Annotated in this window: 53 protein-coding genes and 1 pseudogene (2 of these 54 running past the window's edge); 28 read left to right on the top strand and 26 right to left on the bottom strand. The window is 74.7% G+C overall.

Going from position 1 to position 53,607, the window contains the following annotated elements; genetic code table 11:
* Positions 1-408, bottom strand: partial view of a GNAT family N-acetyltransferase gene (locus AC3RJ9_RS10645; protein WP_020624710.1) — the 5' portion only. The gene continues 138 nt to the left of window position 1, outside the view; 408 of the gene's 546 nt are visible here — the first part of the coding sequence; its start codon is at positions 406-408; its stop codon lies beyond the left edge, outside the window.
* 72 nt (positions 409-480) lie between these two features.
* Between AC3RJ9_RS10645 and AC3RJ9_RS10640 the strand changes: the two genes are divergently transcribed.
* Positions 481-990, top strand: a complete 510-nt coding sequence (locus AC3RJ9_RS10640; protein WP_044659331.1) for a GNAT family N-acetyltransferase — start codon at positions 481-483, stop codon at positions 988-990.
* On the opposite strand, the gene AC3RJ9_RS10635 is transcribed toward AC3RJ9_RS10640, so the two are convergent.
* Together AC3RJ9_RS10635 and AC3RJ9_RS10630 are read right to left on the bottom strand one after the other, a co-directional pair.
* Positions 980-1,669 carry a M23 family metallopeptidase gene (locus AC3RJ9_RS10635; protein WP_020624712.1) on the bottom strand — a complete coding sequence of 230 codons (690 nt, stop codon included), beginning with the start codon at positions 1,667-1,669 and terminating at the stop codon, positions 980-982. The two genes, AC3RJ9_RS10640 and AC3RJ9_RS10635, sit on opposite strands and share 11 nt — an antisense overlap.
* Positions 1,670-1,681: 12 nt before the next feature.
* Positions 1,682-2,938 (bottom strand): NAD(P)/FAD-dependent oxidoreductase, encoded by a 1,257-nt coding sequence (locus tag AC3RJ9_RS10630; protein ID WP_041104118.1) that lies wholly within the window; start codon positions 2,936-2,938, stop codon positions 1,682-1,684.
* A gap of 73 nt (positions 2,939-3,011) precedes the next feature.
* Here AC3RJ9_RS10630 and AC3RJ9_RS10625 point away from each other — a divergent pair, with 73 nt between their 5' ends.
* Positions 3,012-3,779, top strand: a complete 768-nt coding sequence (locus tag AC3RJ9_RS10625; protein WP_041104117.1) for a sulfite exporter TauE/SafE family protein — start codon at positions 3,012-3,014, stop codon at positions 3,777-3,779.
* Positions 3,780-3,800: 21 nt separating this feature from the next.
* Here AC3RJ9_RS10625 and AC3RJ9_RS10620 read toward each other — a convergent pair whose 3' ends face one another.
* Positions 3,801-4,409, bottom strand: a complete 609-nt coding sequence (locus tag AC3RJ9_RS10620; protein WP_020624715.1) for a TetR/AcrR family transcriptional regulator — start codon at positions 4,407-4,409, stop codon at positions 3,801-3,803.
* 72 nt (positions 4,410-4,481) lie between these two features.
* Here AC3RJ9_RS10620 and AC3RJ9_RS10615 point away from each other — a divergent pair, with 72 nt between their 5' ends.
* Genes AC3RJ9_RS10615 through AC3RJ9_RS10605 form a run of 3 tightly spaced genes read left to right on the top strand, consistent with a single transcriptional unit; the run spans position 4,482 to position 8,293 of the window.
* The gene (locus AC3RJ9_RS10615) at positions 4,482-5,267 is read left to right on the top strand and encodes an ATP-binding cassette domain-containing protein (RefSeq protein ID WP_041104115.1); all 786 of its coding nucleotides are present in this window, start codon (positions 4,482-4,484) and stop codon (positions 5,265-5,267) included.
* Positions 5,267-7,726 (top strand): YhgE/Pip family protein, encoded by a 2,460-nt coding sequence (locus AC3RJ9_RS10610; protein ID WP_041104113.1) that lies wholly within the window; start codon positions 5,267-5,269, stop codon positions 7,724-7,726. The genes AC3RJ9_RS10615 and AC3RJ9_RS10610 overlap by 1 nt, the downstream gene beginning before the upstream one ends.
* Before the next feature lie 6 nt (positions 7,727-7,732).
* The gene (locus AC3RJ9_RS10605) at positions 7,733-8,293 is read left to right on the top strand and encodes a GNAT family N-acetyltransferase (protein WP_020624718.1); all 561 of its coding nucleotides are present in this window, start codon (positions 7,733-7,735) and stop codon (positions 8,291-8,293) included.
* A gap of 12 nt (positions 8,294-8,305) precedes the next feature.
* On the opposite strand, the gene AC3RJ9_RS10600 is transcribed toward AC3RJ9_RS10605, so the two are convergent.
* Both AC3RJ9_RS10600 and AC3RJ9_RS10595 read right to left on the bottom strand, forming a co-directional pair.
* A complete protein-coding gene (locus AC3RJ9_RS10600; protein ID WP_020624719.1) occupies positions 8,306-8,836 on the bottom strand; it encodes an SgcJ/EcaC family oxidoreductase in 531 nt (176 codons plus the stop codon).
* Between the two features lie 29 nt (positions 8,837-8,865).
* Positions 8,866-9,006, bottom strand: coding sequence for a hypothetical protein (locus AC3RJ9_RS10595; protein WP_017488522.1), 141 nt, complete (start codon positions 9,004-9,006; stop codon positions 8,866-8,868).
* 311 nt (positions 9,007-9,317) lie between these two features.
* Here AC3RJ9_RS10595 and AC3RJ9_RS10590 point away from each other — a divergent pair, with 311 nt between their 5' ends.
* Genes AC3RJ9_RS10590 through AC3RJ9_RS10580 form a run of 3 tightly spaced genes read left to right on the top strand, consistent with a single transcriptional unit; the run spans position 9,318 to position 11,481 of the window.
* On the top strand, positions 9,318-10,568 hold the full coding sequence (locus AC3RJ9_RS10590; protein ID WP_044659328.1) for a polysaccharide deacetylase family protein: 1,251 nt from the start codon (positions 9,318-9,320) through the stop codon (positions 10,566-10,568).
* Between the two features lie 10 nt (positions 10,569-10,578).
* Entirely contained in the window at positions 10,579-11,133 is a 555-nt protein-coding gene (locus AC3RJ9_RS10585; RefSeq protein ID WP_036339014.1) for a TIGR03086 family metal-binding protein, read from the top strand.
* Positions 11,134-11,172: 39 nt separating this feature from the next.
* Complete coding sequence (locus tag AC3RJ9_RS10580) at positions 11,173-11,481, top strand: hypothetical protein (RefSeq protein WP_036314546.1); 309 nt, start codon at positions 11,173-11,175, stop codon at positions 11,479-11,481.
* A 17-nt stretch (positions 11,482-11,498) separates the two neighbouring features.
* Here the strand turns inward: AC3RJ9_RS10580 and AC3RJ9_RS10575 are convergent, their stop codons facing one another.
* The 4 genes from AC3RJ9_RS10575 to AC3RJ9_RS10560 form a co-directional block, all read right to left on the bottom strand.
* Positions 11,499-12,296 (bottom strand): TVP38/TMEM64 family protein, encoded by a 798-nt coding sequence (locus tag AC3RJ9_RS10575; protein WP_020624722.1) that lies wholly within the window; start codon positions 12,294-12,296, stop codon positions 11,499-11,501.
* A gap of 162 nt (positions 12,297-12,458) precedes the next feature.
* A complete protein-coding gene (locus tag AC3RJ9_RS10570) occupies positions 12,459-13,301 on the bottom strand; it encodes a GTP pyrophosphokinase (RefSeq protein ID WP_036314511.1) in 843 nt (280 codons plus the stop codon).
* A gap of 65 nt (positions 13,302-13,366) precedes the next feature.
* Positions 13,367-13,822: an acyl-CoA thioesterase gene (locus AC3RJ9_RS10565; protein WP_060974353.1), complete on the bottom strand. Its 456-nt coding sequence runs from the start codon at positions 13,820-13,822 to the stop codon at positions 13,367-13,369.
* Positions 13,819-15,288, bottom strand: coding sequence for an FAD-binding oxidoreductase (locus AC3RJ9_RS10560; RefSeq protein ID WP_268259801.1), 1,470 nt, complete (start codon positions 15,286-15,288; stop codon positions 13,819-13,821). Before AC3RJ9_RS10560 ends, AC3RJ9_RS10565 begins: the two co-directional genes overlap by 4 nt.
* Before the next feature lie 86 nt (positions 15,289-15,374).
* Between AC3RJ9_RS10560 and AC3RJ9_RS10555 the strand changes: the two genes are divergently transcribed.
* The 3 genes from AC3RJ9_RS10555 to AC3RJ9_RS10545 all read left to right on the top strand — a co-directional run bounded on the left by AC3RJ9_RS10555 (position 15,375) and on the right by AC3RJ9_RS10545 (position 18,314).
* Positions 15,375-16,037, top strand: a complete 663-nt coding sequence (locus AC3RJ9_RS10555; protein WP_061866755.1) for a GNAT family N-acetyltransferase — start codon at positions 15,375-15,377, stop codon at positions 16,035-16,037.
* A gap of 1 nt (position 16,038) precedes the next feature.
* Positions 16,039-17,409 (top strand): glutaminase A, encoded by a 1,371-nt coding sequence (gene glsA / locus AC3RJ9_RS10550; RefSeq protein WP_036339005.1) that lies wholly within the window; start codon positions 16,039-16,041, stop codon positions 17,407-17,409.
* A 125-nt stretch (positions 17,410-17,534) separates the two neighbouring features.
* The gene (locus AC3RJ9_RS10545; protein ID WP_036339002.1) at positions 17,535-18,314 is read left to right on the top strand and encodes a Pr6Pr family membrane protein; all 780 of its coding nucleotides are present in this window, start codon (positions 17,535-17,537) and stop codon (positions 18,312-18,314) included.
* 27 nt (positions 18,315-18,341) lie between these two features.
* Here the strand turns inward: AC3RJ9_RS10545 and AC3RJ9_RS10540 are convergent, their stop codons facing one another.
* From AC3RJ9_RS10540 to AC3RJ9_RS10515, 6 genes are all read right to left on the bottom strand, one after another.
* Positions 18,342-19,007: an SDR family oxidoreductase gene (locus AC3RJ9_RS10540; RefSeq protein ID WP_036314501.1), complete on the bottom strand. Its 666-nt coding sequence runs from the start codon at positions 19,005-19,007 to the stop codon at positions 18,342-18,344.
* A 98-nt stretch (positions 19,008-19,105) separates the two neighbouring features.
* Positions 19,106-20,161, bottom strand: a complete 1,056-nt coding sequence (locus AC3RJ9_RS10535) for a siderophore-interacting protein (protein WP_036314499.1) — start codon at positions 20,159-20,161, stop codon at positions 19,106-19,108.
* Positions 20,158-21,027 carry an ABC transporter ATP-binding protein gene (locus AC3RJ9_RS10530; protein ID WP_036314497.1) on the bottom strand — a complete coding sequence of 290 codons (870 nt, stop codon included), beginning with the start codon at positions 21,025-21,027 and terminating at the stop codon, positions 20,158-20,160. Before AC3RJ9_RS10530 ends, AC3RJ9_RS10535 begins: the two co-directional genes overlap by 4 nt.
* Positions 21,024-22,094 (bottom strand): iron chelate uptake ABC transporter family permease subunit, encoded by a 1,071-nt coding sequence (locus AC3RJ9_RS10525; RefSeq protein WP_036314495.1) that lies wholly within the window; start codon positions 22,092-22,094, stop codon positions 21,024-21,026. Before AC3RJ9_RS10525 ends, AC3RJ9_RS10530 begins: the two co-directional genes overlap by 4 nt.
* Positions 22,091-23,149 (bottom strand): FecCD family ABC transporter permease, encoded by a 1,059-nt coding sequence (locus tag AC3RJ9_RS10520; protein WP_489727662.1) that lies wholly within the window; start codon positions 23,147-23,149, stop codon positions 22,091-22,093. The genes AC3RJ9_RS10525 and AC3RJ9_RS10520 overlap by 4 nt, the downstream gene beginning before the upstream one ends.
* A gap of 9 nt (positions 23,150-23,158) precedes the next feature.
* The gene (locus AC3RJ9_RS10515) at positions 23,159-24,235 is read right to left on the bottom strand and encodes an ABC transporter substrate-binding protein (protein ID WP_036314491.1); all 1,077 of its coding nucleotides are present in this window, start codon (positions 24,233-24,235) and stop codon (positions 23,159-23,161) included.
* 202 nt (positions 24,236-24,437) lie between these two features.
* Here AC3RJ9_RS10515 and AC3RJ9_RS10510 point away from each other — a divergent pair, with 202 nt between their 5' ends.
* The 4 genes from AC3RJ9_RS10510 to AC3RJ9_RS10495 all read left to right on the top strand — a co-directional run bounded on the left by AC3RJ9_RS10510 (position 24,438) and on the right by AC3RJ9_RS10495 (position 28,482).
* The gene (locus AC3RJ9_RS10510) at positions 24,438-25,181 is read left to right on the top strand and encodes a ubiquinone/menaquinone biosynthesis methyltransferase (protein WP_036314489.1); all 744 of its coding nucleotides are present in this window, start codon (positions 24,438-24,440) and stop codon (positions 25,179-25,181) included.
* Between the two features lie 334 nt (positions 25,182-25,515).
* Positions 25,516-26,244: a response regulator transcription factor gene (locus tag AC3RJ9_RS10505; RefSeq protein ID WP_036314541.1), complete on the top strand. Its 729-nt coding sequence runs from the start codon at positions 25,516-25,518 to the stop codon at positions 26,242-26,244.
* A 94-nt stretch (positions 26,245-26,338) separates the two neighbouring features.
* A complete protein-coding gene (locus AC3RJ9_RS10500) occupies positions 26,339-27,916 on the top strand; it encodes a HAMP domain-containing sensor histidine kinase (protein ID WP_223247485.1) in 1,578 nt (525 codons plus the stop codon).
* Positions 27,917-28,056: 140 nt separating this feature from the next.
* Complete coding sequence (locus AC3RJ9_RS10495) at positions 28,057-28,482, top strand: WGxxGxxG family protein (RefSeq protein WP_061866758.1); 426 nt, start codon at positions 28,057-28,059, stop codon at positions 28,480-28,482.
* Positions 28,483-28,575: 93 nt separating this feature from the next.
* On the opposite strand, the gene AC3RJ9_RS10490 is transcribed toward AC3RJ9_RS10495, so the two are convergent.
* Complete coding sequence (locus AC3RJ9_RS10490; RefSeq protein ID WP_084776531.1) at positions 28,576-29,499, bottom strand: ArgP/LysG family DNA-binding transcriptional regulator; 924 nt, start codon at positions 29,497-29,499, stop codon at positions 28,576-28,578.
* Between the two features lie 69 nt (positions 29,500-29,568).
* Between AC3RJ9_RS10490 and AC3RJ9_RS10485 the strand changes: the two genes are divergently transcribed.
* The 5 genes from AC3RJ9_RS10485 (at position 29,569) to AC3RJ9_RS10465 (ending at position 35,086) form a co-directional block, all read left to right on the top strand.
* Positions 29,569-30,399 carry a LysE/ArgO family amino acid transporter gene (locus tag AC3RJ9_RS10485; protein ID WP_231862037.1) on the top strand — a complete coding sequence of 277 codons (831 nt, stop codon included), beginning with the start codon at positions 29,569-29,571 and terminating at the stop codon, positions 30,397-30,399.
* Positions 30,400-30,424: 25 nt separating this feature from the next.
* A complete protein-coding gene (locus AC3RJ9_RS10480; protein ID WP_061866760.1) occupies positions 30,425-30,895 on the top strand; it encodes an NUDIX hydrolase in 471 nt (156 codons plus the stop codon).
* 58 nt (positions 30,896-30,953) lie between these two features.
* The gene (locus AC3RJ9_RS10475) at positions 30,954-32,816 is read left to right on the top strand and encodes an ABC transporter ATP-binding protein (RefSeq protein ID WP_061873187.1); all 1,863 of its coding nucleotides are present in this window, start codon (positions 30,954-30,956) and stop codon (positions 32,814-32,816) included.
* Positions 32,817-32,994: 178 nt separating this feature from the next.
* Positions 32,995-33,990, top strand: coding sequence for a hypothetical protein (locus AC3RJ9_RS10470; RefSeq protein WP_123244128.1), 996 nt, complete (start codon positions 32,995-32,997; stop codon positions 33,988-33,990).
* A gap of 118 nt (positions 33,991-34,108) precedes the next feature.
* The gene (locus AC3RJ9_RS10465; RefSeq protein WP_036382369.1) at positions 34,109-35,086 is read left to right on the top strand and encodes a bile acid:sodium symporter family protein; all 978 of its coding nucleotides are present in this window, start codon (positions 34,109-34,111) and stop codon (positions 35,084-35,086) included.
* 15 nt (positions 35,087-35,101) lie between these two features.
* On the opposite strand, the gene AC3RJ9_RS10460 is transcribed toward AC3RJ9_RS10465, so the two are convergent.
* Together AC3RJ9_RS10460 and AC3RJ9_RS10455 are read right to left on the bottom strand one after the other, a co-directional pair.
* Positions 35,102-35,962: a VOC family protein gene (locus AC3RJ9_RS10460; protein ID WP_036382371.1), complete on the bottom strand. Its 861-nt coding sequence runs from the start codon at positions 35,960-35,962 to the stop codon at positions 35,102-35,104.
* A 119-nt stretch (positions 35,963-36,081) separates the two neighbouring features.
* Positions 36,082-36,561 (bottom strand): annotated as a pseudogene (locus AC3RJ9_RS10455) (ABC transporter ATP-binding protein); the annotation flags it as partial.
* A 165-nt stretch (positions 36,562-36,726) separates the two neighbouring features.
* Here AC3RJ9_RS10455 and AC3RJ9_RS10450 point away from each other — a divergent pair.
* Entirely contained in the window at positions 36,727-37,302 is a 576-nt protein-coding gene (locus tag AC3RJ9_RS10450) for a TetR/AcrR family transcriptional regulator (protein ID WP_061866764.1), read from the top strand.
* 13 nt (positions 37,303-37,315) lie between these two features.
* Here AC3RJ9_RS10450 and AC3RJ9_RS10445 read toward each other — a convergent pair whose 3' ends face one another.
* From AC3RJ9_RS10445 to AC3RJ9_RS10435, 3 genes are all read right to left on the bottom strand, one after another.
* Positions 37,316-37,582, bottom strand: a complete 267-nt coding sequence (locus AC3RJ9_RS10445; protein ID WP_020625619.1) for a hypothetical protein — start codon at positions 37,580-37,582, stop codon at positions 37,316-37,318.
* A 383-nt stretch (positions 37,583-37,965) separates the two neighbouring features.
* Complete coding sequence (locus tag AC3RJ9_RS10440) at positions 37,966-38,658, bottom strand: response regulator (protein ID WP_012751126.1); 693 nt, start codon at positions 38,656-38,658, stop codon at positions 37,966-37,968.
* Between the two features lie 38 nt (positions 38,659-38,696).
* Positions 38,697-40,034, bottom strand: coding sequence for a sensor histidine kinase (locus AC3RJ9_RS10435; protein ID WP_061866766.1), 1,338 nt, complete (start codon positions 40,032-40,034; stop codon positions 38,697-38,699).
* 127 nt (positions 40,035-40,161) lie between these two features.
* On the opposite strand from AC3RJ9_RS10435, the gene AC3RJ9_RS10430 reads away from it, so the two are divergent.
* Entirely contained in the window at positions 40,162-41,169 is a 1,008-nt protein-coding gene (locus AC3RJ9_RS10430; protein WP_489727661.1) for an IS481 family transposase, read from the top strand.
* Positions 41,170-41,215: 46 nt separating this feature from the next.
* A protein-coding gene (locus AC3RJ9_RS10425; protein WP_423300366.1) for an IS5 family transposase occupies positions 41,216-42,110 on the top strand; the annotation gives its coding sequence in 2 pieces (ribosomal slippage) (positions 41,216-41,572 and positions 41,574-42,110; 894 coding nt in all).
* A 51-nt stretch (positions 42,111-42,161) separates the two neighbouring features.
* On the opposite strand, the gene AC3RJ9_RS10420 is transcribed toward AC3RJ9_RS10425, so the two are convergent.
* A complete protein-coding gene (locus tag AC3RJ9_RS10420) occupies positions 42,162-43,316 on the bottom strand; it encodes a nitronate monooxygenase (RefSeq protein ID WP_036316206.1) in 1,155 nt (384 codons plus the stop codon).
* An 81-nt stretch (positions 43,317-43,397) separates the two neighbouring features.
* Between AC3RJ9_RS10420 and AC3RJ9_RS10415 the strand changes: the two genes are divergently transcribed.
* From AC3RJ9_RS10415 to AC3RJ9_RS10405, 3 genes are all read left to right on the top strand, one after another.
* Positions 43,398-44,852 carry an L-lactate permease gene (locus AC3RJ9_RS10415; protein WP_123244273.1) on the top strand — a complete coding sequence of 485 codons (1,455 nt, stop codon included), beginning with the start codon at positions 43,398-43,400 and terminating at the stop codon, positions 44,850-44,852.
* 317 nt (positions 44,853-45,169) lie between these two features.
* Positions 45,170-45,835 (top strand): response regulator transcription factor, encoded by a 666-nt coding sequence (locus tag AC3RJ9_RS10410; protein WP_036316202.1) that lies wholly within the window; start codon positions 45,170-45,172, stop codon positions 45,833-45,835.
* Positions 45,832-47,181 (top strand): sensor histidine kinase, encoded by a 1,350-nt coding sequence (locus tag AC3RJ9_RS10405; RefSeq protein ID WP_051995287.1) that lies wholly within the window; start codon positions 45,832-45,834, stop codon positions 47,179-47,181. The genes AC3RJ9_RS10410 and AC3RJ9_RS10405 overlap by 4 nt, the downstream gene beginning before the upstream one ends.
* Before the next feature lie 128 nt (positions 47,182-47,309).
* On the opposite strand, the gene AC3RJ9_RS10400 is transcribed toward AC3RJ9_RS10405, so the two are convergent.
* Positions 47,310-50,687 (bottom strand): beta-phosphoglucomutase family hydrolase, encoded by a 3,378-nt coding sequence (locus AC3RJ9_RS10400; protein WP_489727660.1) that lies wholly within the window; start codon positions 50,685-50,687, stop codon positions 47,310-47,312.
* A gap of 286 nt (positions 50,688-50,973) precedes the next feature.
* Between AC3RJ9_RS10400 and AC3RJ9_RS10395 the strand changes: the two genes are divergently transcribed.
* Entirely contained in the window at positions 50,974-51,564 is a 591-nt protein-coding gene (locus AC3RJ9_RS10395; protein WP_036316210.1) for a hypothetical protein, read from the top strand.
* 16 nt (positions 51,565-51,580) lie between these two features.
* Here AC3RJ9_RS10395 and rlmC read toward each other — a convergent pair whose 3' ends face one another.
* Positions 51,581-52,792: a 23S rRNA (uracil(747)-C(5))-methyltransferase RlmC gene (gene rlmC / locus AC3RJ9_RS10390; protein ID WP_129866966.1), complete on the bottom strand. Its 1,212-nt coding sequence runs from the start codon at positions 52,790-52,792 to the stop codon at positions 51,581-51,583.
* A 10-nt stretch (positions 52,793-52,802) separates the two neighbouring features.
* On the bottom strand, positions 52,803-53,411 hold the full coding sequence (locus AC3RJ9_RS10385) for a HEAT repeat domain-containing protein (RefSeq protein WP_020628173.1): 609 nt from the start codon (positions 53,409-53,411) through the stop codon (positions 52,803-52,805).
* Positions 53,412-53,531: 120 nt separating this feature from the next.
* Here AC3RJ9_RS10385 and AC3RJ9_RS10380 point away from each other — a divergent pair, with 120 nt between their 5' ends.
* A protein-coding gene (locus AC3RJ9_RS10380; RefSeq protein ID WP_036316197.1) for an acyl-CoA thioesterase crosses the window boundary here: on the top strand, positions 53,532-53,607 show its 5' end (the start). Its footprint extends 899 nt past the window's final position; only the first 76 of its 975 coding nucleotides appear in the window; it begins with the start codon at positions 53,532-53,534; its stop codon lies beyond the right edge, outside the window.

Here is a 53,607-nt window from a genome sequence, read left to right as displayed (position 1 = left end):
GTTCTCCGGGTGGATGATCGCCACGAGCTCGTGGTGCCCCAGCACGTCCCGGGCGTGGTCCCGGCAGGCGGCGGCCGCTTCGGTGGCGTAGCCGCGCCCCCACAGGTCGGCCCGCACGTGGTAGCCGACCTCCAGGCGAGGCTCCCCGTTGACCTCCTGCCACGTCAGGCCGCAGTCGCCCACGAAGCCGGGCCCGCCGTCGTCGTGGGTCTCGATGATCCACAGCCCGTGCCCGTCCTGCGCGTACCGGCGCCGGTTGCCCGCGATCCACGCCGCCGCCTCCGCGCGCGTGCGCGGGGCGGGGTAGAAGCGCATCACCACGGGATCGGCGAGGAGGCCGGCCAGGTGGTCGAGGTCGGCGTCGGCCATCTCGCGGAAGCGCAGACGGGCGGTGGGGGCGGGCGGCATGCGCCCAGGCTAGCGGCGGGCGGATGCGCCCCGCCTCTTGTCTGCGCGGGGCCGGGCTGGTCGACTGTGCCCATGCCGCATTCCCTCTCCCTGCGCCCGTTGCGGGTGGATGACGCCGAGGCCATGGCCGCGGTCCTCGCCGACCCGGACCTGTACACGTACACCGGCGGGACGCCGCCGGGCGAGGAGGAGCTGCGGCAGCGGTACGCGATCCTCGCGCGCGGTCGCTCCGAGGACGGCGCGGAGGACTGGGCCAACTGGATCGTGGTGCTGGAGCCGGAGGGCCGGCCGGTCGGCTACGTCCAGGCCACCATCCCCGTGGACGGGGGACCCACGCAGATCGCCTGGCTGATCGGCACGCCGTGGCAGGGCCGCGGGCTGGCGAAGGAGGCCGCCGGCCTCCTCAAGGGCGAGCTGCGGGACCGGGGGGTGCGGCGCCTCGTGGCGGATGTCCACCCCGAGCACACGGCCTCCCAGCGGGTCGCCCAGGCGATCGGCCTGGCGCCGACGGACGAGGTCGTGGACGGGGAGGTCCGCTGGGCCGGGTCCGTGGACGACGGCGGCGGCCCGGTCACCGGCTGAGGCCGCGGCGCCGCTCCGGGTAGGAGCCGCCGAGCTCCACGCCCCGCTCGGCCAGGTAGGCCTCCGGGTCCACCGGCTCGCCGTCCACGCGCAGCTCCAGGTGCAGGTGCACGCCGGTGGCGGCGCCGGTCTGCCCGACGCCGGCCAGGTGGTCCCCGGCGGAGACGCGCTGGCCCGCGTCCACCACGGTGGAGTCCGGGGCGGCGTGCAGGTAGCGCCACACGTGGCCGTCCCCGGCGTCCACGGCGAGCAGGTTGCCGCCCGCGTCCCCGCCGGCCTCCACGAATAGGACTCGGCCGTCGGACACCGAGTGGAAGGGCGTGCCCTCCGGCACCCCGCCGAGGTCCACGCCGTCGTGGCGGGTCAGGGCCTCCTCGGACACCCCCGAGGGCACCACGCCCTCGCCGAACGGGTTGGGGCGGGGCCCGAAGCGGGAGGTCACGCGGCCCTGCACGGGCTCGGCGTACCCCTGCGTGTTCACCGTGGGCGGGGCGGGGGTGAAGCCGCCGTTCCAGCGCCGCCGCTCGGCGCCCGCGCCGGCGTCGTCCCGGCCGGCCGGACCGAACGCGAGGACCAGCGCCAGGACGGTCGCGATCAGGGCCAGCGCCCCCACTGCGGCCAGCACGCCCCCGGCCACACCGCTGCCCGGGGAGCCGGCGCCGGGGGTCGGGGTGGTCATCCCCTCAGTCTGTCATGCAGGGTCGGGACGGCCCCGGCCTTCGCCCACGGCATCCCGGCCCGCCACCAGCTCCCGCCCGCGCTCGTAGTCCTCGTCCGCGTTGTAGGTCAGCACGCCCACCACGCGGTCCTGCGCGTCCATGTACCAGAGAGTGAACCCGCCGGTGCGCTCCACCATGCGGGCCTGCTCGTGGCCGTCGCCCCACGCGGCGTGCTTGAGCGTGTGCTCGCCGATGGTGCTCCAGAACCCGGGCACGGCCTCCCACCGCCGCAGGGACTCCGGGTCCGCCGTCGCCGCGTGGGCCAGCACGGAGGCCTGGCCGGCGCCGCCCGGCACGCCGACCTCGGTGCGGGCCGCGTTGTGCCCGGCGACCTCGCCCATGCCGAGGGCGTCGCCCCAGTGCTCCACGGGGATCGGCCGGCCGGCCACGGCGTGGTGGGCGCGGGCCACGTCCCCGGCCACCCACACGCCCGGCGCCGCCGCCAGGTGCTCGTCCGCCACGATCCGCCCCTCGTGCATGGTCAGCTCGGAGTCCTCGAGCCACCCGCCCCCCGGCTCGACCCCCACCGCGGCGAGGATCAGGTCCGGGGCGAGCGTGGCGCCGTCGTCGAGGTGGACGGTGCGCGGGGCGCGCACCTGCCCCACCCGCACGCCGGTGCGCAGCTCGACGCCGGCGCCGATCAGCCACTGCGCGATCCGATCGCCCGCCTCGCGGCCGAGCCGCTTCTGCTGCGGCACCTCGTCCGGGGTGACCAGCGTGGTGGCCACCCCGCGCAGGGCCAGGGAGGCGGCCGCCTCGCAGCCGATGAACCCCGAGCCGATCACGACGGCGGAGCGCGCGTGCCCGGCGGAGGCCACCAGGCGGCGGGCGTGGTCGAGAGAGCGCAGCAGGTGCACCTCGGCGTCGTCGTCCGCGACGGGCAGGGGCTTCGGGTGCGCGCCGAGGGCGAGGATCAGGCGCTCGAAGCGGACCGGCTCCTCGCCGACCCGCAGCGTCCGGGCACCCAGGTCCGCGTGGGTGACGGTCACGCCCCGGCGCAGCTCGACGGCGTCCGGCAGGTCCTCCAGCACCGTCGGCTCCGGTTCGGCGGTGCCGCGCAGGAGCTCCTTGGACAGCGGCGGACGCTCGTACGGGTGGTCCACGTCCGAGGTGAGCATGAGGACGGGGCCGGGTCCCCCGGCGTCGACGTAGGCGCGGGCGGCGCTGACGCCGGCGGGGCCGCTGCCCACGATCACGAGCGGGAACGGGGTGGAGCTGTGCTGGGCCATGCGGCCAGCATGCGCACCCGTCACGGGCGGAAGCCAGGGCCGACGGACACCCCGGCTCCGGCATACTGCCCGCATGGACCCCTCCCTGGTGTGGCTGCCGGCCGTCGTCGCGCTGGCCGCGATCACCGTGGGCGGCACGCTCCAGCGGGTGAGCGGCATGGGCGTCGGCATGATCGCCGCACCCACGCTGTCCCTGCTCCTGGGCCCGGTGGCGGGGGTGACGCTGTCCAACGTGGCCGCCTCGGTGTCCGCGGTGCTGCTGTTCGCGGTGCTCCACAGGCACGTGGACTGGCCGCGCTTCGTCCGCCTCGCACCCCTGCTCGTGGCCGGCTCGTTCGCGGGGGCGTGGGCCGTGCGGGTCCTGGACGCCCACGCCCTCGAGATCCTCCTGGGGTCCTCCGTGCTGGTGGCCGTGGCCGCCGTCCTGGGCCTGCAGCAGCGCTTCACCGCCCAGGGGAACGGGGCCGTGTTCGCCTCCGGCGCCGTGGCCGGGTTCATGAACACCACCGCGGGCATCGCCGGGCCGGCGCTCGCGGTCTACGCGGTGGCGAGCCGGTGGGACCAGCGCTCGTGGGCGGCCACCCTCCAGCCCGTGTTCCTGCTGGCCAATCTCACCTCGCTGGTCACCAAGTCGCTGTTCGGCGCGGCCGTGCCCGCGGGGCTGCACGTGCCGTGGCCGGTGTGGGTCGCCGTGGTGGTGGGCGGCCCGCTGGGTGTCCTGCCCGGTTCGGTGGTGGCCCGCCGGGTGGACCCCGCGAAGGCGCGCGTCCTCGCGATCTGCCTGGCCGGCGTCGGGGGCACGCTGGCGCTGGTGCGCGGTGTGGCCGGCACCCTGGGCTGAGGCGGGGCCGGCGCGCAGGCGTCAGGGCAGGAGGGAGCGCACGGCCGCGGCCAGCGTGTCCCGCACGTCGTCCACCGTCAGGTCCTCCGGGGCCAGGTGCCGCTCGACCGACAGCGTGTGCACGAGCATCAGGAGCATGGCCGCAGTGTGCGTGACCTGCTCGTCCGGGACGTCGGCCAGCACGCGGTGCTCGCGCAGCAGGCCGGCCAGGAAGTCCCGCCGCCGGACGGTCAGCGTCCGGTAGGCTCTCCCCACGGCGGGCTCGCGCAGGCCCACGGCCTGGAACTCGTGGAGGAGCAGGGGCCAGGAGCCCGTGGTCTCGAGCACGACGTCGGCCAGGGCCTCCGCCACGCGGGCCACCAGGTCCTCGCGCGGCAGGTCGGGGTCGTCCAGGGCGTCGGCGACGCCGTCCATGGCTCGGGTGGTCGCCCGCTCGAACTGGACGGTGCAGGCGGCGGCGAAGAGGTCCGGCTTCCCCGCGAAACCGGAATAGACGGCGCCCTTCGTGTAGCCGGCCTCCGCCGCGATGCGGGCGAGGGAGGAGCGCGCGTAACCCTCCCGTCCGAACACCCGAGCCGCGTGGTCGAGGATGGCCGCGCGGACATCCTCGCGGCGGGGTCGGGTCGCCATGTTGCCCTCTCGATGCCGATGGTATTGAATACCGATGGTATTGAATCCGCCTCGACTCGGCAAAGAGGGCCCATGTCTTCCACTCCCACCGACGCCGATCACCATGGCCCCGGGCCCGCCCCCGACCCGGCGCACCTCGACGACCTCCCGCCCGCCACCCTCGTGGCGCGCGGTCTGACCCTGCGCGGCAGTCGCGGGCCGGTGTTCGGCTCCCTCGACCTCGTGCTGCCCCCGCAGACCCACCTGGCCGTGCTCGGAACCCAGGGCTCGGGCCGCTCGGCCCTGCTGCTCGCCCTCACGGGGCGCCTGCAGGGCGTGCGGGGCGAGCTCGTGCTCACCGGCGGCCCCGTGGACGTCGCCCTGGACGGGCCGGAGCGGCCCGCCGCCCGCGCGTACCGGCCCCCGATCGACGCCGCGCGCCACCCGCACGCCCTGCGCGCCCGCACCGCCGTCGCCCACACCACCGACGTGGTGGAGCTCGAGCCGGCGCTGACCGCGGCCGAGGTCGTGGACGAGCGCTGTCTCACCGACGGCGTGCGCCGCCGCGCCGGCCGCGCACGCTTCGCCCTCCTCGCGGACGCGGTGAGGCTGACCGTGGCGCCGGAGGCCGTCGTCCGGGAGCTGTCCGCGCCCGATCGCGCGCTGCTGGCCGCCGTCGTCGCCTGCCTGCGCCCGGCCCGCCTCGTCACCTTCGACGACGTGGACGCCACCCTGACCATCGATGAGCTGGTCGCGCTCCACGCGGCCCTGGACGTCCTCAAGGACCACGGCCACCCGTTCGCGGTGAGCGCCGTGGCCTCCGCGCCCGTGCCGCGCGACGCCGTCGTCCTCACCCTGCCCCCCGTCCGGGAGAACTGATGCTGTTCCGCTACGAGCTGCGACGCTTCCGCCGTGGCCTGCCCCTGCTCGCCCTGCTGTTCATCTTCCTCGTCCCCGCCATCTACGGCGCTCTGTACCTGTCCGCGAACTGGGACCCCTACGGGGCCATGGACCGTCTGCCGGTGGCGATCGTCAACGAGGACGAACCCGTCCAGCGCGGCGACACCACGCTGCGCACCGGCGCGGACATGACCGAACGCCTCAAGGACGACCGCGCCTTCGACTGGCGCGAGACCACGCGCGAGGAGGCCGAGGAGGGACTGCGGGAGGGCCGGTACTACCTCGTCCTGGAGATCCCCGCCGAGCTCAGTCGTGACCTCGTCAGCCCCGAGGGCGGCGGGACACCGCGGCAGGCGCAGATCACCCTGCGCCGAGACGACGCCAACGGCTTCGTGATCGGCTCCGTCACGAACGCGAGCCAGGCCAAGGTCGAGGCCGCCGTGAACCGGTCCGCGATCGAGGCGTACTTCGAGGCCGTCTTCTCCAGCCTCGGCGAGCTGCGGTCGGGCATGGTGGACGCCGCCGACGGCGCCGCGCAGCTGGCCGACGGCACGGCCTCCGCGGAGGACGGCGCGAGCCAGCTGGAGGACGGGATCGTCCAGGCCCACGACGGCTCGGGCAAGCTGGCCGAGGGCGCGGGCCAGCTCGCCACGGGTGCGGGTGACCTCGCGGACGGCGCCGCCCAGGCCGACGACGGCGCCCAGCGACTCGCCGAGGGCGCCGCGTCCGCGCAGGACGGGGCCGGGCGCCTGGCCGACGGGCTCGACCAGGCGCGCGGGGGCTCCCAGGCCCTCGCCGACGGTGCCGGGCAGCTCGCCGAGAACGCCCCCGCCCTGCGTCAGGGCGCCACGGACCTCTCCGACGGGCTGGCCCAGCTGCAGACCGGATCGGCCGAGCTCACCGACGGCGCCACGCAGGTGGCCGACGGCACCCAGCAGCTCTACGACACGGTGATCCCCGGCCTGGACCAGGTGATCGAGCGGCAGGACGCGGTGGCCGCCGACGTCGCCGCGGTGGACGAGGACGTCCAGCGCGTCGCCGAGGTGGCCGGCACGGCCGAGGACGGCGCGGGCGCCCGCATCGCCGACGCGCAGGCCGCCCTGGCCGAGCTCGCCGAAGAGGACCCGACGCTCGCCGAGTCCGAGCAGTACGCCGCGCTCCAGGAGGCGCTCACCGGCGCGGACGAGCGGGTGACCGCCGTCGCCGGCCGCGCCGAGGAGGCCGCCGCGACCTCCGCGGCCGCCAACGAGCGCGTCCAGGGCTTCGTCGAGGACGACGTCGCCGCCTCCGCCAAGGCGGATCTGACGGACCTCAACGACGGCGCCCACGCCGTGGCCGCGGGCGCGGAGAAGCTGCAGGGCGGGATCGGTGAGGCGAAGGACGGGGCCGACTCCCTCGCCGACGGCGCCGGGAAGTTCGCGGACGGCCTCGAGCAGCTGGGCTCCGGCGCGACCGAGCTCGACGGCGGCCTGGCCCAGCTCCAGGACGGCGCCGGGGAGCTGCAGTCCGGCCTCGGCGAGCTGACGGACGGGGCGACCACCCTCGCCGAGGGCAACGCCGCGCTCCACGACGGGGCGCTGACCCTGCAGGACGGTGCGGGCCAGCTGGAGTCCGGCGCCACCGAGCTCGACGGCGGCCTGGCCCAGCTCCAGGACGGCGCCGGGGAGCTGCGCGCCGGCCTCGGCACCCTCGACGACGGCGCCCACGAGCTCGCCTCCGGGCTCTCCGACGGCGTCGACCGCGTCCCCGCCCTGACCGAGGACGAGCGGGACGAGGCCGCCCTGGTGATGTCCCGGCCCGTGGAGGCCGTGATGCAGGTGGACAACTCCGCGGAGGTCTACGGCCGCGGCATGGCGCCGATGTTCTTCTCCATCGCCCTGTGGGTGTTCGGCATCGCCGCGTTCAACATCATGCGGCCCATCAGCGGGCGGCTGCTGGCCGGGCGCCGCAACCCGGTGGCGATCGCGCTGGCCGCGTGGCTGCCCGTGGGCATCGTGGCCGTGGGCGGCGGCCTGCTCATGCTCGCCGCGACGCTGCCGCTGGGCCTGGCCCCCGTGCACCCGGTGCGGGCCGTGGCCCTGACGGTGCTCGTGGCCGTGGTGTTCTCCCTCATCGCGCACCTGGTGCAGACGGCGCTCGGCACCCCCGGTTCGGCGCTGCTGCTGGTCCTGCTGGTCCTGCAGCTGGCCTCCACCGGCGGCACCTACCCGGCCGAGGTGCTGCCCGGCTTCTTCCAGGCGCTGCACCCGTTCATGCCGATGAGCTACTCCATCGAGGCGTTCCGCAACGCGATCTCCGGCGGTCCGGACCAGCGCTTCTGGGTGCCGGTGGTCGTGCTGATGGGCATCGGGGCGGCGGCGCTCGCCCTGGACGTGCTCGTGGTGCGGCGCCGGCGTCGGTTCCGCATGAAGGACCTGCACCCCGCGCTGCAGGCCTGAGCGGGGATGACTTCCGCACCCCGCGCCGCCGTCGTCCGTCCGGCCCGCCCCGAGGACGCGCCCGCGATCGCCGCGATCGCCGCGGCCACCTTCCCGGACGCCTCCCCGGCCTCGCTGCCGCGTGCCGCGGTGGAGGCGCACATCGCGTTGCACCTGAGTGAGGCCGCCGTGGCCGCGTGGATCGCGGACCCGGAGCGGATCGTGCTCGTGGGCGCCGCGGCCGACGCCCCGGAGACCCTGCTCGGCTACGCCATGTACGAGACCGCCGCGGCCCCCGAGGCACCCGTCACGGAGCGGCTCGGCGACGTGCCGGCCGGCCACCTCTCGAAGCTGTACGTGCTCGCCGAGGGGCGCGGCACCGGGCTGGCCGAGGCCCTCGTGCACGACGGCGTCGAGCGGCTGCGGCGGCTGGGGTTCCGGCACGTGTGGCTCGGCACGAACGCGCAGAACGCACGGGCCAACCGGTTCTACGAGCGCCTCGGCTTCGAGACGGTCGGGGCGCGGCAGTTCGTGGTCGGCGGGGAGCGGGTCGAGGACGACTGGGTGCGGCTGCTGACGGTGGCGTGAGCCGGTCGCCGCTCAGCAGGCCTCCGGGCCGTCCGGGTCCTCGTCGGGGTCGAACCACGCGGACGGGTGATAGTGCACCGCGGCGAGCCCCTCGTCGTCGGCCAGGTGGGTCTGGGCCCCGGGCACGGAATCCGTGTTCTGCCCGGCCACCGCCTCCCACGCCCCGGTCTCGGTGCGGCGCACCACGAGCAGCAGGACGCCGGTGCGCTCGCCGGCCTCGTCGCCGTCGGGCGCGGTCTGCCCCGTCATGGTCCACGGCGCGTGCACCACTGCCACGTCCCCGAGCTCCCGCACCCGCACGCGCCCGAGCTCGAGCCGCGAGTGCGGGAACATCCAGCGGAAGCCGAGCGCGTGGTTCACCCGGATCTGCCGACGCCGCCTCCACCACACGCCCACCACGTTCACGAAGTCCGCGTCCTCGGCGAACAGCTCGGCGAGCGCGTCGGCGTCGGCGGCGTTCCAGGCGGCCGCGAAGGCTTCGGCCACCGCGGCGGGGCCGGTCGGTCGGGCCGCGACGTCGGCGGTGGGGTCCGCGGGGGACATGGCTGCTCCTGGATCGGGGAAGGGCGGGTTCAGCGGGCGGGTCCGTAGGCCAGCGTCAGCACGACGGCGGCGAACAGCACCGCCATCACGGCCAGGACCGTGAGCACGGCGCGCAGGGCCGCACGCGTGCGCGGGTCGGCCGGGGGCGGTGCATCCGGACGTCGGGTCACGCTCGCCAGTGTGGCACGCGGCACGGCGCGAGGGGCGCGTGCGTCGGCGCGCGTCGAAGGCGCCTCCCAGCCGGGGCTCAGTCGACGCTGAAGCTGCGGATGTGGTTGCTGAACACGAAGCGGTCGAACACGGTCCGCGCCGAGCTCGGGTCGTCCGCGTGACCACTCTGGGCCGTCTACGGCGGATCGAGCCCCGCCGCCGGCCGGCCTCCCATGCCCGGCCGGTTCCCACCTCCGCCCGCCCGCCCGGCAGGGGTGGTCCCGGGCCGGGCGGCCTTGGGATGATGGGTGCCCCCGGAGAAAGGTGCCCGATGCCCCCGCCCGTGCCGCAGCCGACCCGCCGACAGATGCTCCTGGCCGGTTCCGCCCTGCTCGGATCGGGACTGCTGGCCGCCTGCGGGCAGGACGGGGAGGACGCGGCGTCGTCGTCCGTGCCGACCTCGTCCGCGCCCACCTCCGCCGCCCCCGCTGGACCGCCGCCCGCCGGCGAACCGGTGGCCTGGCCGGACGTGGCCCGGGTTCCGCACCTGTTCTTCCACTCCCTCGTGGTGGACCCGGCCCGCGCCTTCGATGGCGACGACAAGGCCGGCGGCTACCTGGACTTCATGGTCACGGTGGACGAGTTCGACGCCGTCATCCGGCAGGTCTACGAGCGCGGCTACGTGCTGGTCTCCCCGCACGAGCTGTACGAGGTGGGGGAGGACGACGTCGTCCGCCCGAAGACCCTCATGGTCCCCGAGGGTCGCACCCCGCTGATCCTCTCCCTGGACGACTGCTCGTACTACCTCTACATGGACGGCGACGGCTTCGCGGACCGCCTGATCGTGGCCGAGGACGGCCGCGTCCGCAACGAGTACACGGACGCCGAGGGCACCACGCACATCGGGGCGTTCGACGTCGTCCCGCGCCTGGACGACTTCCTCGCCGAGCACCCGGACTTCAGCCTCAACGGCGCCCGCGGCGTGCTCGCCATGACCGGCTACGACGGCGTGTTCGGCTACCGCACCTCGGCCCGCGAGTTCGGGGACAGCCCCACGTTCGACGCCGACGTCGCGGCCGCCACCGAGGTTGCCGACGCGCTCAAGGACAGCGGCTGGGAGTTCGCCTCCCACACGTGGGGCCACCGGACGGTGCCGAAGCTGACCATGGAGGAGCTCGAGTTCGACATGAGGCACTGGCACGAGGAGGTCGAGCCGATCCTCGGCCCCACGGACATGCTCATCTACCCGTTCGGCGCGGACGTCACCGGCCCCGGCAAGTACACGGAGGACAACGAGCGGTACCGCTACTTCCGCGAGCTCGGCTACCGCTCCTTCTTCCTCGTGGACGGCACCTCCAAGGCGTGGGGCCAGCTCGAGCCCGGCTACTACCGCGGCTCGCGCATCAACGTGGACGGCATCAGCCTCGCCGCGGCCGTCTCGGGCGAGCGGCCCGTGCTGGAGGAGTTCTTCGACCCCCGGTCCGTCCTGGACCCGGCCCGCCCCGAGTCCATCCGCGGCCCGAAGAAGCCGAGCCCGGCGCCGTCGTCGCCCGCCGCGGCCCCGAGAACCCCGCGACCCTGAGGAGAGCACCATGTCCATCCCCGCCACCGAGGTCGAGGCCCGCTGGAACGCGGCCGCCGAGCCGTTCACCGCCGTCGTCCGGGAGGTGCGGGACTGGGACGCCGCCACCCCGTGTGAGGGCTGGGACGCGCTGGACCTGCTGGACCACGTGATCGCCGGCCAGCGCGACTTCGCCGCCCGCCAGGGCCGGGAGGTGCCCCTCTTCGACGGGTCCCGCCAGCAGCTGGCCACCCAGTGGGCCAAGCACGCCGCCGCCATGTCCGCCCTCGCCGGTGACGAGGAGTTCATCATGCGGCCCATGAAGACCGCGCTCGGGGAGATGCCCGTGGGCGAGGCGTTGATCCGCTTCCACGCGTTCGACGTGATCGTGCACCGTTGGGACCTGGCCCGCTCGCAGGGCGTGGACGCGCGGTTCACGGACGCGGAGATCGACTGCGTGGAGGAGTCGCTGGAACTGTTCGGCGACGCCGCCTACACGCCCGGCATCCTGGGCGAGCCCGTCCCCGTGGCCGACGACGCCGACCGGCAGACCCGCCTGCTCGGTCGCCTGGGCCGTCGGGGCTGAGACCAGGGCAGGACCCGTCCCCGCACCCCAGGAGGCACCGTGAGCGAGTCCACCGGTTTCAGCGCCGCGGAGCAGGCCGCGATCGCCGAGCGCGCGCAGGAGCTGCGCGCCCAGCGCGGCGGCAGGAAGAAGGCCGACGCCCTGCAGGACCTGCTGGTGAAGATCGAGGAGATGCCCGAGCAGGACCGCGCCATGGCGGTGGGGGTGCACCGGATCGTCACGGAGGCGGCCCCGGAGCTCGAACCCCGCACCTGGTACGGCATGCCCGCCTACGCGCGCGGCACGGACGTGCTCGTGTTCCTGCAGGTCAGCAGCAAGTTCGGCGTGCGGTACACAACCCTCGGCTGACGTCCGGCGCAGAGTGGTCACGACACGCCGCGTCGCGCACGCGGAGACGGCGTGTCCTGACCACTCCGCGGGCTTTCCGGCCCCTCCGAGCCCGCCGGCCCCTCCGCGGCCCGGGCTGCCCGTCGCCAGCGCCGCACCGCCCACAGGGTCAGACCGCCCACGGCGAGCCAGCCCACCCCGAGCAGCACGCCGTTCACGACGCCCGGGCGCACCGCGAACGCCCCCATCGCCACGAGGGAGAGCTGCCCGGGGATCACGCCGACCGCGGTGGAGCCGGCGAAGATCCCCAGCGGCACGGCGAGCGCGCCCGCCCCGTAGTTCACGGGCCAGTACGGCAGCCCCGGGGCGACGCGCAGGGCCAGCAGGGCGAGGAACCCGGTGTCCTCGAGCCGCCGCTCCACGGTCTCGGCGTGGCGGCCGAGCCCGCGCAGGACCACCTCGCGTCCGACCGCGCGCGCGATGCCGTACGCCCCGAGCGAGCCCAGCAGGGCTCCGACGACGGACAGCACCGTCCCCTCGATCGCGCCGAAGAGCACACCGGCGGTGACCGCCATGATCGTCACGGGGATGGGGGTGAGCGCCACGGCCGCGTACAGCACGGTGAACGCCAGCCAGCTCCACCAGCCGAAGCCGTCCAGCTGGGCGCGCAGCTCGTCCACGCCGGGCAGGCGCACGGTGAGTGCCAGCCACACGAACGCCGCCACCACGAGGACGAGGGCGGCGGTGCGCAGGATCGACACCCCGCGGTGCCCTGTGCGGGCGGGCAGGGTGGAGGCGGCGCCGGAGTCGCGCGGCGGCACGGCGGTGGAGGGCATCGGCTCAGGCTACCGGCAGCCGCTCCCTCCGCATGTCCTCCCTGGCCTGCGGTCACGCCCTGCTCTGCTTTGCTGGATCACACGCGTGTGACTCATCCACACCTGTGGACAACTCTGTGGAGAACCCTGTGCACGCGGCCCGCCGGGTGTGGACGGAGGGGCTCAGACGGTGGACGCGCCGGGCGCGTCGTCACCCGGCCGCGCCTCGCCCGGCCCCGCCGCCGGCTCGTCCTCGAAGACGGGACCGCCGTCGTCCTCCCAGGCCGCGGCGGCGTCGTCGTCCCTGTCGGTCTCCTGCACCTGGTCGTGCAGGCGCTCCATGCGGGTGTCCAGGTCCGCAGCCACGCGGGCGGCGGCCACGAGCTCGGTCGCGATGTCCGGGGGCACGCCGCCGTCGAACTTGTAGTTGATCTTGTGCTCGAGCGTGGCCCAGAAGTCCATGGCGCTCGTGCGGAACTGCATCTCCACGGTCACCGGGATCGTGCCGGTGGACAGGTGGATCGGCACCTGCACGAGGCAGTGCAGGCTGCGGTAGCCCGAGGGCTTGGGCCGGGAGATGTAGTCCTCCACCTCGAGCACCCGGATGTCCGGCTGCTGCGTGAACTGGCGGAACACGCGGTACACGTCCCGGGCGAAGCTGACGATCACGCGCGCCCCGGCGATGTCCGTGACGTTGGTGCGCAGCGCGTCCAGGTCCAGGGACAGCCCGCGGGCGGAGGCCTTGCGCAGGATCGACTCCGGCGACTTCACCCGCGTGACGATGTGCTCGATGGGGTTGTAGTCGTGCAGGTGCGTGAACTCGTCCCGCAGCACCTCGAGCCGCGCCTCCACCTGGAGCAGGGCCGAGCGGTACTCGAGGTCGAAGCGCTCGACGTCTCGGCGCAGCCGCTCCAGCGCCCCTGACGCCGCGGGGGTGAGCTGCGTCAACTCGGACACGGGGGTGCCGCGCAGCGCCTCGACGTCCGCCGAGGGCGCGGGCGCGTCCGGGGAAGGGTCCTGCTCCATGGCCTCAGAGCCTACGGCGGGATCCTGCGAGACGGCAGGCCGTCCACAGGCCCGACGGCGGCCCGTCAGTCCTCGGCGGGGATCAGCACGCGCTCGAAGGCGGCGCGCTCCTCGTCGGAGACGGCCACGGGCCGCCCGGCCGCCGGGTCCACCTGCACGAACACGGCGTCGCACAGCACGCAGCGCCGCCCGTCCTGCCACAGCTCGTGGCGCAGCGTGAAGGACGTCCGGCCGATCCGCAGGATCCACACCCGCGCCGTCACCTCGGGCCCGGCGTAGACCACGGGCGCCTCGTACTGGACCTCCATGGACCGCACGACGCGCTGGACGTCCGGGGACGCCGTCGTCGTGGCCCACGCGGCCAGGGCGCGCACGCGCGCCTCCTCGGCGAGGGTGAGCAGGCGGGCGTTGTTGACGTGGCCGTAGCGGTCTTCGTCGGACCAGCGCAGCTGCAGCCCGACCTCGAACGGGGTCGGCGTGCCGGCGTCGGCGGGGGTCTCGGGGGTGGTCGGCTGCGTCACGGGGTGAACACCTTTCCTGGGTTGAGGATGCCGTGCGGGTCGAACACGGCCTTGATGCGCTGCTGGAGGTCGTGCTGGGCGTCGCCGAGCTCGTCTCGCAGGAACGCGCGCTTGAGCAGGCCCACGCCGTGTTCGCCGGTGAGCGTGCCGCCGAGTTCCAGGCCCGCGCGGAACAGCTCGCCGGCGGCCTCCCACACGTCCGCCGGGATCGACGCGGCGTCCTCGGCCGCGCCGCCCACCTGCGCCGCCGCGCCGAACAGCAGGATCGGGTGCAGGTTGCCGTCCCCGGCGTGGGCCGTGGTGGGGATGGCGACGCCGGTGCGTGCCTCGATCTCACGGATCCGCGCGAACATCTCGGCCATGCGGCTGCGCGGGACGGCCACGTCCTCCACGAGCGGGGTGCCGAGGCGCTCGAGCGCGGGGAACGCGGTGCGGCGCAGGGCCATGAGGGCCTCCCCCTCGGCGGGGTCCACGGTCACGGTGACGTCCCCGCCGTGGGCGCGCATGAGGGCGGCCATGGCCTCCCCGTCCGCCTCGGCGCCGGCGCCGTCGGCCTGCACCAGCAGGAACGCGCCGGACTCGGGCAGGGCGGCCCCGCGTTCGGGCCCCGCGTGCGCGCGCACCGCGGCGAGCGTCGCCTCGTCCATCAGCTCCATCAGGGCGGGCACGTGACCGGCCCCGGTGATCGCCTCGGCCGCGGCGGCGCCCGCGACGACGTCCGGGAAGAACCCGCCGAGCGTCACGGGCACGCCGCGCACGGCCGGCCGCAGCGCCAGCGTCGCGCCCACGATCACGCCGAGCGTGCCCTCCGAGCCGATCATCAGCGCGACCAGGTCGTAGCCGGTCACCCCCTTGACGGTGCGGTGGCCCAGCCGCAGCAGGGTGCCGTCCGCGAGCACCACGTCCAGGCCCAGCACCGCCTCGCGCGTGACGCCGTACTTGGCGCACAGCAGCCCGCCGGCGTTCATCGCGATGTTGCCGCCCACCGTGGAGATGTCCTTCGACGCGGGATCCGGGGCCCACCACAGCCCGTGCTCGGCGAGCGCGGCGTTCAGCGCCCCGTTGAGGATCCCCGGCTCGACGACGGCCACGCGGTCCGCGGGGGAGACCTCCAGGATCCGGTCCATCGCGGTCATGTCCAGGACGATCTCGCCCGCCCCCGCGACGGCGCCGCCGGCCAGCCCCGTGCCCGCTCCGCGGGTGACCAGCGGGGTGCGGGTGCCGTGCGCGATCCGGCACGCGGCCTGCACGTCCTCCACCGTCCGTGCGCGGACCACGGCCCGCGGCGCGGCGGGGGAGCGATGCCCCGAGCGGTCCGCCCGGGCGGCCTGGAGTGCGGCGGCGGAGACGTCCACGCGGCCGGGCAGCTCCGCCTGCAGGCGGGCGACGACGTCGGCGGGCGGGGCGTCTGCGGCGGGGGCCGGGGCGAGCGGTGCGGCCGGGGCGAGCGGTGCGGAGAAGTCCATGCCCACCAGTGTCGCCGATCACACGGGACGGAACGCTCGTCGGCCGGTCCGATGACGCGCCCGGCCCCGTCCCTAGACTGGCGGCCATGACCTCCCCGGACCCCGCTGCGCCGCGCCCCCGCGTCCACGTGCTCACCCTGCGCCCGGATGGAGCCCGTGAGGACACCGCCCGCCGCGTGGGCGCCGTCCTCGCCGAGGCCTTCGCCACGGACCCGTACACGCTCGGGCTCGTGCCCGAGGACCGGCGCGGGCCCCGCCTCGAGCGCAAGTTCACCGCCGCCGTGCGCCAGGGGCTGCGCGCGGGGGCCGACGGCGCCCCGCTGGGCGCCGTGGACGTCGCCGTGGACGCGGCCGACGGCACGCTGCTCGGCGCCGCCGTGTGGACCTCCCCCGCCGCCCCCCGCGGGGTCGACGTGCCGGGCCTGCTGGCGGGGCTGCCCACCGCGGTCGCCGTCCACGGCCGCCACACCCTCGCCCTGAAGCGGATCCAGGCCGCCTGCGAGCGTGCCCGCCCGGCAGGCCGGCACTGGTACCTTGAGGAGGTCGGCACCGTCCCGTCCGCCCGCGGGCGCGGGGCGGCGAGTGCGCTGGTGCGCCACGGCCAGCGCCGCGCGTCGGGTCTGCCCGTGCACCTCGAGGCGTCCGTGCCCGCCACCGTCCCGTTCTATGAGCGGCTCGGCTTCCGTGCGACCGGCCACGTGCCCGTGCCCGGGGGCGAGCCCCTGACCTGCCTGCGCTGGGAGGCCTGAGATGAGACACCCGATCCCCGACTACCTGGCGAGCCTGATCACCGAGCTCGGCGCCGTGAACCCGGGAGAGACGGCCCAGTACATCCCCGTGCTCGCGGAGGCGGACCCGGACCGCCTCGGCATCGCGCTGGCCACCCCCACCGGGCGGCTGCACTCCGCGGGGGACGCGGACGTGGAGTTCACCATCCAGTCCGCGTCCAAGCCGTTCACGTACGCGGCCGCGCTCGTGGACCGGGGCTTCGCCGCCGTGGACCGACAGGTGGGGCTGAACCCCTCGGGCGAGGCCTTCAACGAGCTCTCCCTCGAGGCGGAGTCGCACCGCCCGGACAACGCCATGATCAACGCGGGCGCGCTCGCGGTGCACCAGCTGCTGGTGGGGCCGGAGGCGAGCCGGAAGGAGCGGCTGGACCGGGCCGTGGAGATCATGTCCCTGCTCGCCGGGCGTCGGCTCGCGGTGGACCGGGAGACGTACGAGTCCGAGATGGCGGTCTCGGACCGCAACCTCTCCCTGGGGCACATGCTCCGCAGCTACGGGGTGCTGCAGGACTCGGCCGAGGAGATCGTGGCCGGGTACGTGGCGCAGTGCGCCGTGCTCGTCACCGCCAAGGACCTCGCCGTGATGGGCGCGTGTCTGGCCACCGGGGGCATCCATCCGATGACGGGTGAGCGCGTGCTGCCGTCCATCGTGGCGCGGCGCGTGGTGTCCGTGATGACCTCCTCCGGCATGTACGACGCCGCCGGGCAGTGGCTCGCCGACGTCGGGATCCCGGCCAAGTCCGGGGTGGCCGGCGGTGTGCTCGGCGCGCTGCCGGGCCGCGTGGGGATCGGCGTGTTCTCGCCGCGCCTGGACGAGGTGGGCAACTCGGCGCGCGGCGTGCTGGCGTGCCGCCGCCTCTCCGAGGACTTCCGGCTGCACCTCATGGACGGCGACAGCCTGGGCGGAACCGCCGTGCGCTTCGTGGAACGCGAGGGTGACCGCGTGTTCCTGCACCTGCAGGGCGTGATCCGGTTCGGCGGCGCCGAGGCGGTGCTGGACGCGCTCACGGACCTGCGCACCGGTGCGGAGAAGCCCGGCACCGGCTGGGACGCCGCCGTCTACCCGCGGTGGCAGGAGGCCGCGGCGGACAGCGCGGCGCTCGCGGCCGCGACCGGCGGCGGGGCGGTGTACGAGGCCGCCGCCGTGGCCGCCCAAGACGAGAACGACGGGCCCATCCGCACCGTGGTGCTCAACCTCACGCGGGTGGACCGGATCGACGACGTCGGCCGACGGCTGATCGCCGAGGGCGTGCGCCGGCTGCAGGCCGACGGCGTGCGCGTGGAGGTCGAGGATCCGGAGCGCATCCTGCCGCTGGAGGAGGCCGGCGCCCACTGAGGCGGCGGGGCGGGCAGGAGGGGGGCGCGGCGATGTTCTCCGTCTCGCTCCCTTTCGTTCAACTGCTGTTCATGTGAGAATGGGCGGTCTCATCCCTTGACTCCACCGTTCGAGGACGACCCCCCATGCCCCTTTCCACCCTCCGCGTCAGCCTGCCCTCCCTCCGCCGCACCCGCCCCGCCCCGCAGGGGGTCCGTGAGCGGATCGCGCACGCCGTCGTGTCCCGGCTGCAGCCGCGTCCCGTGCCGCCGGTGGACCGTCGGAGCCGCCTGGCGTGGCACGTCTCGGGGGCACTGCCGCTGATCGGGTGCCTGACCTCGTTCCCCATCGGCATGTCCAAGGACTCCATGGTGATCCCGGGCGTCGGCTATCAGGGCGGTTTCCCCGCGGGCTGGTCCCACGCCCTCAACCAGCCGGCGTACTTCACGTGGCTGTCCAACGCGCTGGTCGCGGGCACGTCGCTGACGCTGGCCGCGCGTCGTGAGGCGCCCACGTCGGACGCGTTCTGGGCCGTGCGCACCGCCGGCCTCGGCTCGGTGATGGTCACGGGGATCGTCTACAACGCGGTGCTGCGCGGCCGCGAACAGGACACCTTCCTCTACCGGTTCAACGACGCGCTGCAGCACATCGTCAACCCCGTGCTCGCCCCGGCGGTGTGGGCGCTGTTCGACCCCCGCGGGCAGATCACGCCGCGGCGCGCCGGGCTGGCCTCGGTCATCCCGCTGATGTGGGCGGCGGCGACCATGGCGCGCGGGCCCCGCATCGACTGGTACCCGTACCCGTTCCTCGACGTGCCGCGGCTCGGCCGACGCAGCGTGGGCGTCGTACTCGCCGGGATCCTGGCCGGCTTCACCGGGCTCATGGGTGTGCTCGGCACCGTGGACCGCCGCCTCGGCCTGGCCTGAGGGGCGGTCCCCGGCGCTGACGGCGCGTCAGTCGCCGCGGACGGCCTCGGCCACGGGCACGTCGCCGTCCACGAAGTCGATCTTCCGGCCCACCGTGCCCGGTTCGTTGAGCACGGCCACGATCGCTCGGGCGACGTTGCCGCGGCTGGCCCCACGCTGCGGGGCATCGGAGTCGGAGAGATCCGGGTCCACGGTGATGCGGCCGGACGGCTCCTCATCGGTCAGGGTGCCGGGACCGAGGATGGTCCAGGCCAGCCCGGAGTCCCGCAGCGCCTCGTCCGCCTCGGCCTTGGCCTGCGCGTAGGCGTAGAAGGGGTCGTCCTCGGGCACGTCGTGGTGCAGGGACGCGCCGAGGTAGGACACCATCACGTAGCGCCGCACGCCCGCGGCCTCGGCGGCGCGCATGCTGGCGACGGCGGCGTCGTGGTCCACGGCCCGGGTGCGCTGGGCGTCCCCGCCGCCCGCGCCCGCGGAGAACACGACGTTGTCCGCGTCGCGCAGCGCGTGGAGCAGCTCCTCCTGGTCCGCCTTCTCGATGTCCAGGACGAGCGGTTCGGCGCCGGCGGCGCGGACGTCCTCGGCGTGGTCGGGGTTGCGGATGATCGAGACGACGTCGTGGCCGGCCTCCGCCAGCAGGGGTGCGGCGAGGAGGGCCACCTTGCCGTGGCCGCCGATGATCACGGTGCGGGTCATGGGGATCTCTCCTTCGGTTCGATCGGGTGCTGGACTTCCACAGTAGGGAGAGCCCGACGCCGGTGCGAGGGTGGAGCGGCGCTCCACCACCCCACTCCTCAGCTCTCCGCCTGGCCCTGCCGCCAGTAGCCCATGAAGGAGACGTGCTTCTTCGGCACGCCGCCGGGGCCCACGCTGAGCCGGCGCAGGGCGCGCACCATCGCGGACTCCCCGGCGAGGAACACGTAGGCCTCGGGCCGTTCGTCGGCCTCGAGGGCGGCGACGGTCCACTCGCGCTCGACGGAGGCCGCGGGCGGCGCGACCGGCCCGCCGGCGTCGTCGGGGTCCACGCCCAGCAGGGCGGCGAGGCGGGCGTGCGCCCAGGACCCCGACGGCGCCCCCGGCGCCCGGCGGCCCACGTGCAGGCGCACGCGGCCCCGGTCCGTCAGCTCCGTCACGGCCCGCCAGTCCCACGGCTCGGGGACGGCCAGGCGCTCGGCGATGAGGTCGGCGGCCTGCCCGTCGTGGGGCAGCTCGAGCACGAGGTCCGCCTCGCCGTCGAACCCGCCGAACGGGTCCGCGAGCTCCTCCGCCACGGACACCAGGGCGGGGACGGCGGTCTCGTCGCCCACGGCCAGCACACGGTGCGCCCCCGTCTGCCGCCAGCCGGACCACGCCGGCGCCTCCGCCGAGGGCACCAGCACGTTCACCGCGTCCCCCGCCTGGACGGCGCGCGCCCAGCGCAGGCCCGGCCCCTGATGCGGGTCGGCGGGGTCGTCCGGGTCGCCGTGCAGCACCACGTCCACGGTCAGCGAGGGCACCTGCCGCCCGTCGAGCCGCACGAGCCCGGCCGAGCGCACCGTGTACGTGCGCATCCAGCCGCGCTCCTCCTCGGGGATGGCCAGGAACCCGGCCCGGAACCCGGCGGACAGGTCCGGGTCCGCCGATGTCCCGCCCGGTGGGGGGATCAGCAGCTTCACGTAGGCGTCCCGGCGCGGCCGCGCGCCCCGGTACAGGGCGTGCAGGTCGGCGACGCCGGGCGGCAGCAGTCCCAGCAGGTCCCCGCTGGCGGCCTCCAGGTCCGGCCCCGCCAGCACGATCCGCCGCAATCCGCGGCACGGCTGCTCCACGGACACCACGCGCGTGTGCGCCACGATCATGCCGTCGGCGCTCATCGGCGGTCCCCGTCCCCGCGCGGCAGCACCACGGGGTGGCCCAGCAGCGGGTCGGCCACCACGTCCGCGTCCAGGCCGAACACCTCGGCCAGCACCTCCGGCACGATCACCTCGCCCGGCGTGCCCTGCGCCACCACCCGGCCCGCGGCCATCGCCACGATGTGGTCCGCGCTGCGCGCCGCCAGGTTCAGCTCGTGCAGCACCGCGACGACGGTCGCCCGGCCCCCGCCGCGCGGGTCCGGGAGCGCGCGCACCAGGTCCAGCACCTCCACCTGATGGCTGAGGTCGAGGTAGCTCGTGGGCTCGTCGAGGAGCACCACCGGGGTCTGCTGGGCGAGCACGAGGGCGAGCCACGCCCGCTGCCGCTGCCCGCCGGAGAGCGTGCCGGCCTCGCGGTCGGCGAGCTCCACGAGGTCGGTGCGCTCGAGCGCCGAGGCGATCGCGGCGTCGTCGCCGGCGGCCCGGCCGCCCAGGAGCCCGCGGTGCGGGTGACGGCCGCGCGCCACGAGCTGCGCCACCGTCATGCCCTCGGGCGCCACGGGATGCTGGGGCAGCAGCGCCACGGTGCGGGCGTAGTCGCGCGCGGACACGCGGGCGGCGTCCCGGCCGAGCACCTCGATGCTCCCGGCGCGCGGGGCGAGCTGGCGGGTCAGGCCGCGCAGCAGCGTGGACTTGCCGCAGCCGTTGGCGCCGATGATCGCGGTGACGCGCCCGGCGGGCACGTCCAGGTCGAGGTCCTCGACGATCGGCGGTGCCGAGGCCGGGCCGTAGCCGAGCGTCAGGCCGCGCAGGCGGATCGCGACGTCGTCGGCGGCCCCGGCGCGCGGTGCGGCGGGGGACGGGACGGTGAGCGGGGGAGCGGTCATGCGGGGCGCACGCCTCCTGGGGTCCGGCCCTGGCGCAGCAGCAGCCAGAGCATGAGCGGGGCGCCGGCGGCGCCGGTGAGCACACCGGTGGGCAGGGCGGCGCCGGTGAGCAGGGGGACGGCCTCGCCGGCCACGAGGTCCGCGAGCAGCACGAGCGCGGCGCCCGTGAGCGCCGCCGCGGGCAGGGAGGGCAGGCCGCGGGTGAGCCCGCGCGCCACCGGGGTGGCCAGCAGCGCGACGAACGCCAGCGGCCCCACGACGGCGGTCGCCACGGCGGCCAGCACTGCGCCGAGCCCCAGCGCCGCGGCCGAGGTGGGGCGCGCTCGGGCGCCGAGGGCGTGTGCGAGGTCCGGGCCGACGTCGGCCGGGGCCAGCTGCGTGTGGAGCGCCCCCGCCAGCGGCAGGGCGGCCGCGAGCACGCCCGCGAGCAGCGCAATGCGGCCCCACGTGACGCCGTTGAGCGAGCCGGCGATCCAGACGGTGGCCGACTGCAGGTCGTGCTGGGCCAGCGAGAGCATCGCCCCGGCCACCACGGCCTGGCCCGCCGCCGCCACCGCGATGCCGGCCACCACGAACCGTTCGCCCCCCACGGAGCGGGCCGTGGCGAACACGGCGGCCACCGCCACAAGGCCGCCGATCAGTGCCGTGGCGGCGCGCATCAGGTCCGATCCTCCGCCGGTCTGCCCGGCGGTCGCCAGCATCCCCAGCACGACCGCCGCCGCGGCGCCCTGGGTGACGCCCAGGATGTCCGGCGAGGCCAGGGGGTTGCGCAGCGTGCGCCGGTAGAGCGCGCCGGCCGCGCCCAGGGCGGCGCCGGTGAGCACTGCGGCCACGGCGCGGGGCAGCTTCTCCTCCAGCACGATGAAGCTCGCTCCCGGGATCGTCTCCCCGCCCAGGATCCGCACGAGGTCCGGGACGGTCACCTGGTACGTGCCCCACACCACGCGCAGCAGGGCGAGGACCAGCACGGCCACGGCGAGGCCCGCGCAGGCCCGTCCGAGGCGGCGCCGGTCGGAGCGGCGCAGGCGGGCGACGACGTCGTCCGGGGCGGTGTGCTGGAGGTTCATGCGGCCACCCCCGGGCGGCGCAGCAGCGCCAGCAGCACGGGCACGCCGAGCAGGACGGTGGTCACCCCGAGGTGGATCTCCCCGGGCGCCACGACGAGCCGCCCGGCGAGGTCCGCGAGGATCACGAGGACGGCGCCCCACAGGGCGCAGCCGGCCATCAGGGCTCGCGTGCTCGGCGGCCGCAGACGGCGCAGCGCGTGGGGCACGAGCAGCCCCACGAACCCGACCGGCCCGGCCAGCGCCACCGCCGCGGCCGTGAGCAGCACGACCGCGCCCAGCAGCACCGCGCGCACCCGCTCCGGGCGCCCGCCCAGACCGTGCGCGAGGTCGTCGCCGAGGGCGAGGGCGTCGAGCCCGGGGGCCACGGCGACGGCGGCGAGCAGCCCGACGGCGATCACGGGCGCCAGGGCGAGCGCCTCGCCGAGGTCGGCGCGGGCCACCGTGCCCACGGCCCAGAAGCGCAGTCGGTCCTGGACCGTGGGGGAGAGCACGAGCAGCGCCGTGGTGCCGGCGGTGGCGCCGGCGGTGATCGCGGCGCCGGCCAGCACGAGCGCCATGGGGGAGGGGGCGCCGGGTGTCGTCCGGCCCCTCCGCGTGGCGGCCGCCGCCACCGCGTAGCCGAGCGCCGCCGCGACCAGCGTCCCGACGGCGGCCAGCGCCAGCACCCCGAACGTGGAGCCGGCGACGCCGAGCGCCATGCCCGCCGCCACGGCCAGCCCCGCGCCGGCGGAGAGCCCGAGCAGCCCCGGGTCGCCGAGCGGGTTGCGGGTGGCCCCCTGCAGGGCGGCGCCGGCCACGGCCAGCGCCGCCCCCACCAGCGCCCCCGTCACCACGCGGGGCACGCGGGAGGCCACGGCCGCCGCCTCGATGCCCTCCGGCACGGGGTGCCCGGTGAGGACCGCGCCCAGGGTGTCGAGCGCCGTCGTCGCCGGCACGGTGCGCGCGCCGAGGGCGACGTCGGCCACGAGCGCCGCCAGCAGCAGCGCCGCGGGCAGGGCGCCCATCAGCACGCCCGCGCGGACGCGGGCCGGGGAGGCCAGGGCCGTGGACGGCATGGGGAGGGATCAGCCCTGCGCGGTCTTCGCGGCCTCGGCGATCGGCGGGACGACCTTCTCGAGCGCGAACGGGATGGACAGCGGGGAGATCGCGGAGACGGAGAGGACCTCCTGCTCGTCCGTCTGCAGGACGAGGGCGCCGGCCTTCACGGCCGGGATCGAGCCCAGCAGGGGGTCGGACTCGATGGCCTCGCGGACCGAGTCCTGGGCGGCCCAGGAGACGAACACGTCCGACTCCAGCTCGTCCGCGCGCTCGGGCGACCACGTGAAGAAGAACGCCTGGTCCTCCGGGGAGTTCTCCGTCACCACCGGCGCCTGCTCCATGCCGAGCAGCTCGAGGAACTTCGGGCGGTTGTCCACGTCCGTGTAGATGCTGATCTGGTCCGCGGCGGCGGGGTCGATGGTGCCGTAGACGAAGGACGCGCCCTGGAGGCCCGCGTGCTTCTCGCCGGCGTCCTTGATCTGCTGCTCGAGGTCCGCGATGAGCTCCTCCGCCTCCTGCTCCTTGCCGAGCACGCGGCCGATGACCTCCGTGGACTGCTGCCACGAGGTGCCGTAGGCGGGGACGTCCTTCGGGTAGGCCACTGTGGGGGCGATCTTCGAGAGGCGGTCGTAGTCCTCCTGCGTGATGCCGGAGTAGACGGCGAGGATGACGTCCGGCTTCACGGCGGCGATCGCCTCGGCGTCGATGCCGGAGGCCTCGGACCACTGCACGGGCTTCTGGGCGCCCTCGGTCTCGGCGAGCTTCGCGTCGAACCAGTCGGTGGACTTCTCCGCGTTCCCGCCGAACTCCACGGCGGCCACGCCCACCGGCACCACCCCGAGGGCGAGGGCCACGTCCTGGTTCACCCAGGACACGGTGGCCACGCGGGCCGGGCGCTGCGGGATCTCGGTGGTGCCGTAGACGTGCTCGATGCTGCGCGGGAACGCGGCGTCCCCGCCCGCGGCGTCTGACGACGACGCACCGGCCGACGAGGACGAGGCCGAGCCTCCGGCCGGGCCGGTGGAGCACGCGGCGAGCAGGAGGGTGAGCCCGACTCCCCCGCTGGCGAGGAGGGAGCGGCGGGACAGGGGGGACGGTGCCATGGTGGTGGCCTTTCACGGTCGCGACGCGCGGGCGCCGGGCGGAGGGGGTCGGGTCTGCGGTCGGAGGATGCGTCGGCCCTGCCGGGCCGGTATTAGCAAACACCGACGTGAGGTAACTCTGGAAGATTAGGGCAACCTAACTCCCCTGTGCAATCCCGGTGAGGGGCGTCGTCGGGGGAGGTGGGCGGGATACGGTGGCCTGGTGAGCCAGAACCCCCTCCCCGCCCCGCGCGGCGACGCGCAGCGCGGCGCCGCCGACCACCACGACCGGGTCTCCGCGATGTTCGACGCCATCGCCGGCCGCTACGACCTGATGAACGCCGTCATGACATGGGGTCAGGAGCCGCGCCTGGTGCGCCGCACGGTGGCGCGGGCCAACATCCCCGCGCAGGCCCGCGTGCTCGACCTGGCCACCGGCACCGGGGACCTCGCGTTCGAGGTGCTCAAGCAGCACCCCGACGCGCAGGTGGTGGGCGCCGACATCGCCGCCGAGATGATGGAGGTCGGCCGTGCCCGCGCGGGCGGGGACCGCATCGAGTGGGTCGTCGCGGACGCCACGGACCTGCCGTTCGAGGCCGGCTCGTTCGACGCCGTGACCCACGGCTACCTGCTGCGCAACGTCGCGGACATCCCGGCGACCCTCGCCGAGCAGTTCCGTGTGCTGCGCCCGGGCGGCTGGGTCGCGGCCCTCGAGACGTCGCCGGCGCCGGACAACGTGCTCAAGCCCTTCTCCTCCTTCTACATCCACCGGGTGATGCCACAGCTGGCGAAGCTGATCGCCGACCGGCCGGAGGCCTACGCGTACCTGTCCTCCTCGACGAAGGCGTTCCACACGCCGGACGAGGTCGCGGACCTCTTCGCCGAGGCCGGCTTCGTGAACATCGGGCACGAGACCCACATGTTCGGCACCCTGGCCACGCACTGGGCCATGAAGCCGGTCGACTGACGCGGGCCACGCGGCGCGGCGTCAGCACAGGGCGGCCCCGGTGGCGCCGCCGGATGCGTCAGGGCTGTGACGAGTCACGCTGATGTCCGCAATCCGAGAAGACTCTGGGCCGACCCGGCTGATCCGCGTAGCATGGGGCTCCGTCGAGGGGGGATCCGCGCACCCCCCGGCCTCCGGTCGCCGCCCGTCCGCCATCCCCCGGAACGGCGTCGCCCCTCCGTCGCGAGGCGCTCGTCCCCCGCAGCCCGCGACGTCCGCGTGGGCACCGTGAACCGTCTCTTGAACGTAGAGGAACCTTGTGAGCCCCATCCAGAGCACCACCGGCCCGTCATCCATGGCGGAGCTGAAGAAGGTCCTGCCCGAGCTCTCGCACCCGGACGGCGCGCCGGTGCGGGTGCTCGTCGTGGACGACGAGCCGATGATCGCCGACCTGCTCTCCATGGGCTTCACCCTCTGCGGCTGGGAGGTGATCGTGGCCCACGACGGCGCGACCGCCGCCGAGCTGGGCACCGCCGGCCGTCCGGACCTGGCGATCCTGGACGTCATGCTGCCGGACATGGACGGCCTGGACGTCCTGGATCGCCTGCGCGCCCACTGGTCGGAGATGCCCGCCATGTTCCTCACCGCCAAGGACGCGACCGAGGACCGCGTGGCGGGCCTGGCCGCCGGCAGCGACGACTACGTGACCAAGCCCTTCTCCATGGAGGAGGTGCTCATCCGCGCGCACCGGCTCGTGCAGCGCTCCGGCGTGGTCTCGGGCGGCTCCGAGGTGCTCGTGGTCGGCGACCTGGTGATGAACACCCGCACCCACGAGGTGACCCGCGGCGGCGACGAGATCGAGCTGACGGCCACGCAGTACAACCTGCTGAAGTTCCTCATGGCCAACGTCCGCACGGTGCTCTCCAAGGAGCGCATCCTGCAGGACGTCTGGGGCTACGACTTCGGCGGCCGCGCGAACATCGTCGAGCTGTACATCTCCTACCTGCGGAAGAAGATCGACGCGGACCGGGATCCCATGATCCACACCATCCGCGGCGCCGGGTATGTCATCCGGCCTGCCTGAGACCGCCGCGGTCCCGTCGGGGCACGGCAGCACCCGCCGCAGGCGGCCCACGTCGCTGGCCCGACGCATCGGCGCCGGCGTCCTTCTGATCCTGATGGCCACCATCCTGGCCTACTCGTTCTACGCGGCCGGCATCACGAAGGCCCTGCTGACCGAATCCGCCTCCCGGGACGCCTCCGAAGCATGGATCCGCGCCTCGGAGCAGCTGACGGCCCCCTCGCCGGGCGGAGGGGGCGACGGCGGCCCGGGGCAGGGGGACCTCCGCGTGCCGGGCACCCTCGGCCAGCCCGAGGGCACGGTGGTCGCGCTCGTCCCGCTCTCCGGTCTGGAGGAGCATCAGCAGGACGCCCTCATCGGGCACCGGGTCGGTGACGCCGGGGAGTCCGTGCCGCTCACGGCGCGGGAGGCCCACGACCTTCTGCACGCCCTCCGGGACCGGCCGGGCGGGCCGATGCTGGACGCCGTCGTCGGCGACGTCTCCTATCGCGTCCAGGCCCAGACCCTGACCGCGCCGGGCCCCTGGGTGGCCGCGGACCAGGTGCTCGTGGTGGGGGCGCCGACGGGCGCCATGTCCGACGTCACACGGCAGGCGCTGCTCGCGGTCGCCGTCGGACTGTCCGTCACCGTCCTCACCACCGCGATCCTGGTGACCCTGTGGCTGCGTCGGGGACTGGCCCCGCTGCGCGAGGTCGCCGCCGTCGCCGAGCGGGTCGCCCAGGTGGACATGGCCCGCGCCGGGCTCGATCCGGAGGACTCACGCATGCCGCCTCGGCTCCTGCAGGGGCCGGACGAGGTGGCCGTCGTCGCCCAGGCGCTCGAACGGTTCACCGGCTCGGTCGAGGCGGCCCTGGAGCAGCGCCGCGTGCAGGAGCAGCAGATGCGCCGGTTCATGGCGGACGCCTCCCACGAGCTGCGCACGCCGCTCGCCTCGGTGCGCGGCTACGCCGAGATGATCGCGATGACGGAGGAGCTCTCCGCGGCCGGCCGGCGGTCGCTCGACCGGGTGCTGTTCCAGGCCGACCGGATGGCCGCCCTCGTGGACGACATGCTCCTGCTCGAACGGCTCGAGTCCGTCTCGCGCGGCCGGGCCATGGGCCTGGAGCCCTCCGAGGAGGTGGCGCTGGCCGAACGGGTGGATCTGTCCGAGGTGGTCCTCGAGGGGGTGATGGACGCCCGCGCGGCGTGGCCGGACCACACGTGGGTGGTGGACCTGCCCGAGGGGGTGGAGCCGGGCACCCAGCGGTCCGTCACCGGTGACCGGTCGCAGCTGGCCCGCGTGGTCGGCAACCTGCTCTCCAACGCGGCCAAGCACACCCCCGTCGGGACCACCGTCACGGCCTCCGTGCGGCAGGACCAGCCCCGGCCCGGCTTCATGCTCGTCAGCGTCCACGACGACGGCGGCGGCATCCCGGCCGACCGACACGCCACCCTCTTCCACCGCTTCGTCCGCGGCCCCGGGAAGGGCCGGACGGGCCCCCCGGGCACGGAGCCGTCCACGGGTCTGGGTCTGGCCATCGTGCGCTCGATCGCGCGCAGCCACGGCGGGGACGTGACCGTGGCGTCCGAGGGCGGGTGGACGCGTTTCGACGTCGTCGTGCCCTGCACCCCGGGGCGCGCCGGGCCGGGGGCTGCGGGCTCCTGCTGCGGCTCCGCCCGGGCCGGCCGGCCCTGACCCCGGGACGGCAACCGTTGACGTATCCCCACCCCCCTATGCGTACGGTGCCTGTGTATGACCGACAGGGTCGTCCGGGACTTCCGGCCGATCCACCCCGACGCCGGTCGGCGCAGGCCGCCGGTGAGAGGAGCACGATCATGACTGACATCCGCCGCACCGCCACCGCCCTGACCCTCGGCGCCGCCGTCGTCACCGGCCTCGGTGCCCCCGCCGCCGTCGCGCAGACCACGGCCCCGGCCACCGAGACCGCCACCACGGCACCGGCCTCCGAGTCGCCCGCCCCCCAGGAGGAGGAGAAGGACGACAACGGCAACTGGGGCCTGTGGGGCCTGGCCGGCCTGCTGGGCCTCGCGGGCCTGGCCGGTCGCCGCAAGCGTGAGGTGCACGCCGAGCCCGTGCGCCGCGACCACCACGTGGCCGGCGCGCACCGTGACCACGACGTGCACCGCGTGGACGACCGCGCCGGCGACGTGCGCACCGAGGGCGCGGACGCCCGCCGTCGCGAGGCCGACGGCACCCTGGGCGACGCCACCCGCCGCCCGGGCACCGGCGACGCCCGCTGACCCGACCCCGGCCGCCCCGAGCGGCCCGTGACCGCGACCCCCGCCCCTCCGGCGGGGGTCGCGGTGTGTCCGGGAGAGTCTCGAATGCGCCCGTCAGTCCGCGGTGTCCCCCGCCGAGGGCGCGGCGCGCAGCACCGCGTCCGTGAGGCGGTCCAGAGCCGCGGTCCCGGCCGTCCAGCGCTGCCAGTGCAGGTGCACGTCGGCCGCGCCGAGGGCCGGGATCGGCTCGAGGTCGGGGTGCCGGCCCTCGAGCACGCCCGGCGGGATCTGCACCGAGGGGAGCATGCCCCAGCCCAGCCCGAGCTCCACCGCCCGCAGATACGCGTGCACGGACGGCACGAGGTGGGTCGGCGGGTCGGCCACGGGCCGGCCGCGGGTGACGCGGCGCAGCACCGTGTGCTGCAGGCCGTCACGGGGGCCGTAGTCCACGATCGGCAGCGAGCCGAAGTCCACCCGGCCCCGCGCGTCGCGGTGCAGCTCCAGCAGGAAGGACGCGCACACCGCGTGATAGCGCATCGTGCCCAGCGGGGTGGAGGTGCACCCGGCCACGGGCGTGGGGTCGTCCGTCACGGCGGCCACGACCGCGCCGTCCCGCAGCAGGACGGCGGTGTGCTCCTGATCCTCGGACTGCATCTGCAGGACGACGTCGTCCCACGTCGCCGCCTCGCGCAGCACGGGCTCCCACCACGTGTCGAGGGAGTCCGCGTTGAGGGCCACGCGCAGCGGCACGCGGCCTCCGTCGCCGCGGCCGAGCGCGGCGAGCGCCTCGTCCTCGAGTGCGAGGGTCTGCCGGGCGAGACGGAGCAGGCGCTCTCCGGCCGCGGTCGGCCGGACGGGGACGGTGCGGGCCAGGAGCACCTGGCCCACCTGCCGCTCGAGGGCCTTGATCCGCTGCGAGAAGGCCGAGCCGGAGATCCGCAGGGAGTCCGCGGCGGCGTCGAAGGTGCCGTGGTCGACGGCCGCGACGAGGGCGCGCAGGTGGTCGGAGTTCATGCGGTCCAGGGTAGGGGTGGTCATGAAGGATGTCTTCAGATCTTGAAGAAGATCGCGATGGCACGGACGTGGGACGGCTCCTATCCTCGCTCGGTGACCATCTTCGCCACCGGATTCCTGACCTACCTCGCCCTCATCGTCGCCATCGGCGCGCAGACCCTGTTCCTGCTGCGCCAGATCGTCCGACGCGACCGCGTGTGGACCGTCCTGACCGTGTGCTTCGTGGCCGATGTGGCGCTGCTCGTGCTCGGCGCCGGCGGCGTGGGCGTGGTGGCCGAACGCTGGCCGTGGCTCGTGCCCGCGCTGACCGTGGCCGGCGTGGTCTACCTCCTCGCGTTCGCCGTGGGCGCGCTGCGCTCCGCCTGGCGCGGGGACCGGACCCTCACCACCGCGGCCGCGGACGTCGAGGGGACCGGGCACGGCCCTGACCGCATCGACCTCGCGGTCCTCACCGGCGAGCTGCCGCTGATCGACCCGGCGACCGGCCGCCTGGCCGATCGCGAGCCGGCCGGGGCCGGCGTCGGCCGTCACGACGACGGCGCGCCCGGCTTCGGCGCCCCCTCGGGCGGCGGGTCGGTGGCGGTGCGGCAGCGCGTGCAGCCGCGCCGCGTGGCGCTGGACCGCCCGCAGACGCCGCTGCCGCGGATCATCCTGCTGGCGCTGTCCGTCTCCCTGGTGAACCCGCACGCCATCCTCGACACCGTGGTGATGATGGGCACCTTCGCGCAGACGTTCGGGGCGGCGAAGTGGGTGTACGTGGGCGGCGCGGTGGCGGCCTCGCTCGTCTGGTTCACCGCGCTCGGCTGGGGCGGCACCAAGCTCGCCCCGTCCATGGACTCGGCGCGGACGTGGCGGATCGTGGACGCCGTGGTGGGCGTGCTCATGCTGGGAATCGCCGTGAAGGTGGGGCTCACGCTCCTCTGAGCCGCCCGGGGAGGATGATGGGGGCATGAGTCCTTCCCCCTCCGACTCCGCCCGCACGCCGACCGTCGCGGGCGGGGAGGTCATCCGCGTCTCCGCCGTCGTGCTGGCCCGCCCGGACCGCCGCGTGCTGACCGTCCGCAAGGCCGGCACCGCCATGTTCATGTTCCCCGGCGGCAAGCACCTGCCCGGCGAGGCCGCCGTGGACACCGCCGTCCGCGAGGTGGCCGAGGAGACCGGGTTGCGCCTGCGCCCGGACGAGCTGACCCGCCTCGGTGCGTGGGACACCGCCGCGGCCAACGAGCCCGGTGCCGCCCTGCACTCGGAGGTGTTCGCGCTGTGGCGGCCCGTCGCCCGGCACGAGGTCCCCGAGCCGACGGACGAGATCGTCGAGCTGCACTGGATGGACCCCGCCGCCCCGGCCGCACCGGGCGGGCACGGCGTGGCCCCGCTGCTGCACCCCGTGCTGGCCGCCGTCGCCGCCACGCCCCCGTTCTGACGTCCTGGCGGGCCGGCCGGCCCGCGCTGATGTCCGCCCCGGCCACTAGCCTGGCCCGGTGACGTCGCTGCTCCGCATCCTGCGCCTTGCGCCCCAGCTCCACCGCCTCTACCTCGGCATCGCCGTCAGCTCCGTGCTGGCCGCGGTGCTGGCCCTGGCCACCCCGTTCCTGATCGGTGCGGCCACGGACCGGATCGTCGCCGCCGTCGCGGGGGAGACCGACGTGGCCGAGGCCGTCACCGCGGTGACCTGGCTGGCGGTCGCGTTCCTCGCCGTCGAGGTGGCGACCACCCTGGTGGTGAGCGTCGGCGGCTACTGGGGCGACGTGATGGCCGCACGCATGCGCACCATCCTCTCCACGCGGTACTTCGAGCAGCTGCTGCACCTGCCCCAGCGGTACTTCGACACCGCGATCACCGGGCGGGTCGTCAACCGGTTGAACCGCACCATCAACGAGCTCACCCAGTTCCTGCAGTTCTTCGCGAACAACGCGTTCACCATGCTCATCACCACCGCCGCGGTGCTCGTGATCACCGCGTTCTACTGGTGGCCGCTGGCGATCCTGCTGGCCGTCGTCTTCCCCGTGTACATGTGGCTCACCGCCCGCACCTCCGCGAAGTGGCAGGTGTGGGAGGGGGAGAAGAACACGGAGGTGGACATCGCCTCGGGGCGGTTCGCCGAGGTGGTCTCTCAGATGTCCGTGGTGCGGGCCTACAACCGGCAGGACCACGAGCTCACCGGGTTCCGCGACCGGTTCCTGCGGACCGTGGGGATCACCCGGCAGCAGTCCCGGTTCTGGCACGGCATGGACGCCGGGCGGCGGCTCGCCCTGAACGTGGCCTTCGGCGCGATGTACCTGATCGTGTTCGTCCGCACCGCGCAGGGCCTGTTCTCCGTGGGCGACATGGTGATCCTCCTGCAGCTGATGAACATGGCCCGGCAGCCGATCTTCTCCATGAGCTTCCTCGTGGACTCCGCCCAGCGGGCCGTCGCCGGGTCGAAGGACTACTTCGAGGTGCTCGCCGAGGAGCGCGAGCGGGCCGGCGGGGCGGCGCTCGCGGTGGCGGGTGCGGAGGCGCCGCGCACGCCGGCGGAGCCGCGGGCCGACGTCGTGCCGGGTGCGCCGGGCGTCCCCGCGGACGTGCCGGCCGTGCGCTTCGACGAGGTCTCCTTCGCCTACGACGCCGACGCCTCCCGCCCCGTGCTGGACCGCGTGTCCTTCGACATCCCGCGGGGTGCCAGGGTGGCGCTCGTGGGCGAGTCGGGCGGCGGGAAGTCGACCATCGCGCACCTGCTGCTGGGTCTGTACCCGGTGACGAGCGGACGCATCGAGGTGTTCGGACAGGATGTCGCCGGGCTGGACCTGGCCGCGCTGCGCGGGCGGATCGCCACCGTGTTCCAGGAGCCGAGCCTGTTCTCCGGGACGGTGCGCGAGAACATCGCCTACGCGGACGCCGGCGCCTCCAACGAACGCGTCCGGGCCGCCGCCAAGGCCGCGTACGCGCACCGGTTCGTGGAGGCGTTCGACGACGGCTACGAACAGGTGATCGGCGAGCGCGGGCTGCGGCTGTCCGGCGGGCAGAGGCAGCGGATCGCGGTGGCGCGGGCCGTGCTCAAGGACGCACCGATCCTCGTGCTGGACGAGGCCACCTCCGCACTGGACACGAAGTCCGAACGGCTCGTGCAGGCGGCCCTCGAGGACCTGATGGTGGGGCGGTCGAGCCTGATCGTGGCGCACCGGCTGAGCACGATCGCGTCCGTCGACCGGATCGTCACGCTGCGCGGCGGGCAGGTGCAGGAGATCGGGACCCCGGCCGAGCTGGCCGAGTCAGGCGGGATCTACGCGCAGCTGCTCGAGCTGCAGAGGGCCGGCACCCAGGAGGCCCGGAAGATGCTGAAGGAGTACGGGCTGAGCGGATGATCCCGGAATCTTCTGCGGATCCGACCCTTCCGAGCGCTGCGCGGCGGCCCAGAAGGGTCAGATGTGCAACGGATTCCCAGCGCGCGGCAGGACGTCCACGACGACGTCGGCCCGACGCCTCCGCAGGGCCTGTGGACAACCGGGCCCGCCGACGTCGGGAGCGAGCAGGATCGGGGCCATGCGCGTGCCCGGACCCTTCCCCGCCCACCTCCAGGACGCCCCGTTCACGCGGGCGCAGGCGCTGGCCGCCGGGGTGTCCGGGTCGCGGCTGCGCAGCCGGGACGTCGAACGCGTCGCGCACGGCCACTACCGCTGGATCGGCCCCGTCACCGGGGCGACGCCGCCCGCGCGTCCCCTCGCCACCGAGCTGTCCCGGCTGCAGGACCTGGCGGCGATGCGTCCCGACGTCGTGGTGACCGGAGAGTCCGTGGCCCGGTTGCTGGGCTGGCCCCTCCCGGACGACGTGAAGGCCCGGGTGCGTCCTACCGTCCTGCGGTCCCGCACCCGCCGGGTGCTACGGGAGCCCGGCGTGCGCACCCGGCTCGTGGACCTGGACCGCGTCCTCGTGCGGAGGGACCGGCTGCACGGGCTGCGATGGACCTCGCACGCCGACACCTGGTTCCACCTGGCCACCGTCCTGGACCGAGACGCGCTCGTGGCGGTGGGGGATCGGCTGGCACGGGAGGACGAACGGCGGGGGAAGGTCGCGCTGGCCACCCGCCGGGAGCTCGGCGCCGCGCTCGAGCGGCACACCGGCGAGGCCGGGATCGTGCGGGCGCGGGAGGCGCTCGCGCTCGTGCGCACCGGTTCCGACTCCCCGGCCGAGACCGAACTGCGCCTGGCGCTGATGGCCGCGGGGCTGCCCGAGCCGGACCTGCAGATCGAGCTCTGGGACCCGGACTACTCGCTGTGGCACCCCGCCAGCGCGGACCTCGGCTACCGGTGGTGGCGGATCGCGATCCACTACGAGGGCAAGACCCACGACGGCGCCGCGCAGGTCGGCAAGGACACCCGCCGGGACGCGGTGTTCCTGCGTCAGGGCTGGCTCAACATCCGGGTGGCGGGGACGGACCGGTGGCGGGGATTCGTCGAGACGGCGGGGCTGGTGCGGGCCGCGATCGCGGAGCGTGGCGGTCTCGACGCCGGTGGCGCGGAGGATCGTCTGCGGAACTGACCCTTCTGGGGCGGGAGCGGACGTCCAGAAGGGTCAGGGGCGCAGAAGATTCCGGAAGGCCGACGACGGCGCCGCGTCACGCGACGACGCACCGCGGTCGCGCTCCTACCATGACGGGATGACCGCACCGGATCCCGCCCCCACCGACGCCCGCCGCGCGGAAGACCGCTCCGCACGCATCGCCGTCACCGTCTTCCCGCTGCTGGTGCTCGCCGCCGCGCTCGTGGGCTTCCTCGCCCCGACCGCCGCGAAGACGCTGCTGCCCCAGGTCAACCTGTTCCTCGGGATCATCATGTTCGGCATGGGCCTGACGCTGACCCTTCCGGACTTCGGCCTCGTCGCCCGCCGGCCGCTGCCCGTGCTGCTGGGCGTGGTGGCGCAGTACGCGATCATGCCGCTGCTGGGGCTCGGCGTCGCCGTCGTGCTCCAGCTGCCGCCCGAGCTCGCGGCGGGCGTGATCCTCGTGGGCTCGGCCCCGGGCGGCACGTCCTCGAACGTGGTCAGCTACCTCGCCCGCGCCGACACCGCCCTCTCCGTGGCCATGACCTCCGTGTCCACGCTCCTGGCCCCGCTGCTCACGCCGTTGCTCACCCTGTGGCTGGCCGGCCAGTACATGGCCGTCGACGGCGGCGCCATGGCGAAGTCCATCGTGAACATCGTGCTCCTGCCGGTCCTGGGCGGACTCGTCGTGCGCCTGCTGCTGCGCCGCGTCGTCGACCGCGTGCTGCCCGCCCTGCCGTGGGTCTCGGTGGTGTTCATCGCGCTGGTGGTGGCCGCCGTCGTCGGCAACAGCGCCTCCCGCGTGCTGTCGGCGGGCCTGCTGGTGTTCGCAGCGGTGGTGCTGCACAACGGGCTCGGCTACCTGCTCGGCTACGGCGCGGCGAAGCTGTTCCGGCTGCCCACGCCCGTGGCGCGCACGGTCTCGATCGAGGTCGGCATGCAGAACTCGGGCCTGGCCGCGGGCCTCGCCGCGCAGTACATCTCGCCGGCGGCAGCCCTGCCGGGCGCCGTGTTCTCGATCTGGCATAACCTCTCCGGGGCCGTGCTCGCGATGGCCTACCGCCGTTCCGACGGCCGGCGCGCCGCGCAGGAGTGAGGGCCGCGGCGCAGGTCAGCCCTGCGCGGGCGGCTCGTTGATTTGGAACGTGGCCCCGGCGGGGTCCTGCACGGTGGTGACGCGGCCGAACGGGGAGTCCTGGGGGCCGTCCAGGACCGTGCCGCCGTGCTCGCGGATCACCTCGAGCGCGCGGTCCGTGTCCGCGACGGCGATGTACATGCGCCAGTACCCCACCGCGTTCGGCGGCAGCCAGGCCCGCGCGTCGCACAGGCCCGCGGTCGCGCGGTCGAACGGGTGGTTCGTCGCGTAGCGGGGGCCGTCGTGGGCCGCGTCCTCGGCGTCGGCCGCGGTCTGCGTGTCCTCCGGGGCGCCGTCGTCCCCCAGCGGGGTGGGCTGCCAGCCGGCCACGGCGCGGTAGAACTCGGCGGACTCGTCGAAGCGGGTCGTCATGAGCTCGAACCACACGGAGGTGCCGGGGGTGAGCGGCAGGTCATGGCCGGCCAAGGTGCCGGACTGCCAGAAGCCCACCACCTCGTGGCCCGGGCCCTCGGCCATGGCCATCACACCGAGGTCGCCGACGGGCATGGCGTCCACGAGCACGGCGCCGCCGTTCTCCCGCACGGCGGTGAGGGTGGCGTCCATGTCCTGTGTGCGCAGGTACACGGTCCACGCGGCGGGCGGGGCGTCCTCGCCGGTCATCTGCGAGAGCTGGTCGGCGTCCATGGCGCCGCCCACGGAGGCGCCGTCCTTGGTGATCATGCGGTAGTGGCCGAACTCCTCGCCGGAGTCGGTGAAGGACCAGCCGAAGAGGGCCTCGTAGAAGGCCTGCTGGCGGGCGAAGTCGGGGGCGGTGTAGTCGATCCAGGCGGGGGAGCCGGCGGGGGCGGCAGGGGCAGCGAGGAGGGTCTCGCTCATGCGGCTCAGCGTAGGGCGCGCCCGGGACCCCGTCACGAGGTCTCGGGCGCGTCGCCGGGGCCGCGGACCGGCGCCGAGCTGTGGGGCGCGGCTCGCACGCACCGCGCCCCGCCTGCTCACACCTCGGTGGAGGTGGCGGTGTCCAGGTTGCCGGTGGGCTCGTCCCCGAACACGACGCCCGGTCGGGTGAGCAGGGCGCGGGCGACGGCGACGCGCTGCTGCTGACCGCCCGAGAGCTCGTGCGGGCGGTGGCGCAGGCGGGTCAGGGCGGTGTCGTCCAGTCCTGTGATCTCCGTGCCGCCGATCCTCACGGAGCCCGAGGTCCGCGCGTCCAGCCCGGCCAGGCAGTGCAGGAGCGTCGACTTGCCCGACCCCGAGGGCCCCATGATCGCGGTGAACGCGCCCGAGGCGAAGTCCACGTCCACCCCGCGCAGGGCGTGCACCTGCGCGTCACCGCGCCCGTAGGCGCGGGTGAGGCCGCGGGCGCAGACGGCGGGCGCCGTCGTCGTGGTGGCGGACGACGACGGCGTGCCCGGCCCCGGCGCGACGGGGCCGGGGGTCGTGGGGGAGAAGGGGTGTGCGGGGGAAGAGGTGTCCATGGCGGCCACTCTCCCGCGCGGACCCGGCGGGGCGGATCGGAGGAGGGGACCACCTCCGCGGGCGGCGGGTCATGCCCGGGGATGAGGCGGGCCGGCGAGGCGTGGACCCGAGGGCGTCAGGTCCCCGCCGCCGGGCGGTGCCGGGCGGAGTGGGATGATGGGGACATGAGAGCCGACGCCCGCGCCAACCGCCAGGACCTGCTGGCGGCCGCCGGCCGTCTCATCGCCACCCAGGGGGCCGCGATGTCCCTCCGCGGGGTGGCGCAGGAGGCCGGGGTCGGCGTGGGCACGCTGTACGGGCACTTCCCCACGCGTCGGGATCTGCTGGACGCCGTGCTCGAGGACGTCGTGGCCCGCACCGGAGGGATCCTGCAGGCCTTCCTCGACGGGGCGGCCGGGGACGAGCGCGACGGCGGGGCCGAGGCGCGGTGGCGGCGGCTCGCCGAGGACCTGGGGGCCGTGAACCTGGCCTCGCTCGCGGCGGCCCGGGACGACTTCGACCCAGCCGACCGGCCGCCGGAGGCCCTCATCGCCGAGGCCGAGCGTGTGATCCTCGAGCTCGCGGACCAGGTGGTGGCCGGGGCGCGGCGGGCCGGGCTCGTGGGCCCGGACGTGACCGGGGCGGACTACCTGTTCGGCCTGCTCATGGTCACCCGGTCGCCGGAGTGCGAGCTGCTGGGCCACGGCCCGGGCCAGCGGGGCTGGCTGCTGGACACGTACCTGCGCGGCCTGCGGCCCTGAGGGCGCAGCCGGGTCAGTCGCCCGGGGCGTCGTCCTCCAGGACGGGGCGGGCGGTGGCCCACGCGACGGCGCCGGCGAGCAGGCCGGCGCCCGCGGTGAGTGCCAGGCGGAGCAGCCCCTCGACCCCCGTGAACAGGCTCAGGCCCAGCATCACGACGGCGGCCGTCACCAGCGCCACGAAGAAGGCCACGCATTCACTGTCCCGCTGCGCCTGCTCGGCGGCTGGGTCGGAGGCGCGGGACGTCGTCGGGGTGGGGTGGTCCAGGATGCTGCCGGTCATGGTGCCTCTCCTCCAGTGCGCGTCGGGCCGGGGCGGCCATCGGCGCGTGCACCCCGGCGGCGGACCCGCTGCGGGGCCTGCGTCCAGCATCGCGGAGGGGGTGGGCGCACCGGCAGGGCCATGAGGATGAACCTCGGGGCGTCCGACTCATACCCAGGTATGACCTGTGATTGTGCTGGCAGGTGCCTGGGGAGTGGCTCAGGGAAGGGCCCCGCCGCCCCGGCCGACCGCTGAGGCCGGCCGTTGAGGCCGGCCGTTGAGGCCCGCCGCCCAGGCCCGCAGACACGCCGCTACGACGACGGCGTAGCGGCGCGTCTGCGGGCCTCGACGAGGGGTGGGGCAGGGGCTAGGGCGGGGGCTGCAGGGCGTGCCGGAACGGCGGGTCAGAACTGCACGAGGCCCGCGCGGTGGGCGATGAGCACGGCCTGCACGCGGTCGCGGGCGCCGAGCTTGGCCAACACCCGGCCCACGTGCGTCTTCACCGTCGCCTCGGAGAGCACGAGCTCGGCGGCGATCTCCAGATTCGCGGCGCCCTGCGCCATGAGCACCAGCACCTCGCGCTCGCGCGGGGTCAGCGACGCCACCGCCGCCTGCTGCTCCTCGCACTCCGCGCTGCGGACCTGGTCCGAGCGCAGACGCGGGGCCATGTGCGTCAGGAGCCGGCGCGTCGTGGACGGGGCGATCACGGCGTCGCCCCGGTGCACCGTGCGGATCGCGGCGAGCAGCTCCTCGGGCGGGGCGTCCTTGAGCAGGAAGCCGCTGGCGCCCGCCTCGATCGCGTCGAAGGCGTACTCGTCCAGGTCGAAGGTGGTCAGCACCACGACGCGCGGGGCGTCCGGCCGGCGCAGCAGCGCGCGGGTGGCCTCGATGCCGTCCATCTCCGGCATGCGCACGTCCATCAGCACGACGTCGGCGCCCGCCACGGACACCGACGCCACCGCCTCGCGCCCGCTGCCCGCCTCCGCCACGACCGTCAGGTCCGGCTGCGAGTCCACGAGCATGGCCAGCCCGGACCGGATCAACGCCTGGTCGTCCACCAGGGCCACGCGGACGGGGGCGGTCTCCTCGGAGCTCATGGGGTCATCCTCTCAAGTCGGGCGGGGGCGGCCACCCCTCACACCGCCGAGTACGGCAGGTGGGCGGACACGCGGTACCCGGCCCCCACGCGCGGCCCCGACTCGAGCGTCCCGCCGAACAGGGCCGCCCGCTCGGCGGCCCCCCGCAGACCCTGGCCGCTTCCCCGGGTGGCGGGGTCGGCGGCGGCGCCGCAGCCGTCGTCGTCGATCTGCAGGTCCAGGCCGCGCGCCGTCCAGGCGAGCGTGACGAACGCGTCCGCGTCCGGCCCGCCGTGGCGCAGCGTGTTGGTCAGCGCCTCCTGCACGATCCGGTACGCGGCCAGCTCGCCGCCCGCCGGCAGCGCACGGCGGGGCGTGCCGGTCTCCAGCAGGGACACCTCGAGTCCGGACAGCCGCATCGTCTCCACGAGCGCGGGCAGGTCCGCGAGCCGCGGCTGGGGTCGGCGGCCCGGGGGTAGGCGGGTGCCGCGGCCGTCGGGGGAGGCGTCGGCGGCGGGCCGCCGGGCGTCGTCGTCCGTCACGCCGGGCACCCCGGCCACGGTCTCGCCGGTCTCGCGGAGCACGCCGAGCAGCTGGCGCATGTCCGCGAGCGCGGAGCGGCCGGTCTGGCCGATGGTCTCGAGCGCGGTGACCGCGAGCGCGGGCTTGGCGGCGGCGGCGTACCGGGCGCCGTCGGCCTGGGAGATGACCACCTGCAGGGAGTGGGCGACGATGTCGTGCATCTCCCGGGCGATGTGGCTGCGCTCGTCGGCGGCGGCGAGCTCGCGCTCCTGCCGGGACTGCACCTCGAGGCGGTGGGCGCGGTCCTCGAGGGCGCGCACGGTGAGGCGGCGGTTGCGCACGACGTCGCCGAACGCCCACGCGGTGAGCACCATGAGCCCGCAGCCGATCGCCATGATGACCATGGCCAGCGGCTCCGCGGGGGAGCGGACGGTGAGGCCGTCGGGCGTGACGAACTGCGCCGGGAACAGCCACACCTTCACCCCGTTGGCCACGCCGCCGGCCAGCCCCGTGAGGAGCCCGGCCACGGAGATGCTCCGGGGCGCGTTCGCGGCGAGGTTGTAGACGGTGAGCGGCACCATCAGCAGGGACATGCTGAACTCGGGCCCGGCGAGCAGGTGCAGGACGGCCGCGGCCGTCACGACGGCGGCCGAGGCCACCGGGCGCACCCGACGCACGGCCCACGGCAGGACCATGCCGGCCCCGGCCAGGAGGGAGACGGCCGTCTGCCTGCCCTGGGGGTCCGGGGCGACCATCGGCCCGAGCGCGATCCACGGGAGCGCCACGAGCACGGTGAACAGTGCCGCGGCGGCCATCACGTCGGTGCGCACGGGGTGCAGGCGCGTCCACTGGTCGAGGCGGCGCAGGGGGTTCACGCGGGCCAGCCTAGGTGTTGTGGGTCATGAGGTTCTTGCCACGAGGCGCCGGCTGAGATGAGACGAGTGGGCCTCTCCCGCAGGATGGAAGTTCCTCAACAACCCACCTGCCCGAAAAGACCCACTCATGACTCACGCTAACGCACCCCTGACCCCCACCGGCCGTCTCAGGATGGTCCACCGCCACCTGCACGACGGGATCCCACAGGCGCACGTGGCCGCCGAGTTCCGGGTGAGCCGGCCCACGGTGGCCACCTGGGTGGCCCGCTACCGCGCCGAGGGCGAGGCCGGGCTGCTCGACCGGCCCAGCCGTCCGCGCCGTTCACCTGCCCAGCTCGACCCGGCCCTGGTCACCCAGATCCTCACCCTGCGCCGGGAGTGCAAGTGGTCGGCCCGCCGGATCCATCACCACCTCGTCTCCGAGGGCCACCGGGTGTGCCTCCGAACGGTGGGCAGGTGGCTGCACCGGCTGGGCATCTCCCGGTTGCCAGACCTCGCGCCCACAGGTGAGGACCTGCGCCAACGACCCCAGAAGATCACCGCGAGAGGGCCGGGGCACATGGTGCACCTGGATGTGAAGAAGATCGGGAAGATCCCAGACGGGGGCGGCTGGCGCACCCACGGACGTGAAAGTGAAGCAGGCCGTGCTTCCAAGCGCGGGCCTGGCCGGCGGGTCGGCTACACCTACCTGCACTCGGCGATCGACGGGTACACCCGCCTGGCCTACACCGAGGCGTTGGAGGACGAGCGGGCGGCCACGACCGTGAGCTTCTACTGCCGGGCGCGGGCGTTCTTCGCCGCCCACGGCATCACCGTGGACCGGGTGATCACGGACAACGGGAACAACTATCGGGCTGCGGACTTCACCGCGAAGGTGGTCTCGCTCGGGGGCCGGCATCACCGGATCCGACCCTACACCCCGCGCCATAACGGGAAGGTCGAGCGGTACAACCGGCTGATGGTCGATGAGGTCCTCTACGCCCGCCCCTACACCTCAGAGCAAGCTCGGCGTGAGGCCCTGGCGGTGTGGGTGAACCACTACAACTACCATCGGCCTCATACCTCCTGCGGAGACGCTCCTCCGGCCTCGTTGGCCCCGGCCCGAGTCAACAACGTCATGACCTCTTACACCTAGGGCGTGTCTGAGAATAGATGCACGAGTCAGCTGAGACCCTGGGGACATGTCCCGGTTCCAGATGCTCTCCGACGCCCAATGGGAGTTGATCGCCCCGATGCTCCCGACCCGGACCGGCCGCGCCGGCAGGCCGTTCGCCGACGCCCGCGCCATGGTGGAGGCGATCATCTACCGGTACCGGTGCGGAATCGCTTGGAGGGATCTGCCCGAGGTCTACGGGCCCTGGCAGACCGTGTGGACCTGGCATCGGCGCTTGGCCGAAGAAGGCACCTGGGACACGGTGCTGGCCACGCTGACCGCCGCCGCTGACGCCGAAGGCCTGATCGATTGGTCGGTCTCGGTGGACTCCACGATCGCCCGCGCCCACCAGCACGCGACGAACATCACCCGCCACACAGGGGGATGGATCGAACTACAAGAATCCGCGTGAGGAGCCGGCCGATCACGGCATCGGGCGCTCCCGTGGCGGGCTGAGCACGAAGATCCATCAGCTCGTCGATGGGACCGGGCTGCCGCTGGTCAGCCTGATCACCCCCGGCCAGGCAGGGGACTCCCCGATGCTGCTTCCTCTTCTGGAGCAGCTGCGCGTGACCCGGCCAGTAGGGCGGCCCCGGACCCGCCCCGAGGCCGTGCTGGGCGATAAGGCGTACTCCTCCCGGGCGATCCGCACCCACCTACGTGCCCGTGGGATCAAAGCGGTCATCCCCGAACCGGCCGACCAGCAGGGCCACCGCAGACGGCGCGGTGCCCGCGGCGGGCGCCCCGTCAGCCTCGACGCGGACGCCTACAAGGGCCGCAACGTCATCGAGCGTCAGTACGCTCACCTGAAGCAGTGGCGGGGTCTGGCGACCCGGTATGACAAGTACGCGATCATCTACAGGGCCGCTGTGGTCCTGAATGCTGTGCTCGCATGGTCCAAACGATTGTCAGACATGCCCTAGGCCGCAGGCGGAGGGGCCGGCGTCAGCCCGCGGGATGATCCGGGGCGGTCCTCAGGGCGTGAGGGAGGCGAGGACGTCGACGGCCGGCGCCTCCCGGACCCGGTGCGCCTCGGTGCCGGCCCACAGGTGGACGCGTTCGAGGTCGCCGGCGGCCGCGGCGGCGGCGCGCAGCCCCTTCGTCAGGACGTTGACCTCGGGGTACGCGGCGGGGGCGTCCGGGTGCTCCGCCATGAACGCGGTGGCCAGCGACCGCGCCCACCGCCCCGTGTAGGCGCGGGTCAGGCCGGTGCGGGCCCGGCCGTCGTCAGCGGAGAAGCGTGTCCCGGCCGCACACGCCGCGACGGCGGCCCGGTGCGCCGCCGAGGTGCCCGCCTCCGGGGTGAGGAGGAACGCGGTGCCGGCCGAGACGGCGTCCGCGCCGGCGGTCAGCAGGGCGCGCACGTCCTCGGCGGTGCCCACGCCGCCGGCGGCCACCACGGGCACGGCGCTCGTGGCCCCCGTCCCGACGACGTCGCGCACCGCCGGCAACACCGCCGGCAGCTCGGCGCGGGGCGGCTCCGCGGCCGGGTCCGACGTGCCCCGGTGCCCGCCGGCGCGGTGGCCCTGCACCACGAGGAACGCGGCCCCGTGCTCGAGGGCGGCCCGCGCCTCGGTCGCGTCCGTCACGGTGGCCCCGGCCGGGATGCCCGCGGCGGCCAGCCGGGCGAACACGTCCGCGGCCGGCAGGCCGAACGTGAAGGAGACCAGCGGCCACGCCTGCTCCTCGGCGGCGGTGAGCAGGGCGTCGAAGTCGGCCCGTTCGGCGTCGGGGTCCGGGACCACGTCCGCGGCCGTGGGCAGGTCGGCGGCGCCGTCGGCCGTCAGGTCCGCCCGGTACGCGGCGACGGCCGCCGCCCGCGCCGACCGTGCCGCCTCCGTGCGCGCCGCGTCCGGGATGGCCGTGTTCACCGCGTCCGGCACGAACAGGTTCACGCCCCAGCGGTCCGGCCCCTCCGCGCCCAGCAGCGCGCGCAGCGCGTCCACCTGCGCGCGCATCTGCGCGGCCGTCCGCATGCCGCCGGCGAGGAACCCGCCGCCGCCTGCGCCGACGACGGCGGCGACCAGCTCCGGGGTCGAGGGGCCGCCGGCCATCGGGGCCACCGCCACGGGCACGGGCGGGATCAGGCGGGCGCGGGTGACGTCGTCGGGGTGGGATGGCTGCGTCATGACCCCCAGAGTAAGGGGAGGGGTGTCGGCCCCACCCCGCGCCTACAGTGGGGCGCAGTACACGAGGAGAGGGGGTGCGCCGTGGAGGTGCTGCTCGCGCTCTCACCCATCCTGCTCACCCTCGTGCTGCTGCTCACCCGGCTGCCCGCGTGGGTGGCCCCGGCCGCCGGGACGGCCGTGGCCGTGCTGCTGGCCCTCACGGTCTTCGGCGTGGCCCCGGGCGACCTGGGCGGCGCGGTCGGCGCCGGCGTGCCCACGCTGCTCGAGATCCTGGCGATCATCGCCGGCGGTATCACCCTGTCCCGCGTCATGGAGTACTCGGGCGGGCACGCGCGCCTGGCCGCGTGGCTGTCGGCGGGCAACGGCCCCACGATCGCGACCGCGCTGCTCATGGTGCACGGCGTCATCCCGTTCCTCGAGACCGTGACCGGGTTCGGCGTCTCCCTGATCGTGGGTGTGCCGCTGCTGCTGGGTCTGGGCTACACGGCGTTCCGGTCCGCGCTGATCTCCGTCCTCGCGCTCACCATCGGCCCGTGGGGGTCCATGGCGCCGGGCACGCTCATGGGCGCCCGCCTGTTCGGCCTGGACTTCCGGGAGATCGGGGTCACCGCCGCGGTGTTCAACCTGCCGGCCTGCCTGGTGGCGGGCGTGGCCACGGTGCTGCTGCTGCGCGGGGCGCGCGGCATGCGAGTCGACGTCGGCCCGGCCCGGACACTGCCCTGGCTCGGCGTCGCCGTGCTCTCCGGGGTCGCCCAGTGGGCGCTGATCCTGGGGGCGAACCTCGTGGTCGGCACCGCGCCGGCGGGCGCCGTCGCCACGTTCGTGCTCACCGTGGCCTGGCTGCTCGTGATCCGCGGCGGCCGGCTGCTGCCCGGGCCGGGGCGGGACGTGGTGCCGTACCTGACGCTCATGGCCGGCACCGTGCTGGGCACCACCGTGAAGGGCGCGTTCGGGCTCGAGGGGGCGGCGGCCCTCGTGGGGACGCCGGCGCTGTGGGCGTTCGTGGCGGTGGGCGTGGGCGTGTGGCTGCTCCACCTCGACGCCGCCGCCCGCCGCCGCGTCCCCCGCGAGGCCGGGAAGCTGTGGGTGGGCACCGCCATCCCCAACGCGCTCTACGTGGCGTTCGGGCTCATCCTCTCCGCCGGCGGGGTCTCGCAGGCGCTCGCGGGCGCACTCAGCGGGATGGGGGAGTCCTACCTGGTGGCGATGCCGTTCCTCGGCGCGTTCGCCGGCTTCATCACGGCCTCGAACACCGGGGCCATGGCCCTGATCGGCCCCCTGCAGATGGACACAGGCGCCGCCCTGGGCGTCCCCCCGCCCTGGTCCAACGGCCTGCACAACGCGGCCGCGGGCTGGGGCATCGTCGCCGGGCCCGCTCGCATCCAGGTGGCCCACGGCATGGCCGCGGGGGCGCAGTCGCCGCAGATGCCCGGCTGGGCCGTGACGCGGCGGAACCTGTTCGTGGTGCTGCTGCCGGCCATGCTCGCCGGGATCCTCGGCATGGCCGTGATGGGCTGGTTCCTGCTGCCGCGGTGACGCGCGGGGGGTGGAGCGGGGCCCGGGTGGGGCGGCCCGGTTCCGTGGGCGGAAGCGGCAGGCCAGAGCGTTCCGTGGGCAGAAGTGCCCTCTCTTCTGCCCACGGAGGCGACGGGGTTGTGGGTTCTGCCCACGGAGGCGACGGGGTTGTGGGTTCTGCCCACGGAGGCGATGGGGTTGTGGGTTCTGCCCACGGAGGCGCCGGGACTGCGGTGGCCGGCCGGGCGCGGGAGCCGGCCCGGTCCGCCCCGAGGCGGGGGCCGACGTCGACCTTCGGTGGACGCGCGGCGGCCTGTGCGCCTCCTAGGCTGGGCGCCATGATCCGAGTAGTCGTGGCCGACGACCAGGCGTTGATGCGCACCGCCCTCGAGCACTTCGTGGCCCAGGCCGAGGACCTCGAGGTGGTCGGCTCCGCCGAGGACGGGGTCCAGGCCCTCGAGGCGGCCCGCACGCTGGCCCCCGACGTCGTGCTGATGGACATGCAGATGCCCCGCATGGACGGCGTCGAGGCCACCGCGCGCATCTCCGCCGAGGCCCCCGGCGTGCGCGTCCTGGCGATCACCACCTTCTCCTCCGAGCAGTACCTCGTGCCCGCCTTGCGCGCCGGCGCCGCCGGCTACCTCGTGAAGGACGCCCCGCCGGCCGAGGTGGTGGACGCCATCCGCCGCGTCCATGCCGGGGACGCCGTGTTCTCCGCCCGCGTGGCCGCGGACCTGGTGGAGGCCGTCACCGCGGCCCCCGAGCACACCGCCCCCTGCCCGGCCGAGCCCCTCGCCCCGCACGAGCGCCTCACCGAGCGCGAGCTGGACGTGGTCCGCGAGCTCGCCAAGGGCGCCTCCAACGCGGAGATCGCCGGCGCCCTGTTCCTCGCGGAGGCCACGGTGAAGTCCCACATCGGCAAGGTCCTGGACAAGTGGCAGGTCCGTGACCGCGTGCAGATCCTCATCCGCGCCGCCCGCGCGGGCCTCGTGGACATCGGATGAGCATCGCGGCGCCCGCCCCGGCTCGGACGACGACGGCGACGTCGCCCCCGCCTGCCGAGTCTCCCCTGGGCTCCCGCCTGCCGGCGATCCTGCGCACGGAACCCGTCTCCCGGCACACGCGGATCGTCCTCTATGTGATCGTCGGGCTCATGGTGCTGGGGGAGATCCTCACCCTGATGCTGGGGCCCACGGTGGCCGCCGGGCTGAGCGCCGACCCCGAACTCGCGGGCATCCTCGAGGAGGACGGCGGGCTGACGGGTGAGGGGCGGGAGCCGCTCCTGCGCTGGGTCCTGTTCCTGGCGAGCGTGCTGGTCACGCTGCTGTTCGGGTGGCAGCCCACCCTCGCGGCGGTGTTCGTGCTGCTCGGGTGCACGTTCGGTCTGGTGGGCCTCGTGGAGGCGGACCACGCGCACCTCACCCCGCAGGCGTTCAGTGGCGGGGTCGTCCTGGGCGCGGCCATGGTGACGCGGTACTCGCACCGGGTGTTCGTCTGGTTCGCCCTGGGCGCCCTCATCCTGCTCACCGTCGCGGGCGAGGTCCTCACCGACGGCACGTGGGCGGACGAGGACAGCCTCAAGGGCGTCATGGTCATCACGCTCATCGTCGCGCTGTGCGTGGCGGTGCCGGCCTTCATGATCCGCCGATCCCGGCATCGGGCCCGGGACCGCGAGGCGGCCCTGCGCCGGGCCGAGGAGGCCGCCGCCTGCGCCGCGGAGGCCGAGCGGCAGCGGATCGCGGCGGAGCTGCACGACGTCGTCGCGCACGGGCTCACCGTGATCTCGATGCAGGCCGCCATGCTGCCCACCCAGAGGGACCCGGACAAACGGGCCGCCGCGGAGAAGGCCATCGAGGAGGCCGCCCGGCAGTCCCTCGTGGACCTGCGCCGCATGCTCACCGCGCTGCGCGGCTCCTCCCGCAACGCGCAGACGGCGGAGGGGGACGCCGTCGTGGACCTGCCGGCCCGCCTCGACGAGTTCGAGGCCCAGCTGCACGCGGCCGGGTTCGCGGTCGAGCGCTCGCTGACCGAGCTGGACGAGCTGCCGCGCTCCCTGGAGCTGACCGTGCTGCGTGTGGTGCAGGAGTCGGTGACGAACATCCTCAAGCACGCCCCGCGCCGCGGCACGGTGCGCCTGACCTCGCAGCTCGAGGGCGCGGACCGCCTCGTGCTGTGCATCGCCAGCCCCATGGACGAGGGCGAGCCCCGCCGCGACCGCGTGGTGGTCGCGATGGCCAGCGGCTTCGGCCTGGCCGGCATGCGCGAGCGCGTGGCCGTGTTCGGCGGCACCCTCACGGCCGGCCCGCTGGGCGGCTGCTGGGTGGTCCGCGCCGAGCTGCCGCTGCGCTGAGCCGGGGCGGCAGCCGCGTCCTCCCGCGTCCTCCCGCGTCCGGGGGCGAAAGTGGGCGGTATCCGCGCGGGATACCGCCCACTTTCGCCCCCAAAGGGACGGGGTGGGGTGGCCGACGACGGCGGCCCTCAGCCCAGCGGGACCGTCAGCTTCTCGCCGGGGGACAGGGTGTGCTCGCGGCCGGCGATGATCATCGGCACGTCGTGCCACATGCCCTCGCCCGCGGCCACCGTCACCTCCCGCTGGGTCATCTGGATGACCACGGGCTGCTGGCGGAACCGGATGGTGAACCGGGCGCCGGGCAGCTGGGCGGGCATGCGGGGGTGCAGCCGGACGACGTCGTCGCGCGTCTCGAGGCCCGCGTAGCAGCGGATCACCGTGTCCACGGTGCCCGCCATCAGGCCCAGGTGGATGCCCTCCTTCGTGGTGCCGCCCTGCGTGTCCGAGAGGTCCGACTCGAGGGCCTCCGTGAACAGGTCCCAGGACCGGTCCGGGTCCGTGCGGGCCGACACCCACGCGTGCACCAGCCGGGAGAGCGTGGAGCCGTGCGTCGAGCGGGCCTCGTAGTACGTGACCATCCGCTCGAACGCCTCCTCGGGCAGCTCGTAGCCCATGCGGCGCAGGATCCGGTCCAGCTCCTCGGCGGAGAACAGGTATCCGAGCATGAGGGTGTCGGCCTGCTTGGAGAGCTTGTACCGGTTGGTGGCGTCGCCCTCGGCCTGCAGGATCAGGTCCATGCGGCCGATGTTCCCGTACTTGGCGCGGTAGGCCTCCCAGTCGAACTCGAGCAGGTCCTGGTAGCCCTCGAACTGGGCGAGGATGCCGGCCTCCTCGCCCTCCTCGAAGAACGGCACGGTCAGACGGGTGCTGACCTCCTCCCAGCGCTCGATCTCCTCCTCGGAGATCTCCATGAGCTCGGGCAGGCCGTCGTCGATCGTGTCCAGCCAGCGGACCAGGCGGGCGGTCTCCGCGAGCACCCACGAGGTCAGCACGTTCGTGTACGCGTTGTTGCGCAGGCCGGAGCCGGGGGTCTCGGGATAGCCGTCGTGGAACTCGTCCGGGCCCATGACGCCGTGGATCTCGTAGCGGTCCGTGACGGCGTTGTGCAGGGTCATGGACATGAAGAACCGGGAGATCTCCACGAGCATCTCCGCGCCGTAGTCCGAGATGAAGGACGTGTCCTTCGTGATCTCGATGTACCGCAGCACCGAGTAGGCGATGTCCAGGGAGACGTGCCGCTGGTTGTGGGAGTTGTCCGGCATCCACATGCGCGAGCGCGGGTTCCACAGCTCGGTGGGCGTCTCCTCGGAGCCGTCCGCCCCGGACTGCCACGGGTACATGGCACCGGCCCAGCCCTCGGCCTGGGCGTTGGCGCGGGCCTCGTTGAGACGCCGGTAGCGGTACATCAGCAGGCCCCGGGTGATCTCGGGGCGGCGCAGCGTGAGCATCGGGTAGACGTAGATCTCGTCCCAGAAGATGTGGCCGCGGTAGCCCTCGCCGTGCAGGCCGCGTGCCCCCACGGAGGCGTCCAGGTCCCGGCGGCGGCCGTAGGCCGTCTGGAGCACGTGGAACGTGTGCAGGTTCAGGGCGAGCTGCTGGCGCAGCGACGCGCCGTCCTTGCCCATCGGGACCGCGGACCCCACCGGGGCCGAGTGGCCGGCGTCGACGACGGGCGGCGCGTATTCGCCGCCGGCCTCCGCCGCCGTGGAGCGGCGCTGATGCCGGTACGGCTCGGCCAGGTCGATGCGCACGGAGAACCGGTCCCAGTTGGTGCCCCAGCGCTGCTCGTGCAGGGTCAGCAGGTTGCGGAAGTTCTGGGCGCGCTGGACGTCCTTCACCGCCGACTCCCACACGGAGGCGTTGGCGTGGTCGTGGCTCGTGGCGACGGCGGCGATCTTCTCCAGCACGAGCGGCACGCCCTCGTCCACGTGGAGGAGGATGTCCTGGCCGACCACCAGGTCCGAGCCGTCCACGGGGCGGCGGATGGGCTCGTGGTGGCCCACCGGCGCCACCTGGCGGGTGCGGGTGGCCACGGCCACGTGGATGCCGGACTGGTTGGTGGCGGTCTCGAGCAGGACGGTCTCGCCGTCGATCTCCCGGGCCTGGACCGGCTCGAGGTGCTGGTTGGCGAGGGTGCGGTCGTCGGAGACGTTGAGGTTGGCCACGCGGCCCTCGATCTTCGAGCGCACCGTGAGGTCCCCGGACCAGTTCTCCGCCACGACGGTCAGCTCGATCGCGGCGAGGTGCCGGTTGGCCAGCGGGGTGAACTGTCGGGTGTGGACCGTGGTGCGCCGGCCCTGCTCGTCCTCGAAGGTCATGGTGCGGGAGAGCACGCCGCGGCGCAGGTCCATCTCCTGGCCGTACTCCACGAGGTTCTCCTCACCCGGCAGCAGCGGGCGGCCGTGGCGCGGGGTCACCACGAGCGGGGTCCAGTCCTGGATGTTGACCATGTGCTCGGTCTCCACGACCCGGCCCTGGACCATCGAGGTCAGCCGGTTGAACACCCCGGCCATGTAGGTGCCGGGGTAGTGGACGGAGGAGATGTGCGTGCCGGGCACAGCGCCGCGGGTGCCCCAGTACCCGTTGGCCAGGGTGCACAGCACCTCGCGCGTGCCCTCGGAGGCCGGGTCGAAGCGGTCCCAGCGCAGCACCCACGCGGGGTCGAACGGGGTGGTGGTGCGGTCCTCCAGATGCAGGGTCCCGTAGTCCTGGACCACCAGGTGGGCGCCGGCCGCCTTGAGTCGGCCCTTGCCGAGCTCGGGCTCGCGGTCCACGCCGATCACGAGGCCGAAGCGGCCGTCCGAGGCGGCCTTCACGCCGGAGACGGCGTCCTCGAGGACCATCGCGTCCGCGACGTCGACGCCCAGCTCGCGGGCGGCCTCCCAGAACATCGCCGGGTCCGGCTTGCCCGGCAGCCCGCGCTCGACGGCGGTGTTCCCGTCCACGATCACGGGGAAGAAGTCCAGCACGCCGCCGGCCGTGAGCACGGCGCGGGAGTTCTTGGAGCTGGTGACCAGTGCGACCGGCACACCCTTGGCCCGCAGCCGCTCGAGGAGGTCCTGGGCCTCCGGGAACACGCGGACGCCGTCGCGCTCGAGGACCTGCTCGAAGTAGCCCTGCTTGCGCTCGGCGAGGGCGAGGACGGTCAGCTCCGGGGCGGCGTCCGCCTCGGGGGCGTCGGCCTCCGGCACCCTCAGGCCGCGGGAGGCGAAGAACGTGCGGACCCCGTCCTCGCGGGGGCGCCCGTCCACGTGGTGCAGGTAGTCGGCGGCGGCGTCGAAGGGACGCAGCACGTCCGGGTCCGCGGCGACGACGGCGGCGTTGGCGGGCAGCGCGCCCACGGCGGGCAGCGCCCCGTCGAAGAGCTCCTTCCACGCCTGCGCGTGCACGCCGGCGGTGTCCGTGATGACCCCGTCCATGTCGAAGATGACGGCGCGGTAGCGGCGGAGCCGGTGACGGCGGGCGTTCAGGTCCTGCGGAGCGGCGGGGGTGAGCGTCTGCGACATGGGAACCAGCCTACGGGCGGGGAAGTGGGGCCGCACGGGGAGTGCCGCGGCGATGTTCACCGCAGCGAGCGCGCCGTCGTTCCGGCCGACCGCACCGCAGCGACATCACAGCGGTTCTCAGCTGCGGTGATGTCGCTGCGGCGCGGTGGGTTCCGGGAATAGGGTCGTGCCGACGGGGCGGACGTGTGCCCCCGCGCGCCGGAAGCGTGGCCCGGGAACGAGCAGGACACACTCGGCGGAGATGGCCGGGGGGCGAAGGGCTCATGAACTGGATGATGAGCAAGTGATGGATGCGAAGCCGACGCGGTTGCGGAAGAAGGCGACGCGGGAGGAGATCCTGGCGAGTCTGCCGGTGCAGGCGCGGGTGCGTCCGGCGCGGTGGTTGCTCCTGTGGCTGATCGTCGTGGTGTGCATCGCGGTGTTCGTGTGGGTGATCTTCCGGCCGCCGGAGGATGTCTCGGCCGGGTTCGGGGTGTGGCGTGTGGCGTCGTTCATCGGGTTGGCGCTGGCGTTGGCGGTGCTTCCCGCCGCGACGATGGGTCTGTTCCGGCCTCGGCATGTCACGTTCGATGAGCGACGGGTGTGGACGCGGGACTGGTCCGTGGACTGGGCGGACGTGAAGGAAGTCCGTGCTGTGGCGCCAGAGTCGGAGCACACGATGAAGGTGGCGCTCAAGGTGGACGAGCGGCTGTGGAACGAGGGTGGTCTGCGCAAGGCCAACCGGTGGGACTCGGGACGGCCGTTGCAGGGTGGCGGGTTGACCCGTGCGCAACCGCTCGTGCTCACGCAACCCGCGCTCGCGCCGTCGGCTCTGACGCTGCTGCAGGTCTTCGTCGAGTTGAAGAAGCGGAACCGTCGGGCGGGGAGCCCGCGGTGACGCGCCCCGGCTTCCGTCACCGCCGGGTCAGCAGCGTGAGCACCTCCGCGTGCCGGGTCTGGGGGAACATGTCGAACACCTGCACCCGCGCCACCCGATAGCTCGGCATCCGGGCCAGGTCCTGCGCGAGCGTCGCCGGGTTGCAGCTGGAGTACAGGACGGTGGGCACACCCGAGTCCTCCAGCGCGTCCGCCAGCTCGGCGCCGATGCCCCGCCGGGGCGGATTCACGACGACGGCGTCCGGGCGGGGCCGCCGTTTCTTGAACGAAAGCGCCTCCGGAGCCCGCCGTTTCTCGAACGAAAGCGCGGAGGTGGCGTCGCCGTCGGAGAAGCGCGCCCGGTCGGCCAGGCCGAGCTCCGCGGCCGTCTCCCGGGCCGCGGCCACCGCCTCGGCGGAGGACTCCATGCCCCACACGTCGCGCACGCCGGCCCGGGCCAGGTGGAACGCGAACCCGCCCACCCCGCAGTACAGGTCCCACGCCGACGCCGGCACACCGCCCTCGGCGACCCACGCCGCCGCCGTCGCGTACAGCCCCTCGGTCACCGCGGTGTTCGTCTGGAAGAACCCCTGCGGGCGCAGCCGCAGGCCGATCCCGTTCAGTTCCATCCGCAGGGTCGGCCCGCCGGCGAGCACGATCTCCTCGTCGCCCTCGGGCAGGGCCACGTGCTCGGGCAGCAGGTTCGCGCTCACCACGGCGGCGGGTGTCCCGCGCGCCGCGAGGTCGTCCAGCAGCCCCGGCACCGCCGCGCGCAGCGCGTCCAGCCGGTCGGCGGAGCGCAGCACGAACCGGACCATCGCCTCCCGGTCGGGGGAGAGCGTCACGATCACGTTCTTCAGCTCGCCCGTGCGGGCGGCGACGTCGTAGGGCTCCAGCCCGGCCGCCGTCACCGCCGCCGCGCACGCGTCGAACACGCCTTCCATGCCGGCCTCGTACAGGCCGCAGTCGCGCAGGTCCACGCCGGCGCCGTCGTGATGCCGGGGGTGCTGGCGCGGGTCCAGGATGCCCAGCCGCGGCGCCGCCGCCGACCCCGTGACCACGAGCTTCGCCTTGTTCCGGAATCCGGCCTCCGCGGAGGCGAACGGCTCGGCCACGACCGTGTCCGCGTCGACCGCGTCCGCCAGGGCGGCCAGGACCGCGGCCTGCTTGTCCGCGAGCTGCCGGGCGTACGGCACGCCCATCAGCGGGCAGGAACGGCACTCGCCGACGTCGAAGTGGGGGCACTGCACGGGCGTCGCCTCAGCCCTCGAGGCTGACCCGCAGGCCGGGCCGGTCCAGGCGGATCGCGAGCTGCTCGAGGGCCAGCTCGGCGGCCGCGGCCAGGTCCGCGTCCACGTCCATCACCATGCCGGTGAGCACGGGCAGGGCGGACTCGAGGTCCTCGGGGCGGGCGAGGGCGCCCAGCGCGGACGCGGCCGACGCGCGGACCTCCGGGTCCGGGTCGGCACAGCCGGCCCGCACCGCGTCCACGAGGGTGCGGTCGACGGCGGCATCGCGGCGCAGCGAGCCGGCGCGGGAGGCGAGCACGAGGTGGGCCGCCGAGCGGACGTCCGCCTCGGGGGCGGTGAGCGCCCCGGTCAGGGCGGGCAGCGCGCTGCGGTGCCACGCGTGCATCAGGGCCAGGGCGCCGGTCGCGGCGGGGCTGAGGTCGCCGTCGTCGCCGGTGAGGGCGCGGGCGGCGCCCGAGGTGACGTCATCGGGAGTGGCCGCGCCGGTCATCAGGCGCACCGCCAGCCCGGCGACGGCGGCCTCCCCGCGCTCGGCGACGGCGGCCTCGGTGCGGCGGCGCAGGCGGTCGTGCGGAGTCTGGGGCTCCGCGGGCAGGGGGAGACGGTCGAAGGCGGTCATGGGTCCATTGTCCCCCGTGCGCGGACCCGCCTGGGGCGCGGCCGGGAGGTTCCCCGCAGACTCCTGGACGGGGCGTGACCGGCCGCACAGGGCCCGGACTCGGGTGATACGTTCGACGGCATGAGACCCCCCGGAGCCCTCGCCCTCGAATTCCGGGCGGACAGCTTCGATCATCCCACCGGCCTGGTGGACGCCG

The sequence above is a fragment of the Micrococcus sp. 63XJN7_6_ISO-PGPR-S23-444 genome (assembly GCF_058072765.1).
Note: the sequence above shows the minus strand (reverse complement) of the source record. Positions and strands in the feature narration are given on the sequence as shown.

Excerpts from the sequence above, each read along its gene's own strand:
- AC3RJ9_RS10600 (WP_020624719.1), bottom strand. The coding sequence starts at position 8,836 with ATGTCCCCCGCGGACCCCACCGCCGACGTCGCGGCCCGACCGACCGGC.
- AC3RJ9_RS10460 (WP_036382371.1), bottom strand. The coding sequence starts at position 35,962 with ATGAGCGAGACCCTCCTCGCTGCCCCTGCCGCCCCCGCCGGCTCCCCC.
- AC3RJ9_RS10515 (WP_036314491.1), bottom strand. The coding sequence starts at position 24,235 with ATGGCACCGTCCCCCCTGTCCCGCCGCTCCCTCCTCGCCAGCGGGGGA.
- AC3RJ9_RS10560 (WP_268259801.1), bottom strand. The coding sequence starts at position 15,288 with ATGGACTTCTCCGCACCGCTCGCCCCGGCCGCACCGCTCGCCCCGGCC.
- AC3RJ9_RS10540 (WP_036314501.1), bottom strand. The coding sequence starts at position 19,007 with ATGACCCGCACCGTGATCATCGGCGGCCACGGCAAGGTGGCCCTCCTC.
- AC3RJ9_RS10610 (WP_041104113.1), top strand. The coding sequence starts at position 5,267 with ATGCTGTTCCGCTACGAGCTGCGACGCTTCCGCCGTGGCCTGCCCCTG.
- AC3RJ9_RS10625 (WP_041104117.1), top strand. The coding sequence starts at position 3,012 with ATGGACCCCTCCCTGGTGTGGCTGCCGGCCGTCGTCGCGCTGGCCGCG.
- AC3RJ9_RS10575 (WP_020624722.1), bottom strand. The coding sequence starts at position 12,296 with ATGCCCTCCACCGCCGTGCCGCCGCGCGACTCCGGCGCCGCCTCCACC.
- AC3RJ9_RS10545 (WP_036339002.1), top strand. The coding sequence starts at position 17,535 with ATGCCCCTTTCCACCCTCCGCGTCAGCCTGCCCTCCCTCCGCCGCACC.
- AC3RJ9_RS10385 (WP_020628173.1), bottom strand. The coding sequence starts at position 53,411 with ATGACCGCCTTCGACCGTCTCCCCCTGCCCGCGGAGCCCCAGACTCCG.
- AC3RJ9_RS10490 (WP_084776531.1), bottom strand. The coding sequence starts at position 29,499 with ATGACCACCCCTACCCTGGACCGCATGAACTCCGACCACCTGCGCGCC.
- AC3RJ9_RS10450 (WP_061866764.1), top strand. The coding sequence starts at position 36,727 with ATGAGAGCCGACGCCCGCGCCAACCGCCAGGACCTGCTGGCGGCCGCC.
- AC3RJ9_RS10470 (WP_123244128.1), top strand. The coding sequence starts at position 32,995 with ATGCGCGTGCCCGGACCCTTCCCCGCCCACCTCCAGGACGCCCCGTTC.
- AC3RJ9_RS10440 (WP_012751126.1), bottom strand. The coding sequence starts at position 38,658 with ATGAGCTCCGAGGAGACCGCCCCCGTCCGCGTGGCCCTGGTGGACGAC.
- AC3RJ9_RS10505 (WP_036314541.1), top strand. The coding sequence starts at position 25,516 with ATGGCGGAGCTGAAGAAGGTCCTGCCCGAGCTCTCGCACCCGGACGGC.
- AC3RJ9_RS10500 (WP_223247485.1), top strand. The coding sequence starts at position 26,339 with ATGGCCACCATCCTGGCCTACTCGTTCTACGCGGCCGGCATCACGAAG.
- AC3RJ9_RS10590 (WP_044659328.1), top strand. The coding sequence starts at position 9,318 with ATGCCCCCGCCCGTGCCGCAGCCGACCCGCCGACAGATGCTCCTGGCC.
- AC3RJ9_RS10530 (WP_036314497.1), bottom strand. The coding sequence starts at position 21,027 with ATGACCGCTCCCCCGCTCACCGTCCCGTCCCCCGCCGCACCGCGCGCC.
- AC3RJ9_RS10525 (WP_036314495.1), bottom strand. The coding sequence starts at position 22,094 with ATGAACCTCCAGCACACCGCCCCGGACGACGTCGTCGCCCGCCTGCGC.
- AC3RJ9_RS10410 (WP_036316202.1), top strand. The coding sequence starts at position 45,170 with ATGATCCGAGTAGTCGTGGCCGACGACCAGGCGTTGATGCGCACCGCC.
- AC3RJ9_RS10480 (WP_061866760.1), top strand. The coding sequence starts at position 30,425 with ATGAGTCCTTCCCCCTCCGACTCCGCCCGCACGCCGACCGTCGCGGGC.
- AC3RJ9_RS10495 (WP_061866758.1), top strand. The coding sequence starts at position 28,057 with ATGACTGACATCCGCCGCACCGCCACCGCCCTGACCCTCGGCGCCGCC.
- AC3RJ9_RS10605 (WP_020624718.1), top strand. The coding sequence starts at position 7,733 with ATGACTTCCGCACCCCGCGCCGCCGTCGTCCGTCCGGCCCGCCCCGAG.
- AC3RJ9_RS10400 (WP_489727660.1), bottom strand. The coding sequence starts at position 50,687 with ATGTCGCAGACGCTCACCCCCGCCGCTCCGCAGGACCTGAACGCCCGC.
- AC3RJ9_RS10420 (WP_036316206.1), bottom strand. The coding sequence starts at position 43,316 with ATGACGCAGCCATCCCACCCCGACGACGTCACCCGCGCCCGCCTGATC.
- AC3RJ9_RS10555 (WP_061866755.1), top strand. The coding sequence starts at position 15,375 with ATGACCTCCCCGGACCCCGCTGCGCCGCGCCCCCGCGTCCACGTGCTC.
- AC3RJ9_RS10405 (WP_051995287.1), top strand. The coding sequence starts at position 45,832 with ATGAGCATCGCGGCGCCCGCCCCGGCTCGGACGACGACGGCGACGTCG.
- AC3RJ9_RS10615 (WP_041104115.1), top strand. The coding sequence starts at position 4,482 with ATGTCTTCCACTCCCACCGACGCCGATCACCATGGCCCCGGGCCCGCC.
- AC3RJ9_RS10640 (WP_044659331.1), top strand. The coding sequence starts at position 481 with ATGCCGCATTCCCTCTCCCTGCGCCCGTTGCGGGTGGATGACGCCGAG.
- AC3RJ9_RS10630 (WP_041104118.1), bottom strand. The coding sequence starts at position 2,938 with ATGGCCCAGCACAGCTCCACCCCGTTCCCGCTCGTGATCGTGGGCAGC.
- AC3RJ9_RS10570 (WP_036314511.1), bottom strand. The coding sequence starts at position 13,301 with ATGGAGCAGGACCCTTCCCCGGACGCGCCCGCGCCCTCGGCGGACGTC.
- AC3RJ9_RS10520 (WP_489727662.1), bottom strand. The coding sequence starts at position 23,149 with ATGCCGTCCACGGCCCTGGCCTCCCCGGCCCGCGTCCGCGCGGGCGTG.
- glsA (WP_036339005.1), top strand. The coding sequence starts at position 16,039 with ATGAGACACCCGATCCCCGACTACCTGGCGAGCCTGATCACCGAGCTC.
- AC3RJ9_RS10430 (WP_489727661.1), top strand. The coding sequence starts at position 40,162 with ATGACTCACGCTAACGCACCCCTGACCCCCACCGGCCGTCTCAGGATG.
- AC3RJ9_RS10445 (WP_020625619.1), bottom strand. The coding sequence starts at position 37,582 with ATGACCGGCAGCATCCTGGACCACCCCACCCCGACGACGTCCCGCGCC.
- AC3RJ9_RS10465 (WP_036382369.1), top strand. The coding sequence starts at position 34,109 with ATGACCGCACCGGATCCCGCCCCCACCGACGCCCGCCGCGCGGAAGAC.
- AC3RJ9_RS10620 (WP_020624715.1), bottom strand. The coding sequence starts at position 4,409 with ATGGCGACCCGACCCCGCCGCGAGGATGTCCGCGCGGCCATCCTCGAC.
- AC3RJ9_RS10635 (WP_020624712.1), bottom strand. The coding sequence starts at position 1,669 with ATGACCACCCCGACCCCCGGCGCCGGCTCCCCGGGCAGCGGTGTGGCC.
- AC3RJ9_RS10585 (WP_036339014.1), top strand. The coding sequence starts at position 10,579 with ATGTCCATCCCCGCCACCGAGGTCGAGGCCCGCTGGAACGCGGCCGCC.
- AC3RJ9_RS10535 (WP_036314499.1), bottom strand. The coding sequence starts at position 20,161 with ATGAGCGCCGACGGCATGATCGTGGCGCACACGCGCGTGGTGTCCGTG.
- AC3RJ9_RS10395 (WP_036316210.1), top strand. The coding sequence starts at position 50,974 with ATGGATGCGAAGCCGACGCGGTTGCGGAAGAAGGCGACGCGGGAGGAG.